Below are 55240 nucleotides of genomic sequence, written 5' to 3'. Positions count from 1 at the left end.
CATGCGGGCCGCAGCCCCTCGGTGTTTGTCAACGCCGCAACCTGGGGCCTGCTGTTGACCGGCAAGCTGGTCGCCACCCACAGCGAGACGGGCCTGTCGACCATCCTCACGCGCCTGATCGGCAAGGGCGGCGAGCCGCTGATCCGCAAGGGCGTGGACATGGCGATGCGCATGATGGGCGAGCAGTTCGTCACCGGCGAGACGATCGCGCAGGCACTGGGCAATGCACGCGAGCTGGAGGCGCAGGGCTTTCGCTATTCCTACGACATGCTGGGCGAAGCGGCACTGACCACGGAAGACGCAAAGCGCTACCGCGTCGCGTACGAGGAAGCGATCCACGCGATCGGCCGAGCATCGAACGGGCGAGGCGTGTACGAGGGGCCGGGCATCTCGATCAAGCTGTCGGCGCTGCACCCGCGCTACAGCCGTGCGCAATACGCCCGCGTGATGGCCGAGCTGTACCCGGTGCTGTGCGAGCTTGCGCTGCTGGCGCAGGCCTACAACATCGGCCTGAACATCGACGCGGAAGAAGCCGACCGACTCGAACTCTCGCTCGACCTGCTGGAGCGGCTGTGCTTCGAGCCTGCGCTCGCAGGCTGGAACGGCATCGGCTTCGTGATCCAGGCCTACCAGAAGCGCTGCCCCTTCGTGATCGACTTCGTGATCGACCTGGCGCGCCGCAGCAGGCATCGGCTGATGGTGCGGCTGGTGAAGGGCGCCTACTGGGACAGCGAGATCAAGCGTGCGCAGATCGACGGACTGGACGGCTACCCGGTCTACACGCGCAAGGCCTACACCGATGTGTCGTACCTCGCATGCGCGCGCCAGTTGCTCGATGCGCCGGAAGCGGTCTACCCGCAGTTCGCCACGCACAACGCGCACACGCTGGCCGCGATCTACACGGCGGCGGACCCGTCGCGCTACGAGCCGGGCCAGTACGAATTCCAGTGCCTGCATGGCATGGGCGAACCGCTGTACGAGCAGGTGGTGGGCCCGCTCGGGCGGCCCTGCCGCATCTACGCGCCCGTGGGCACGCACGAGACGCTGCTCGCCTACCTGGTGCGGCGCCTGCTGGAGAACGGCGCCAACACCTCCTTCGTCAATCGCATCGCGGACCCGACGATCTCGCTGGAGGCACTGGTGGAAGACCCGGTGGCGACGGTCGAGCACATGGCTGCGCGCGAAGGTGCGATGGGGCGGCCCCATCCATCCATCCCGTTGCCGCCGGCGCTCTATGGCGAGCAACGCATCAACTCGCAAGGGCTCGACCTGGCGAACGACGACAGCCTGCGGCTGCTAGGCGAGGCGCTGCAGGCCAGCGCCAATGAAAAGTGGCGTGCCGTGCCGCTGCTCGCCGAAACCGCGCCGGGCGCCGAAGCGTCCCGCAGCGAGGCCGATGTGCTGAACCCCGCGGACCATCGCGATGTGGTCGGACGCGTGCAGGAAGCAACGATGGCTGATGTCGAATCGGCCATCGCGCAGGCCCAGGGCATTGCAACGGCATGGGCCGCGACACCACCGGCGCAACGCGCCGCGCTGCTCGAACGCGCGGCCGACCTGCTCGAAGCACGCATGCCACGCCTGCTCGGCCTGCTGGCCCGCGAGGCGGGAAAGACCTACGCCAACGCCATCGCCGAAGTGCGCGAAGCGGTCGACTTCCTTCGCTTCTATGCAGCACAGGCACGCAACGATTTCTCGAACGACACGCACCGGGCACTCGGCCCGATGGTCTGCATCAGCCCGTGGAATTTCCCGCTCGCGATCTTCACCGGACAGGTGGCGGCCGCGCTCGCGGCAGGCAACCCGGTGCTGGCCAAGCCGGCCGAGCAGACGCCGCTGGTCGCGGCCGAAGCGATCCGCGTGCTGTGGGAGGCCGGTGTGCCCCATGCCGCGGTGCAACTGCTGCCCGGTCGCGGCGAGACGGTGGGCGCCGGGCTGGTTGCGGATGCGCGCGTGCAGGGCGTGATGTTCACGGGCTCGACGGAGGTGGCGCGCATCCTGCAGAAGACACTCTCGCAGCGCCTAGGCGCGCATGGAGCGCCGGTACCGCTCATCGCGGAGACGGGCGGGCAGAACGCCATGATCGTCGACTCGTCCGCATTGGTGGAACAGGTGGTGACCGACGTGATGGCCTCGGCCTTCGACAGCGCCGGCCAGCGCTGCTCGGCGCTGCGCGTGCTGTGCGTGCAGGAAGAAGCGGCCGATCGCCTGATCGAGATGCTCAAGGGCGCCATGGCCGAGAGCTGCATCGGCAACCCCGCGCGGCTGGCCGTGGACGTGGGCCCGGTGATCGACGCCGAAGCGCGCGACGGCATCGAGCGCCACATCGCCGCATTGCGCGATCGCGGCCGCAAGGTCTATCGCCAAGGCCGCGAGCAGGGCCACGACACGCGCCACGGCACCTTCGTGATGCCCACGCTGATCGAACTCGACAGCATCGCGGAGCTGCAGCGCGAAGTGTTCGGCCCTGTGCTGCATCTGGTGCGCTACCGCCGCCGCGACCTCGCCGCGCTGGTGAGCCAGATCAACGGCACCGGCTACGGCCTGACGCTGGGCGTGCACACCCGCATCGACGAGACGATCGCGCAGATCGTGGACCATGCGAAGGCGGGCAATATTTATGTGAACCGCAACATCGTCGGCGCGGTCGTCGGTGTACAGCCCTTTGGCGGTGAAGGCCTGTCGGGCACCGGGCCGAAGGCAGGCGGGCCGCTGTACATGGTGCGCATGCTGTCGAAGCGGCCGGACGATGCGCTGGTGCGCGCGATGGGGCGCACCGGCGACACGGGCCATGGTGCTGCGCTGTCGGTGCTGGGCCAATGGGCCGAAGACACCGCCCGCCCAGCGCTGGCCGTGCAGTGCAATCATTTCGCCGCTGTGGCGCGCGCCGGCTGCTCACGCACGCTGACCGGACCAACGGGCGAGCGCAACGTCTACACGCTGCTGCCGCGCGAAGCGGTGCTCTGCCTGGCTGGGACCGAAGCGGACCGGCTGGTGCAACTGGCTGCTGTTCTGTCGGTGGGCAGCACGGCGATCTGGCCTGCGGACGCGGAAGCGCAAAGTCTTCGTGCAGCGCTACCGGTCGATGTTCAGCAGTCCGTGGCCATTGCGAGCGACTGGAGCGCGCAGACCGTGGCCTTCGACGCGGCCCTGTATCACGGCGATGCCGATGGCCTCGCCAGCGTCATGCAGCGCATCGCTTCGCGGCCGGGCCCCATCGTCAGCGTGCGCGCCTTCGCGCCCGGCGACACCGACATCCCGCTCGAAAGCCTCGTGGTCGAACGCGCCCTCAGCATCAACACGGCGGCGGCCGGCGGCAATGCGAGCCTCATGACCATCGGCTGATCGCTGCGCGAATGACTCGCTCTTGCTACTTGTCGAACGCCGGATCGATCGGCACGCGGTAGCCATTCACCAGCCGGTTGGTCTCGTTGGCCATGCCGACCACGCCCATCAGCTCGGCGAACATCGCGGGCGTCATGCCGGCCTTCTCGGCGCCGGCGTGGTGGCTCGCGATGCAGTAGCCGCAGTTGTTGGTGACGCTCACTGCGAGGTAGACCATTTCCTTCACGACCGGATCGAGCGCGCCCGGTGCCATCACTTCCTTCAGGCTGCTCCAGGTGCGCTTGAGCGTGGCCGGGTCGTTGGCGAGGTACTTCCAGAAGTTGTTTACATCGGGCACGTTGCGCGATGTCTTGATGTCGTCGAAGACGGCCCTGACTTCGTCGGAGGCGTCGGCGTACTCGATGGGCTGGGGTTTCATGGAAGGCTCCTGGGTTGAAGGCTGTGGCCGGCCACGGTGCGGGCCGAACTACGCCATGGTCTCGAAGAAGGCGAGCTTCCGGGCACGGGGCAATGCCTTGACCTTGATTTCCGCTCGCAATGCGGTGCCTTTGTCAGGGTATTCACGGGCTGCCAGCACGCGCAACGGCGGACGCGCGCGTGTGAACTTGGCACCCAGCCCGAAGAGGTGCTGAAAGAAGCGCTGCTCCACGTCGATCGCGATTCCCGCGTAGTACACGCCGCCCTCGCATTCGAGAAGGTAGAGCCAGTAAGGCGTGGGCGTGGGCGTGGGCGGCGAGGCAGGCAGGGTTCGAGGCACGCGGGGATTGTGCAGCGACAATCTCACGATGGCTCAAGGCAAACGCATTTCAGCAGACATCGACAGCGGCGCTCTTCAGGCAATCAAGGACATGGGTGCAGCCGCCAAGCTGGCACGCATCGATGCCGGTGAAGGCCAGGCCGCCGCTGCCGCCCGACTGGGTGTGCACGTCCAGACGGTCGCCCGAATTGAATCGGGCGAACCAGGCGTTGCCATCGGGCACGTGCTGGGCATGCTGGCGCTTTACGGCGTTACAACCAGGTTGCTGACGCCAGGCGACGAGTCGGCGTCTGCTTCCAGCCTCACGCCTTCGACAGACGCCGCCGCGCCTTGACCGCCGAAGCCAGCCCTTCGAGCACCGGCACCGTCTGCGCAAAGCCGATGCAGGCATCGGTGATCGAGACACCGTGCTTCAGCGCGACGCCAGGCTTCAGGTCCTGCCGCCCTTCCTCGAGATGGCTCTCGATCATGAGGCCCGTGATGCGCCGCTCGCCGGCCGCGATCTGCGCCGCCACGTCTTGCGCAACCACGATCTGCCGCTGGTGTTGCTTGCTGCTGTTGCCATGTGAGACGTCGATCATGACCTGGGGCCGCAGGCCGTTCGCCACCAGCGCCTCGCAGCTCGCCGCGACATCGGCCGCCGAGTAATTCGGGGCCTTGCCGCCGCGCAGGATCACGTGGCAATCGTCGTTGCCGCGCGTCTCGAAGATCGCCGCCATGCCCATCTTGGTCATGCCCATGAAGGCATGCGGCGCACGGGCCGCGAGGATCGCGTCGGCCGCGACCTTGACGCTGCCGTCCGTGCCGTTCTTGAAGCCGACCGGGCAGCTCAGGCCCGACGCCAACTGCCGGTGGCTTTGGCTCTCGGTGGTGCGGGCGCCGATGGCACCCCAGGCAATCAGGTCGGCAATGAACTGCGGGCTCAACAGATCGAGGAACTCGGTGCCGGTCGGCAGTCCCAGGGTGGTCAGTTCGAGCAGCAGGCGCCGCGCGCGCTCCAGGCCTTCGTTGATCGCGAAACTGCCGTCCAGGTGCGGGTCGTTGATGTAGCCCTTCCAGCCCACGGTGGTGCGCGGCTTCTCGAAATAGGCACGCATCACGATCAGCAGGTCGTCCTGCAGGGAATCGGCGACCGTCTTCAAGCGCTGTGCGTATTCGATGGCCTGGTCGTGGTCATGGATGGAGCACGGGCCGACGACAACCACCAGCCGGTCGTCACGACCGTGCAGCACGTCGGCAATCGCCGCGCGGCTGCCTTCGACCAGCGCCAGCGTGTTGTCGCGCACGGGCACGCGTTCCTGCAGCAGCGCGGGGGTGATGAGCGGACGAACGGCGCCGATGCGCACGTCGTCGATCCGGGTGGTGTCGAGCGTGCTGTCGCGGGAGCCGATTTCGGCGTCGTGGAGGGGATCGTCGAGGCGGGACATGGTCGTGGCTTTGATTTCGAAGTGAGCTTCCACTATTGTCCTCTCGAAGGCGCGGGAGGCACCACCCCAGCCCGCCCCCCTGCTCACCTCACTCCGACGACTCGCGCAAGAAACGCAGATGCCGCACGCGCGGCGTGTCCATCCGCAACCCGACGACACGGCCCGCCACGCGATCGACGTTGACGATGCAGTTTCCAACGAGCGCGGCAAACAGCGGATCGACCGCAATGCCGAGCAGCACATCGGCCGACAAACCTTGCAGGCGAAATTCATTGCGACCGTGCGGCCCCTGCAGGCGAAGCAACAGAACCCCTGCCTTCAGCTCGACCCTGGCGTGCGCCTCCAGATCCGGAACCCGGTAGCCGCCGGCCAGCGCGGCGGCCAATTCGGCGGTTGCCGGCGCTTCATCGGGCAGGCGCTCGCAACGCAGCAGATTGCCGCCTTCGTTCAGCGTGATCGCGGCCGGTGCGGCGTCGCCGCCAAGCGCATGCAGTGCGACAGAGATCGGATTGAGCGCCGTGTCTTCGCAGGCCAGCAACCCACTGCCTTCACTCTCGCGCAACGGGGCGGCCTTCTTGCCGATCCACGACAGCCCGAGCTTGCCCGCCACATCCTCGAAGCCGATGACGACCCCGGTTTCCGTCGCGTGATAGCGCTTGCCGAACAGCGCCGAATGCCCGTCGGCCGGTACATGCGCAACCGGCGGACCGAGGTGTGCATCGCCCAGCAATGCATCGATGATCTGGAATCCGAGCGCCACCGGGGACACGGCCGCCCCATTGACCATGATCATGATGTCCAGCGCATGCCCGGGCACCGTGATCATCTGCGAGGTGGTGCCCAGCACGGCGCCCGAATGGTGGACCACCTCGACACCGCGATACGGATGGCGCATCAGGCCGAGCCCGTAGGGCACCACGGTGCCGGTCGAGAGGGTCGGCAGTTCGAGCATCTGCGCCCAGCTTGCGGCGCTGCCGATCTTCTTTTCGGGGCTGCGCATGTGCGCCAGCCAGCGCAGCATGTCGTCGATGCTGGACACCAGCGATCCGCTGCCGCGCAACTCGCCCGGGTACATGCCGCGCCGAAACCCACCGCCCGCGGATGCCGGCAGCGCCTGGTACTGCATGGCCATTCCCGGCCGGATGTCGAAATCGCTTGTCAGCGACTCGGTGTCGTGCATGCCCAGCGGCTCGAAGATGCGCGCCTTCATGAACTCGGCAAAGCCCAGGCCACTGACCCGCTCGATCACTCGCGCAAGCCATTGGTAGCCGCCGTTCGAATAGATCATGCGGCTGCCCGGCTCGAAGTTCAGCTCGCTCGGCACGGCCTGCATGGGCGCGCTCCAGTCTTCGACCGGCTCCACCGCCAGGCCTTGCGCAATGTCGGAGATGGCGGCCCGGCATCCGCCTGTGTGTTGCATCAACTGGCGCAGCGTGGGGCCCGCGCTGCTCAGCACCGGCAGCTCGGGCAGGTGCGTGTGGATGAGATCGTCGACGGCCAGCTTGCCCTCTTCGGCCAGCAACAACACGGCCAGCGCCGTGAAGTGCTTGCTGGTCGAAGCGATGCGCATGCGCGTGTGCGCTGTGTTCGCCACACCCTGCTCGATGCTGGCCAGCCCCATTCCGCGGCGATAGAGGGTCTTGCCGTCGCGTGCGATGCCGACGACAAGGCCGGGCCCGTCACAGCGATTGAAGGGTTGCAGCAATGCGTCGACGGCCGCCAGGCCTGTCGGTATTTCTGTCGGGGTTTGCGTGGCAGTAGAGGGCATGTCGCGGTCAGATCCGACGATTCGGACGGAGAGTGAAGAAGTCGGAATGTGGGGCGAAGAGGCGGCCGGGAGCCGCACCCCTTCGATCCGGCACTTGCTTAGACGAATGAGCCGGCGGTTTCCGGCACCCTCCTCATCCAACGGCACGCGATCGACCTGAACATGCCCACGGGCAACCCGCTGCCGGTTGTGCGCAACTTTTCTGCTGGTGAAAACTTCGAAATTTCCGATTGCGGCGGCCGGGGGCCGATGAAAAGATGCCGCCTCTCGTGGAAGTTGTCCCGGACCCGCATGTCATGCGAGGGATCGGACGCTTCTTCTTTTCGCGCATCGCAACCCACCACCGCATGAGTTCTTCGCCCCCGTTCCAGCTGGCCCGACGTGCCCAGCGCATCCAGCCGTCGATCATTCGCGAAATTCTCAATCTCGCGGCCCGCCCGAGCGTGATTTCCCTCGCAGGCGGCCTGCCGTCGCCCGATGCGTTTCCGCTGGACATGGTCCGCGAGGCAACACAGCACGTGCTGCAGCAGACGCCGCGCGAAGCATTGCAATACGCATCGACCGAGGGCTTCGCGCCCTTGCGCGAATGGGTGGCGCAAGACCTGGCCGCGCAGGGCCTGCGCATCGGCGCGGGCGACGTGCTGATCACCAGCGGATCGCAGCAGGGCCTGGACCTTGTCGGCAAAGTGCTGCTCGACCCCGGCAGCGTGGTGGCGGTCGAGTCGCCGACCTATGTGGGGGCGCTGCAGGCCTTCAACCCGTACGAGGCCGACTACCTCGACATCGCCGGCGACGACGAAGGCCCGCTGCCCGAGGCCCTGGCGCAGGCCGGCGGCGCGCGCTTCCTGTACGTGGTGCCGAACTTCCAGAACCCCACCGGCCGCACCATCGGCGCGGCGCGGCGCGTGCAACTGGCCGCGCAGGCACGTCGCATGGGCCTGCCGCTGGTGGAGGACAACCCCTACGGCGACCTGTGGTTCGACGCGCCCGCGCCGGCATCGCTGGCCTCGCACTGGCCCGAGGGCAGCGTGTACCTGGGCTCGTTCTCGAAAGTGCTGGCGCCGGGCCTTCGACTGGGCTACGTGGTGGCGCCGCCCTCGCTGATGCCCATGCTGGTCCAGGCCAAGCAGGCGGCCGACCTGCACACGCCGATCTTCAACCAGCAGGTGGTCTACCAGATCGTGCGCGACGGCTTCCTGGCGACGCACGTGCCGCTGATTCGCGAGCGCTATCGCAGCCACCGCGACGCCATGCAGGCCGCGCTGCTGCGCCACATGCCGCAAGGCTGTCGCTGGCGCGTGCCGGCCGGCGGCATGTTCTTCTGGCTCGAACTGCCCGAGGGCATCGATGCCATGGCACTGCTGCCGCGCGCCGTCGAGCTTGGCGTGGCGTATGTGCCCGGCTTCGCGTTCTTCGCGGACCGCTCGCGCCACAACCTGCTGCGCCTGTCCTTCGTGACCGCGCCGCCCGCCCAGATCGACCGGGGCATCGAACTGCTGGCGCGAGCGCTGAACGCGGCGCCCGACCGGTCGACCGCAAGACAAGGAACCCTTCCATGATGAAACGCCGCCACTTTTCGATGTCGCTCGCACTCGCGGCGGCTGCCTCGCACATGCCGTCGGTGTGGGCGCAGGACACCACGCCCACGCGCATCCTGGTGGGCTTTCCGCCCGGCGGCGGCGTGGACGCGGTCGCCCGCCTGCTGGCGGACAAGCTGCGGGTTTCGCTGAACACCAACGTGCTGGTGGAGAACCGGCCCGGCGCAGCCGGGCGCATCGCGCTGAGCGAGCTGCGGCGCTCGCGGCCCGACGGGCGCACGCTGGCCATTGCCCCAGGCGGCGCACTGACCATCCTGCCCTGGCTCTACCCGACCAGCCTGGGCTACGACCCGGTGAAGGACTTCACGCCGGTGTCGCGCCTGACCACGCTCGACCTGGCCGTGTCCGTCGGGCCCGCCGTGCCGCCGGGCGACGTGAAAGCGCTGTTCGCGTGGATGAAGGCCCACCCCGCGCAGGCCACGTATGCGACCTCGGGCGCCGGCTCGGTGCCTCATTTCGCGGGACTGGTGATCGCACAGGCCACCGGCGTTCCGCTGCTCCATGTGCCGTACCGGGGCGGTGCGCCCGCCATCCAGGACCTGATCGGCGGCCAGGTGCCCCTGATGATCGACAGCCCGGCCGAAGTGGTGGAGATGCACCGCAACGGCAAGCTGCGTGTGCTTGCCGTGACCGGTGCCCACCGCACGCCCGCCCTGCCCGACGTACCGACGCTGCGCGAGTCCGGGATCGACGTGGTGGTCGACAACTTCTTCGGTCTCTACGGGCCGGCCAACATGTCGCCCGCCGTCACGGACCGCATCGACAAGACCGTGGCCCAGGCGCTCGCGACCCAGGACGTGCGCGACAAGCTGCTCAACCTGGCGATGGTGGCCGACCACGGCAACTCGCAGCTCCTGGCGAGCACGCAGGCCTCCCAGTACAAGCGCTGGGAAGAGCCCATCAAACGCTCCGGCTTCAAGGCCGAATGAAGAGACAAGGCACCACACCATGACAGACAACACCCTCGGCACACCCGCCCCCCTCAAGGTCAATCCCCCGCCGCACCCGAACCCCAGCCGGCCCACCTACCGGCTGCCGCCCGGCGCCTGCGACGCGCACTGCCACGTGTTCGGGCCGGGCGCGCGTTTTCCGTATTCACCCAAGCGCACCTACGAACCGACGGACGCACCGGCGGCGCAGTTGCGCGCGCTGCATGCGCTGCTCGGCATCGAGCGCGTGGTGCTGGTGCAGGCCAGCATCCACGGCCATGACAACAGCGCGATGCTGGACGCCATCGCGCAGTCGCCCGACACCTACCGCGGCGTGGCAATGGTTCCCGCCTCGATCGACGACGCCGGGCTGCGGGCGCTGCACGAAGGCGGCGTGCGCTCGCTGCGCTTCAACTTCGTGCGGCGGCTGGGCGGTGCGCCGGACCTGAACGCCATTCGCAGCCTGGCCCATCGCGTGAAGACGCTGGGCTGGCACCTGGTGCTGCACTTCGATCCGCAGGACCTGCCGGTGTACCGCCAGTTTCTCGACGCGCTGCCGCTGCCCTACGTGATCGATCACATGGGCCGCGTGCTCGCCGAAAGCGGCCCACAACAGGAGCCCTTCGACGCGCTGCTCGACCTCATGAAGGACGAACGCTGCTGGGTCAAGGTGAGCGGTGCGGAGCGCACCTCGCACCTGCTGTCTTCCGGCCCCGGCCTGCCCTTCGAGGATGCCGTGCCCTTCGCGCGCCGGCTGGTCGAGGCCGCACCCGACCGCGTGCTCTGGGGCACCGACTGGCCCCACCCCAGCGTGCGCGAGATGCCCGACGACGGCAAGCTGGTCGACCTGCTGCCGCTCTTTTCCAACGACCCCGCCGTGCTGCACAAGCTGCTGGTGGACAACCCCACGCGCCTCTACTGGCAAGACTGAACCCGGCACAGGAGCCACGCATGAACCACATCGAAAAACTCGCGCTTCGCCAGGCGCTCGAGGCGCTCGCCATCGACTACTGGTACGAGGTCGACTTCAACTGGGGGCAAAACGCCCACGCCTACTACACCGAGGACGCGGTGTTCACCACCAGCCAGAAGTCGCGCACCGGCCGCGCCGCCATTGCCGACTTCTACAACGCACGGCAGGCGCGCGGCGCGCGCACCTCGCTGCACGTGGTGCAGAACTTTCGCGCGGTGCCGGTGTCGCCGCAGCGCGTGGACTGCAACTACGTGATGAGCCTGTACGCCGCCGACGGCGAAGGCGTGCTGCCGTCCAGGCCCGCGATCATGATCGCCGACGTGCGCGAGACGGCCGTGCGCCAGAGCGACGGCGGTTGGCTCTATGCGTTGCGCACGCTGCGCCCGCTGTTCCGGGACGACACGCCCACCACGGGCTGAAGCACTCGAACGAAAGAAGAAGCCCCCATGCTTTTCATCGACCCCGAAAACACACCCGATTTCAAGCGCACGCTTTTCAACGCCATCGTGGCGCCACGGCCCATCGGCTGGATCAGCACGATGAGCCCCGAAGGCCGGGTCAACCTCGCGCCGTTCTCGCACTTCAACCTGGTCTCGACGGCGCCGCCGGTGGTGATCTTTTCCTGCAATGCGCCGGCCGACCGGCACGAGAAGGACACCATCACCAACGTGCGCGCGACCGGCGAGTTCGTCACCAACCTCGTGACCTGGGAGCTGCGCGATGCCATGAACATCAGCTCGCTCGACGCACCCTACGGCACCGACGAGTTCGAGCTTGCGGGCCTGGAGAAGGCGCCGAGCCAGAAGGTGCGGCCGCCGCGCGTGGCGCGTTCGCCGGCGAGCATGGAATGCAAGCTGCTGCGCATCGTGCAGATCGAGCCGCAGGGGCCGGGCGACACGGTCAGCAACGTGGTGTTCGGCCGCGTGGTCGGCATCCACCTCGACCCGGAATTCGTCGAGCCGAACGGCCGCTTCGACGTGGCGCGCACGCTGCCGCTCACGCGGCTGGGCGGCAACCAGTACGCATCGGTCGGCCCGCTGGTGGAGCTTTCGCGACCGAGCCCGCGGCGTGACTGACGACAAGACAACGAAAGAAACACGATGACGAACACAACATCTGAAACCGGCGTGCGCGGCGCCGCGGTCCACGAACTCCCGCCGGGCTCGGTGGCGCGCGGACAGAACTTCTGGGTCCAATGGATCGAGGGCGCAGCGCCGGTCGAAGCCACCAGCCACCACGAGATGCTGCTGCTGTTGCCTGACGGCGGCGCCACCGTGCACGCCGGCGCCGAAGTGCGCGAGGTGCCGGGCCGCAGCGTCTGCGTGCTGCCGGCCGGCGCCGTCACAGTGTGTCTCGCGGGCGCTGGCCGCGCCGCGCTGGTCGCCTCCTCGCGCCCCGACCTGGCGCCCGGCGTGGCGCGCAACCAGGCCGACTACGCCGTGCCCGACGCGCGCGTGCGCCCGACCGGCGACGACTACCGCCGCCGCGCGCCGTCCAGTGCCATCCACGTGATGGAGGTCGACACGATCCAGCCCCCGGCCGACAAGCCGCGGCTCAAGATGTTCCAGACCGACACCCTGAGCATCAACTGGGTCGAGTACCAGGGCCCGCGCGACCGCACGCAGCTGAGCCCGCACAACCACGCCGACTTCGAGCAGGGCTCGCTGGCGATGGCGGGCGACTTCGTGCACCACCTGCGCGTCAACTGGGGCGGCAACGCCGACCAGTGGCGCGACGACGAACACCTGCACGCCCCCTCGCCCTCGATGATCACGGTGCCGGTGCTGCTGGTGCACACCACCGAAGGCGTCGGCCCTGGCCGCCATCTGCTGATCGACGTGTTCTCGCCGCCGCGGCACGACTTCATCGACAAGGGCTGGGTCGCCAACGCGGGCGACTACGAACGCCGCAAGGCCGGCTGAAGCACACGGCAGGCGCAGCCCTACACTGCGCCCTCCATGGCATCCTTCACCCCCATCCGCGCCGTCGAGCGCGCCATCGACGTGCTGGCCGCGCTCAACCGTTCCCCCGTCTGCACGCTCGACACGCTGCACCGCCAGACGGGCATTCCCAAGCCCACGCTGGTGCGCCTGCTCGAAACGCTGCAAGGCAAGGGGCTGGTGACGCGGGCGCCGCAGTACGGCGCCTACAGCCTGACCTCGGGCGTACGGCAGTTGTCTTCGGGCTATCACGGCGAGCCGCGCCTGGTCGAAGCCTCGATGCGCCCCATGGACGAACTGACGCGCAAGTTCAAGTGGCCGATCGCTCTCGCGGTGCCCGACTACGACGCGGTCGTGATCCGCTACAGCACGATTCCCAGTTCGCCGCTGTCGCTGCTGCATTCCAGCATCAACATGCGCCTGAGCTTCATGACGCGCGCGCTCGGACGCGTCTACCTCGCGGCCTGCACGGCGCAGGAGTGCCGCGCGCTGCTCGACATCCTCAAGGTGTCGGACGACCCGGAAGACGCGGTGGCCAGTCATCCGCGTACCGTGCAGGCGATGCTGCGGCAGATCCGCCAGCAGGGCTATGCGTTGCGCGTGCCCAGCGTCAGGCCGGTCTCGAACACGCTGGCCGTGCCCATCTTCGAAGGGCGCAGGGTCGTGGCCAGCGCTGGGCTCACGTGGATCGCCTCCGCCGTCAGCGAAGAACAGGCGGTGAAGAAATTCCTGCCGCCGATGCAGGAGATGGCCCAGCGCATCAGGGAGCGGCTCAGCGCACTTTAGGCGGCCCGGCGAAGGCCTGCACGGCCTGCCTCAGCAAGGTCTGGTCGGAAGAAACGACGAACCAGTTGGCGCCCTCGGCCATGAACTGTTCACGCTCGGGCGTGCCGCCCACGTGCATGCCCGCGAGCTTGCCGGCCCGCGTAGCCGCCTGCAGCGCCACGCGCGTGGCCTGCAGCACCTCGGGCGCGCGCGGATCGTCCAGCCCCATCGACAGCGCCAGGTCGGCACGGCCGACGAACAGGCCGGCCACGCCCGGCACGTCGGCAATCGCCTGCGCCTCTTCGACGGCCTGCGCGCTCTCGATCTGGCAAATGATCTGCGCCTGGTCGCCCAGGCGCAGCGCCTCCGTCATGCCCAGGCTCGCGTAGCCGGCAAAGCGCGGCCCGCCCGAGTAGCCGCGCCGCCCGCCCCGGTAGCGCGCCATGGCCACCACCTCGCGCGCCTGTTCGGCGGTGTCGACATGCGGCACCAGCAAGCCGGCGGCGCCGATGTCGAGGCAGGAAAGAATCACCGCAGGGTTGATCTCGGGGATGCGGATGAACACCGGGATGCGCGCGGCGCGGCCGCCCATCACCATCAGGTCGAGCAGGGCGCGGTCGAAGGGCGCGTGCTCGGCGTCGACCACGACGAAGTCGAGCCCGGTGGTGCCAAGCACCTCGACCGTCTGCGGCGATCCGGTCTTGACGAAGGTGCCGAGTTGCGCGGCGCTTGTGCTGCTGTTGTTCATGGGAGTACGCCTGCCTTTCTTCAGTCGAGCTTGATCTGCGCGGTCTTGATCACGCGCTGCCACTTCTGGCCGTCGGCCTCGATGCGCTTGCGCAGCAGCTCGGGCGCCCCGCTCGCGACCACACCGCCGTACTGCTGCAGCTTGCTCTTGCCCTGCGGGGATTCGAGCAGCCGGTTGATCTCGGCATTGAGCCGCTGCACCATGGGCGCCGGCATGCCGGCCGGCCCGACCATCGCGAACCACACGGTGGCCGTCTGGTCGATGCCTTGCTCCTTCGCGGTCGGCACGTCGGGCAGGCCGGGAAAGCGCGTGCTGGAGGTCACCGCCAGCCCGCGCAGCTTGCCCGCCTGAATGTTCGGAATGAAGGTGGACACCGGCGCCGAAATCGCCTGCACCACGCCACCCAGCAGGTCGGTGAGCGCGGGGGTGTCGCCGCGATAAGGCACGTCCTGCAGGCGCACGCCGGTCGTCTGCGACAGGTCGGCCAGGGCCAGGTGGCCGATGGTGCCGTTGCCGGGCGTGGCAACCGAGAACGCGGAAGGCTTGGCCTTGGCCGCCTCGATGAACTCCTTGAGGTTGCGCGCCTTCAGTTGCTCGGGGTTGCTGACGAAGACCATCGGGATCTCGCAGACCAGCGCGATCGGCGTCAGGTCCTTGTCACCGTCGAAGGGCATCGACTTGTAGAGGAACTTGTTGTTCACCAGCGGGCCCGAGGTGACGAGGCCGATGGTGTAGCCGTCGGGCGCGGCCTTGGCCACCGCGTCGGTGCCGATGTTGCCGGCCGCGCCGGCACGGTTGTCGACGATGACGGACGTGCCCAGGCGCTCGCCGAGGCCTTGCGCCAGATAGCGCGCCACCATGTCGGTGCTGCCGCCGGGCGGGAAAGGCACGACCATGCGGATGGGCCGGTTCGGCCACGCGCCGCTCGCAGCCCATGCGGCCACCGGCGAAAGGCTTGCGGCCACGCCCGCGCCAACTGCGCTCACTGCGCCGATGGCGCCCAGGCTCGCGCCGAGCCAATGTCTCCTGTTCATTCTTGAAGTCTCCTGAGGTTTTCTAAAGGGATGCCTTGCGGTCCGTTTCCAGACGCTGCAGCAGTTGCGGCATGCGCGCCTGCGCCTGATCGCGCAACTGGTCGTAGAGACTGTTGCCGTGCGCGTCGATTGCCACCGTGGCGGGACCGAGCGAGGCGACGTTCAACGTCAGCAGGCGGAACTGCGAGATGTATTCGTTCCAGTGGGACGACACCACGCGGCGCAGTCCGCGCGACAGCAGCGGTGCACCGCCGCCGAGGAAGGACAGGTAGACGCAGCCGGTGTCGCGCAGCGCCTGCACGCAGGCCGCGTCGAGGCCGCCCTTGCCGCCGGTCAGCCGCAGGTCGAGCCCGCGCACCAGCGACGGCATCCACGCGTTGTAGCGCGTGCTGGTGCTCGGGTTCATGTAGAGCGGCACGGGGCCATCGGCGGTCTCTTGCACGAAGGTGCTCAGATGGAAGAAGGCGCCGCCGCGCAGGTCGACCGGCAGCGCCTGGCCGTCGGCCACGGCCTGCGCCATGCGCTGGTGTGTCGGCAGGCCGATGCTGACGGTGATGTCGCCGTCCAGCGTCACCATGTCGCCGACCGCAAGTTCACGCACTTTGTCGCGCGAGAGGGGAAGTTCGAGCTTGTGGAACATCGCGGCCTACCAGTTCAGGTCTTCGACGCGGCCGTCGTTGTAGATGCGCGCAGCGGTGCGGCGGTTGATCCAGCAGTTGAAGCACACCGCGACCGGCACGAAGCCGTGGCTCGCCGCGTAGTCGATGTGCACCGCCATCGCGCTGGCGTCGCCGCCAGTGCCCATGGGGCCGAAGCCCATGCCGTTGATGGCGTCCAGCAGGCGCTTTTCCATGGCAGCGAGGATGGGCTCGGGGTTGGTGCGGCCGAAGGGGCGCAGCACCGATTCCTTGGCCAGCCGCGCCGCGTAGTCGAAGGTGCCGCCGATGCCCACGCCGACCACGATGGGCAGGCAGGGCTGCGAGCCCGCGCGCAGCACGGTGTCGAGCACGAACCTCTCGATCTGCTCCAGCGTCGGGTACACGAAGGCGTCGATGGCTTCCCACCGGCCGGTGCCCATGGCCTTGGGCGCGCAGACGATTTCCATGTAGTCGGCGTCATCGATCACGTCGAAGCTCAGCAGCGGCATGTCCTTGCCGGCATAGCTGCGCGCATGCGTGAGCGGGTTGGTCACCATCTTGAGGATCGGCGGGTCGATGTGCTGCACTAGGTCGGCAAAGCCGCGCGTGATGGCCTCGCGCACCGGGCCGTCGAACTGCACGCGCGTGCCGATCTTGATGCTGTAGGTGGGAATGCCGACGTCGGTGCACACCAGTTCGTTGCCCTGCTGCGCGGCGTCCGCGCTCTGCAACATGATCTTCAGCGTGTGCTTGCCCGTGGTGCCGGTCTCGGCGGTTTCCGCGCGCTGGAGCACGGCACGTGTGTCGTCGGGAATTTTTTTCAGGGAGCGCTCGTAGAGCTGCGCCGTCACTCGTTGAAGAGTGGCACTGTCGATGGCCATTTTTTTGGGGGTTCGCTTGTCTCGATGGGCCGTACGATGCGCTGTCGCCGGCAAGTGTTCAAGTGCATTCTTTGAAGTTTTCACCAGCAGAAAAGTCTGAACGTTTCGTTTGCGGCGATGCCATCGCTCCTCCAACAATGCGCTCCCCAACTTTCATGGAGGAGACAAGCAATGAGGATTTTTGCGATAGGCCTTGCAGCCACCGGGCTTGCCGGTGCGGCGTGCGCCCAATCTTCGATCACGCTGTTCGGCGTGGTCGATGCCGGCATCAGCGGCTATTCGAACAAGTCGACGGATCCCAGAACGGCCACGCTGGCCAATCCGTTCTACCTGAACCAGGGCAGCCGCACCGCCAGCCAGCGCGTGCTGTCGAATTCGGGCCTCGCGTCCAGCCGCGTCGGCTTTCGCGGCACCGAGGATCTGGGCGGCGGACTGGCTGCGAGCTTCTGGCTCGAATCGTCGATCACGAACGACTCGGGGCAGGAAGGCATCCAGAGTTTTGCGCGCCGCTCGACGGTCAGCCTGTCCGGCGGCTTCGGCGAGATCCGGCTGGGCCGGGACATCAACGCGACCTTCACCAACGATTTCGTGTTCGACCCGCTCGGCGTCAACGGTGTGGGCGTCAACCTGATCTATCGCGCCGGCACGGCGATGAGCAAGATGGGCGTGCCGCAAGCGCCGGGCGTGTCCGCCGTGCTGGCCAACGCCTATGCGCGCAGCAGCAACATGGTGGCTTACTTCCTGCCGGCGAACCTGGGCGGTTTCTACGGACAGGTGCAGTACGCCTTCAATGAAAAGAACCACACCTCGCCCGGCGCCCTGACGCCCGCTGCGACCGACACGCGCTCGGGCCGCTTCACCGGCGGGCGCTTCGGCTACGAGCGGGGGCCGCTGAACGTGGCGCTGGCCCTCAGCCGCAACACGCTGCTGAGCGACTACCTCGCGGGCACCACGCTGCGACAAGACACCGTCAACCTCGGCGCCGCATACGACCTGGGCCCGGCGAAGCTCTTCGGCGAGGTGTCGCGCATCAAGAACCGGACGATCGTCACCGGCCTGGCTGCCGGCACATCGTCCGACGTCGATCTCACGGGTGTGATGTTCGGCGTCAACGTGCCGGTGGGTCCGGGCGTGATCCGGGCGTCGTATGCGAAGGTGAAGTACGACTACAACCGTCCGTTCAGCAGCACGCCGGACCCGAAGGCGAGCCAGATCGCGTTGAGCTACGTGCACAACCTGTCCAAGCGCACCGCGCTGTATGCGAGCGTTGCGCGCATCGACAACAAGAACGGCGCGGCGCTGTCCGTGGGTGGCCCGAGCTATGTGTTGGGCGCTTTTTCGCCCAAGCGCTCGACCGGCTATGACCTGGGGCTTCGCCATGCCTTCTGAGCCCATGCGTTCCCCCTCCAGCACGCAGCCCTTGCGCATCGCGGTCATCGGCGCGGGGGCCATCGGCGGCCACTTCGCGGCGCGGCTCGCAGAGGCTGGGCACTCGGTCACCGTGCTCGACCGCGGTGCCACGCTGGATGCGATTCAAAAACATGGCCTGCGCTACGCGAGCGGCTCGGAACCGCAGCGAAGCATCGCCGTTCGGGCCGCGGCATCACCACTGGAGATGGAGTCGCCTGAACTCGTGGTGCTGGCGCTCAAGTCGCATGTGCTGCCGACCGTGGTGCCCACGCTGTCGCCCCTCTTGCAAGGAGGCGCCACGGTGCTGCCAATCGGCAATGGCTTGCCATGGTGGTACTTCCTGGTGCCCGGCAAGCCACTGTCGGGTCTGCGCCTGCGCAGGGTCGATCCCGAAGGGGCCATCGAAAGAACCATCGACATGCAACAGGTGCTTGGTGGCAGCGTGATGGCCTCCTGTCATTGCCCGGAGCCTGGCTCCGTGGTGCACAGCTCCGGCGGCCGCGTATCCATCGGGGAGCCCGCCGGAGGGAACAGCGCACGCGTGCAGCACTGGGCCGGCGTGCTGGCCGATGCCGGGCTTGGCGCGGTCGTGAGCGACGACATCCGCAGCGAGCTTTGGCTCAAGCTTCTGGGCAATGCCTGCGCCAATCCACTGAGCCTGCTGACCGGTGTGACGACCGACCGGATGCTGGACGATGGTCCGATGCGGCAACTCTTTGAACGCATGATGAACGAGTGCATCACGCTCGGCCGGAGCCTGGGTCTGACGATCCAGACCGATGCGACGCAGCGCATGGCGCAGACACGCAAGCTCGGTGCGATCAAGACCTCGATGCTGCAGGACCTGGAGGCCGGGCGCAGCGTGGAACTCGACGCGATCCTCGGTGCCGCGCTCGAAAGCGCATCGGCCCTGCAGCAGCAGGTGCCGCAGTTGGAGAGCGCCTTCGCGCTGGCCTGCATGCGCGCGCAGCAGGCCGGTCTGTACATGCCTGGCGTTGCGGGTCCTTGATCGATTGCTGTGCTGATCGGCCTCGGCGTACCGCCACTCCGCTTGTGTGCTTGCTTGCGGGATGGGAGTGTCCGTTGATGGGCCCCCGACAAGGATTCGCCGGCTTCAATCCTCACTCATCGGCAGTGAATCCCGAAGCTTCCACGATGGGCTTCCACTGGGCGCGCTCCGCTTGGATGAGCTTGCGCACCTCGGAGGCGGGCCGGCCCGAGGACTCCATGCCCAACTCGGCCAGCTTTGCGCGAAAGCCAGGCTCCATCACGGCCTCGATCATTGCCTTCTCCAGGCGACCCACCGTCGCACTGGGCGTTCCGGCCGGCACGAACGCGGCATACCAATTCGTCACTGCATCGAACCCGGGAACCCCGGCCTCCTTGAGCGTTGGGATGTCGGGCAGCAACGCAGTGCGCTTGGACCCCAACACGCCCAGGTAGCGCAGCTTCCCGGCCTTGTAAAGCCCGAACTGGGTTGCCACGGCATCGATGCCAATCGGCAGCATGCCGCCCATGACGTCACTGAGCATAGGTGCGCCACCGCGATACGCCGCCGGCGTCAATGGCACGTTGATGCTTTTTGCCAGCGAGAGAGTGCCGAAGTGCGTACCGCCGCCAAGTGCAACCAATCCGACGCCCGGGGACTCCGGATGGCGCTTCACCCACGCGACGTATTCCGGCATCGTCTTGTAGGGCTGGTCCGGACTGGTGGACACCACCATCGGCACGTCCGCGAGATTCGCCACAGGTGCAAGGTCCTTGTCCGGGTCATATGGCAAGCGCTTGTACGTCAGCGGGTACATGACGATGGGGGAGCTGGCCGTAATGAGGATGGTCTTTCCGTCGGGTGGGGCCCGCTTCACGGCTTCGAGTGCCATTCGGCCCGATGCACCGGGTTTGTTTTCCACCAGGATGATTTCACCGAGCGAGGTACGCAGCCTCTCGGCAAGCAGTCGCGTGAGCGCATCCAATGCGCCGCCTGGTGCGAACCCAATGATGATGCGAGTCGGTGCGTCGGCATTGCCTGCGTTGACAGCGCCACATGGCAGACCGAGAACGAGCACCGTTGCGAAAGCGCTCGCAAGCTTGCGCAGAAAGTTGAGTGTGTGCTTCATCGAGGAATGCCTTCGCGAGGTTGCGGGAGGATTGCTTTTTTCAGCTCGACGTCCGCATCCAGTGGATAGATGGGACGCGGCAGGTTCTTGTACGGAAAGCTGCTGAGATCGGAGCTGCACACGCCGAACCCGGCGACCAGCACGATGTGTCTTGCAATGGGTTCAAAGCCAGCCCGGAAATGTTGCCGCGACTTGAGCAGGATGTATTTCTTGCGCGTGGGGTCTATGCCCGCGTGCGTGAACACCCCCGTGTCGTAGGGCTCCTGCGGCTTCTCGCAGACCACGACAAGGACGCCTTTCGTCTCCAGGACGGCAACGCGGCCCAACCTGACCTGCATTCCCGTGAACATCGGGCCGGTGACCTGGAAGATGCCATCGGTGATGGTCTTCACGCGACCGGTCAGTTGGAGAGGGTGCCCTCGCAGATTGAGCGCCGGGCTGTCGATCTTGCCGCCGACGGCCACCGTGATCTCCTGGCCAACGCCGGCGGTGATCATTTCGGCAACGGCGGCGGGATCGCAAAAGGGGCCAGCCACGACATCGGCAAGCCCTTGGCGCATGACCTCGGCCAGCACCATCATCTGGTCGGTCGTGCCACCTGACGCGCAGTTGTCGCCATGGTCGGCCAGCACGATCGGACCGTCTTCGAGCGACTTGGCGAACCGCAGCGATTCCACCATCGACTCCAGGGGAAACACGAAATCGGCGCGCCGGCTCCATGCCATCGTTTCCAGTTCGTCGAGCAGCCGCTGCGCGGGGTCCTGCCGATCTGCATCGGCGACGACAAGCAAGGTGAAGCCGACATGGGGAATATCCGACAGGGGAAAGCCGCCGAACACCGAGGCACTGAGGACTTCCCCTTCGCGCTCGGCCGCCATTGCGCGGTCCATGATGTCCTTCATGGGTTGCTCCCGTGGCGAGTGCCGCAGCGTGTGCGTGAGCATGGGCAAGGTTCGACGGAGGATGACCGGCCGCACCTCGCCTCTCAAGGCGGCCATCAGCGTGCGCGCGGCACGCACGCCGGTCTCGTAGATGTCGATGTGGGGGTAGGTGCAGTAACCGGCGATCGTGGTCGCATTGGCCACCATCGCCTCGCTGAAGTTCGCATGCAGGTCCAGCGCCACCGCGATCGGAACGTTCGGTGCGATGGTCCGAATGCGGTAGAGCAATTCGCCCTCGGCGTCGTCGTGACTCTCGACCACCATGGCGCCATGCAGATCGAGAAGAACGGCGTCGCACCCTTTGTGGACCTCCTTCAGGATGGCCTCGCACATGAGCGCAAACGCCTCTGCGGTCACGACGCCGCTCGGCACGGCGTTGGCCAGCAAGGGCATGACAAAGCTGTCCCCTTGCTTGCGTGCCATGTCGATGAAGGCGGCCGCAGCCGTGTTGGTGCCTTCGCACCCCTGAACCGCCGCCTCGCCGAACGCAGGCCCTTCGGTTCTCGACCCCCGATTGAACGAGGCGAGCGGCGTCGCCACGGGTGAAAAGGTATTGGTTTCGTGCCGCATCATGGCAATCACAAAGTGCATCTTCAGCTTCCGGTTTCTACGAAGCCCCCGCTTCGGTCGGAGGCGAATGTAGGCCCGTCAGAGTCAACCAGAAAGCGAAAAAAAATTGATTCGAGTTGATCCAACGGTTAACACTTGTGTGACGCTCGAGGTCCTATGCTTTCTCTTTCCCATCCAATCCAGGCGTTGCTGTCCCGCCTGAAATTTCGCCACTTGCGGGTCATCCAGGCACTGGGCGAACTGGAGACGGCCGCGAAAGTTGCGGAACATCTGCACGTGAGTCCCGCCGCCATTTCAAAGACCTTGGCCGAGATCGAAGAGATCGTGGGCATGCCGTTGTTCGAGAGAGGACGCCGCGGCATGCGGGCTACCGACATCGGAAAAGAAATGCTCGAAGGTTCGGCGCTTCTGGTCGGGCAGCTGGGGCGCATGGCCGAGTCGCTGCATTCCATTCGCGAGGGAACACGAGGCTCCTTCAGCATGGCCTTTCGCTCCACATTGGCCCATGCCCTCATTGCGCGGGCCATGTGTGCCTATCGCGAAGCACTTCCGGATGTCGACATCAGCGTCCTCGAAGGAGGACAGACGGAGCTGATCGAGCAACTCGACGAAGGCGTGCTTGACTTGCTCTTTGCCTACGACGATCCCCGCTTGTTGCGAAAGTCGCTGCAGAACACGCCCATCGTTGCAGCGCAGAAATTGGTCGTGGTTGCCAGCGCCACGCATCCGTTGCTCAAGCGGAAGCGAATCACGGCGCAAGTGCTCAGCGAGCAGGACTGGTGCATCCCGTCGCAGGGAACACGGATGCTTCATCACCTCCAAACAGCATTTCGAGCGCTCGATACGCCGCCGCCGGAACGCGGTGTGCGAGTCAGCGATGTATCCGTAGCGACTCAGCTCCTGCGGGCGTCGAATTTTCTCGCGGTGTACCCGGAGGGAATTGCTGTGCAGTTGGAGCTTGCAGGGGCGGCGAAGGTGCTGCCGTTCAAGCTCGGATGTCGACTCGAGGCTGTAGTGATGGTCTGGAACAGTGCACTGACGTCGCGTGCACCCGCCAAGGCTTTTCGCGAGTTGGTCTTGAAGTTGGCTTGCTGAACTTCAGGGGAGAAGGGAGACAGGCTCGCCGGCATCGCGTCTTTAGGGGGATAGGGGATGCGCGTCTCGGTGATGCTTGCGCATCAGGCATTGGCGGCTCGGCTGCACGCTGTTCTTTGCCAATAAAGTCTGAGACAAGATCACCTATGAGAAGGTCAGCGCAAGGTCTGCCTGCTGGCATCAGCAAGTCTGAGACACCGTCGCTGGATCCGCCAAGCCGCTGATGCCGGTGCGGAACGCCGCTGAGCTTTCAAGATGCGCCTCTCAACTTTCGACGCGCTGCCAGTGACTACAAACCAAATGGCAGAATGCCGCCGCCAGAACCAGACATTCCCCAAGGCGACGACATTGCAATGGACCCACGCCCGCTCATCTTCCTTGAGAAGCCGCATACCGAGAACCGTGGGCCGTTTTCGACTCGCCGCGTGGTGCTTGCAGGGCTCGGATCGGAGATGGAGTACTGGATTGACCTGGCTGTCGGTTGGCTGGAACAAGGCGTGCCATTGGACGAAGAAATCGTTGAAGCGCTCAGCCGAATCGCTGAAACTCGGCAGAAGGCGCAGCGACTTCGACACCGGAGTGCTGCGTTGGCCAAGCGCTGGCTTCGCGAGGATGGTTAGGTCGGCCCTCGGCCACAAGACGACGTTCGACTTGACCGGCCAGTTCACGCCTGGCTCCATGGCGCCAGGCGTACTTCATCCAAATTCATCATCCAGATCGAATGGCAGGTCCAAGTTGCTCCGTATTGAGTCCCAGGGCCCGCGTTTCGGACGAGCTCGTTGACGACCTTGTCCGCTTGGTCGGACATGAGAGAGACGGAAACTCCTTCTGGGTCCGTGACACACGGAAAGTTGGTGGGACCTATGAGGGGGAGCGTCGGCCGTTCGTCCTATTTTCTGAGCCCAGGGACGAGGTTGACCTGAGAGCCATGAAGGAGGCCCTTGGTTGGGCCCCACTTCAGGAGATTGGGCTGGCCGCCATGTGCAACGACGCGAAAGACCATCGAATCTTGGGTGAAATGGCACTCTGGCTTTCGGAGAAGCTATCTGGGGTCGTTGACCTGTGTGGGGAGATTCCAGAACTTGACGGTCAGGCCGCGAGAGTCGCGTATCAGGCGGCCGCCGGTCACACTGCCTACATTTCGGTCGCTGACCCCGAGGAACTTCGCGCATGGCTCGCAAGCGCGGCCTTTCGCATGGTGAAGTGAGACACTCGACCGTCTCAGGCCGGCCAGGACCGGACGTTCACCCCTCGGCCACAGTCGGCATATGCCTCTAAACCGTCAGGCCACCAAAGCCTCCGGCCGCGCGCAGCAATCAGCGGACCGGATTCGCACTGCTGCAGGCGATACCTTGAGGCTCTGAGGTTCGGACGATGCGATACCAGGCAGGCGAACTGGCGCGGTTCAAAGCGGCGCTTGCGTTCAGCCCCCGGCTTGCGGCGTCACTTCATTGAGTTCGTAGCCGCGCCGGTAGATCGACCTCAAGAGAAAGCCGCTGTCGGGCCCCAGCCCCAGCTTTCTACGGACATTGGAAACACACACATCGAGCTTTCTGGATTTCGGAGAACTGGGCAAGTCGCCCCACAGCACCGCGTAGAGCCTCTCGCGCGTCACCATGGAATTCATGTGCCGGAAGAATTCAAGTGCCAGCTCGAATTCCAACGGCTTCAGCGACAGCAACCTGGACAGCCTGTCGACCTCCACGTCGACCGGCTTGAGCACCGCAACGAGTGGCATCGGTAGCCTTTCAACGGGCCTGAGCACCACGAACAGCAACGTCGCCAGTTTGTCGACTTCGACGTCCACAGGGCTGAGCACCGCGACGAGCAGCATTGGCAGTCTGTCGACCGGCCTGAGCACCATCAACAGCAACCTTGATAGTTTGTCGACTTCCACGTCGACTGGCTTGAGCACTGCAACGAGTGGCATCGGTAGCCTGTCTACGGGCCTGAGCACGACGAACAGCAGCGTCGCCAGCCTGTCGACTTCGACTTCCACTGGATTGAGCACCGCGACAAGCAGCATTGGTAGCCTGTCGACTGGCCTGAGCACGACCAACAGCAACCTGGACAGCCTGTCGACCTCCACGTCGACCGGCTTGAGCACCGCAACGAGTGGCATCGGTAGCCTTTCAACGGGCCTGAGCACCGCGAACAGCAACGTCGCCAGTTTGTCGACTTCGACGTCCACAGGGCTGAGCACCGCGACGAGCAGCATTGGCAGTCTGTCGACCGGCCTGAGCACCACCAACAGCAACCTCGACAGCTTGTCGACCTCCACGTCGACCGGCTTGAGCACCGCAACGAGTGGCATCGGTAGCCTTTCAACAGGCCTGAGCACCACCAACAGCAACCTGGACAGCTTGTCGACTTCCACCTCGACAGGGCTGAGCACGGCGACCAGCGGTATCAACAGCCTGTCCACGGGCCTGAGCACGACCAACAGCAATGTTGCGAGCCTGTCGACTTCAACGTCCACCGGCTTGAGCACAGCGACGAGCAGCATCGGAAGTCTGTCGACTGGGTTGAGCACGACCAATAGCAACCTGGACAGCCTGTCGACCTCCACCTCGACAGGCCTGAGCACGGCGACCAGCGGCATCAACAGCCTGTCCACGGGCCTGAGCACAACGAACAGCAACGTTGCAAGTCTGTCGACCTCGACGTCCACTGGCTTGAGCACTGCGACGAGCAGCATTGGCAGCCTGTCGACGGGGCTGAGCACCACCAACAGCAACCTGGACAGCTTGTCGACTTCTACCTCGACAGGGCTGAGCACCGCAACCAGCGGCATCAACAGTCTGTCCACGGGCCTGAGCACGACCAACAGCAGCGTTGCGAGCCTGTCGACTTCGACCTCTACGGGGCTGAGCACCGCAATGAGCGGCATCGGAAGCCTCTCGACGGGGCTGAGCTCGGCGACCAGTGGCATCTCCAGCCTGTCCACGGGGTTGAGCACAACAGACAGCAATCTGGCCAGCTTGTCGACCTCGACCTCGACCGGGCTGAGTACTGCGACGAGCGGCATCGGCAGCTTGTCTACGGGCCTGAGCACGACGAACAGCAACCTGGACAGCCTGTCGACCTCCACATCGACGGGGTTGAGCACGGCAACGAGCGGCATCGGCAGCCTGTCCACGGGTCTGAGCACAACGAACACCAATCTGGCCAGCCTCTCGACCTCAACCTCGACCGGCCTGAGCACGGTGGCCAGTGGCGTCGGCAGCCTGTCTACCGGATTGAGTACCACCAATCTCAATGTCAGCAGCCTGAGCACGTCGGTCAACAACATCTACAACACGGGCACCAAGTACTTCCACGCGAACTCGACAGTCGCCGATGCAGACGCCAGCGGCCAGGAAGCCGTGGCCATCGGACCGCAGTCGGTGGCCAGCGGCGACAACTCCTTTGCCGCCGGCAACGGAGCGAAGGCCACGGCCGACGGCGCGGTGGCGATCGGCTTCGGCGCCCAGGCCACGGGAGCCAATGCCATCGCGATCGGAACGGGGGCGCTTGCTACAGGGTCGCAGGCCATCGGTGTCAACTCGCGTGCGGGCGGTGGTGGCGTGGCGCTGGGTGACAACGCCGACGCCGGCGGCACGCCGCTGAGCCAGGCGCAGAACGTGTCCAAGGGCACGGCCATCGGCTTCGGTGCGGTGGTGCAGCAAAGCGGCGGCGTGGCATTGGGCTCGGGCTCGGTGGCTTCCAGGCCTGCAGGGGTGTCCGGCTACGTACCGGGCAATGCGACGGCAGACCAGCAGGCCGCCATCGCAGCGACCACCAGCACGCAGGCCGCGGTCTCGGTGGGCGATGCCAACAGCAACCAGTTCCGCCAGATCACGGGCGTGGCGGCAGGCTCGGCCGACAGCGACGCGACCAACGTGGCGCAGTTGAAGGCAGCGTCGAATGCCTCAAAGGCCGGCAGCATCCAGTACGCGACCAATCCGGACGGCTCGGTCAACTACAACCAGGTCAACCTGGGCAACGGTGTACCGGGTGGCACGCGCATCAGCAACGTGGCACCAGGCATCCAGCCGGGCGACGCGGTCAACGTCGGGCAGCTCAACCAGGTGCAAAGCCAGGTGGGTGAGGTGGCGCGCATTGCCTACTCGGGCTCGGCGATGGCCTTCGCGATGTCTGGGACCTATCTGCCAACGCTGTACCCCGGAGAAAAGACAGTCGGTGTTGGCCTGGGCTCGTACAAGGGCTACAGCGCGGTGGCGCTGACCTTCAAGGCGCTGTCGGACGACGGCAAGATGTCCTGGGGCGCGGGCCTGTCGACCACGGGCAAGGAGTGGGGCATCAACGCCGGTATCGGCTGGAAGTGGAAGTGAGCCACCGAGCCGGCATGCGATGTGAACCGCGGATGTATTGAATGCAGAAAAGACTGAGCGTATGGTCGCGAGAAGCAATGAAGGCGGCTGATTTCACCGGCTTGATTTTTTGGACGCCATGCACGGAATGATCGCGAATGCTCTTGCGGCCCGAACGAGGCTCTGGGTGCTGGGCTTTCTGGCAGCCCTCGCGCCCGGCCTGGCGCGGGCTTCCGAAGCTGCAGTGCCCGAGTGGCCCCATGCCAGGCCGATCACCTGGATCGTCGGCTTCCCTTCAGGCGGCACAGTCGACACACAGGCGCGCATGGTGGCCCGGTTGCTGAGTCGCAAGACAGGGCAGCCTGTGATCGTCGAGAACAAGAGCGGGGCCTCGGGCGCGCTCGCGCTGCACGCGGCGGCGGCAGCACCTGCGGACGGCTATACGCTTGTGAGCGTTGCGGGGCCGGGTTTCGATGGGCGCGACGTGCCGCACCTGGGCAATGGGCTCGCGCCGGTAGCCCTGCTCGCGAAGGGCCCCATGGTGCTGGTGGCTTCCATGGCCAACAATCCTCCCGCGGATCTGCAGGCGCTCCTGGCGGACATGCGTCGCAGGCCGGGCGCATGGAGCTATGCCTCATCGGGCGTTGGAACACCCCAGCACCTGGCGGGCGAGCTGCTCAACAGGATGGCCGGAACCTCGATGCTGCACGTGCCCTACAAGGGCGGTGCTCAAGCCGTCGGGGACGTCGTCAGCGGACAGGTCCCCCTGGGAATTCTTGGCGTGATGCCGCTCCTTCCCTACATCAAGGCGAACAGGCTCAGGGTGTACGCGGTGACAAGCGCGACCCGTCTGTTTGGCACGTTGCCGCAAGTACCAACGATGCAGGAGGCCGGAGTCCCGGGCTACGAAATCTGCCAATGGCATGCACTGGCCGTGTCCGACAAGGTGCCATCGGCGCGCGTTGCGCAACTCAACAAATGGATCAACGAGATCATGGTCTCGCAGGCGATGAAGGAGCCGATGCAGATCACCGGCGCCATGCCAGGGGAGGGATCGCCTGCCGACGTTCTGTCTTTTGCGCGCGAAGAAGATCGCAAGTGGCGTGCGTTTGCACGGAGCGCCAGCATTGCCGTGGCGGATTGATCAAAGAGCCTGCGGATCCCGACTGCCTTATGGATATCTACCGCTTCGGGAATGGGGCGGCATGAGCACCCGCAGTAGATTCAATCGACGTTAACAATTTTCCGCCTCGATGGATTCGAAAAGCCTGCTGTGCTGCCTTGCGCCGACAAGGCAGCATGCGGCAACGAACAGCGCTCGAGGTCGTGACAAAGAAGGGATCTGCTTTGGCAAGGTATGAAGTGAGCGATCGATATCCGGACGCGAGACCTCGGACGATCGGATTTGCCGACATCTGGTCGGAATCGGGAAAGCGCATTGCCGTGCTCGAGGATTCAGGACCGAACAGGGACTTCGTGCTCGACGTGGTCTGTACGTTAGGGCACCGCGTTTCAGAGTTCGCGCGTACCGAGGACCTGGTGAGCGCACTGATCTCGGGGGCCAGGTTCGACAGCGTGCTGGCTTCGTTCGACGGTGACCAGAATGCGGCGCTCACGGGTGCGCGGATTTTGCGTCGCGCCGCTGGCGTGCCCATGCCCGTGTTGCTGATGATGCACCCCGAGCAAATCCGGCAAGCCGATACCTTCGTGATGGATGCGGCGATTGATTTCGTCATGGTGCCTTGCGAAGAGTGCGAGATGGTGGTGCGTGTCTCCGCCTCCATCAAGGCGGCGGAATCCCTGGTGATTTCGGAACCCCTGGTCTTCGGCCGTTACCTGTTCGACCCGCGCGGCAACACCGTGACATTCGACGACGGGCGTGTTCGGCTGAAACCCCGCGAATTCGATCTGGCGTTGTTCCTGTTCCGCAATGCCGGTGTCAAACAGTCGCGCGATGCGATCTTCGATGCTGTCTGGTCCAGGAACCGCCACGATGATGTTGGAACACGAACCATCGACGTGCACATCGCGAACATACGCAGGAAACTCCGACTCAAACCGGAGAGTGGCGAAAGGCTGTCCTCGGTGTACGGTCACGGCTATCTGCTGTCGCTGGACGACGAATGAATGATGGCCTTGCCGGCTGAGGCTCGACCTGCCGCATTCAATCGCTGTGACGCGAGCGATCCCGGTGCCGTTGGTTCTCCGCTTCCCTTTCTGCTGTCAGCATCGACAGGGTTCTGGTGGCTAGCGCCTCCTTGAGCGCCATCGTCAGGGGCGTCCACGCGACACCGCTGCGTGTCAGAAGCCGGACCGACCGGGCCATCTTGAAGTTGGGGGCGGTCAGTATGCTCAGGCCCCCGCCGCCGACGATGTTCCATAGCGAACGCGACACCAGTGTCATCAGGTCGGAGTGCAGTGTGAGCAAGAGCGCGAACTCCGATGCACGGTCGGATTGAATCGCCACTCTGGGCGGTGCGAGGTTTTCATTTTCGAAGAGCGCATTCAGTGCGCCGTTGATTGCAAAGGACGAAGAGGTCAATGACCAGCGGTACGGCTGCAGGTCGGAGAGCGCCAACGTGTTCTTGCAGGTCAGTGGGTGGTCTGACCGGACGACAAGAAGCAGGGGGTCGAGACCCAATGCGACGTCGTCGAGATCTGTTGTCGGCGCGGGGTCAAGGGTAGAGGCAATGGCCATGTCCAGCTCGCCGTTGCGAATGGCCTGGACGAGCAAGGCACAGGGCAATTCGGTTCGGCACGATATCTTCAGCCCCGGGTGCTCGGTCAGCATGACTGCAATCGCTTCGGACGTCTGGATTGCGCGAACTGCACCCGAAAACCCGATGCGTATGAACTCCGATTTTTGATCCCGCAGCTCTGCCACCAGGCGCGTGGCGTCTGCATAGCCCGCACTCATCCGCTGGGCGACCTCGAGAAAGCGGAGTCCGGCCTGGGTGAGGTGTACGCCTCGGGCGTTGCGCTCAAAGAGTTCGATGCCGAAGGCGTTTTCGACCCTTCGTATCGATTTCGTCAGCGCGGATGGCGTCAGGTTGTGGGTCTGGGCCGCATGCGCGAGGTGCCCGGCCCTTGTGACTGCCAGGAAATGGTCGATGTCCTTGAGCGTGAACGCCATGGCCGCGTGCTAGTGGCTCGCTGCCACGGCGCGAATGAAGGACGGTAAGAACCAGCTTGGCTGGCGCGGGGGAGCGCACGCCGCTGTGCTCCTCCCCTGCGGGCCTTTTTCTTGATGTCCCCTCTCGACCATGCCTTGATGTTCCGCACAAGGAATGTGCGCTCGTCTCCTCCCCTTCCGAAAATGAAGTCTAGGTCTGCGCCGTCGATGTATTCATTCCAAACCACGTGATCTCTGATAACCGTCTGCATCGGGAGCGAATTCAGGGCGGCTTGCAGCATCGACGCCGGCAGAAAATCGCCCCCGCCAAAATACATACACTGCGTGTGACCGATTGATTCTTTGATCCGAGGAGGTCTGTCGTGAGTCTTACGCTTCGCGATATCGACTACTTTCTGGCCGTTGTGTCGGCAGGCGGCCTGGCACAAGCCGCAGCGAAGGCCGTTCTCACTCAATCGACTTTGAGCAAGGCTGTGCAGCGCCTTGAGAATGATCTTGGCCTGCAACTGTTCGAGCCCAATTCCGGCCAGACACGCCTCACCACCGCTGGCCAACGCTTTCTCGGTGCAGCGCGGAATCTGAGTGCCTGTTACGGCGACGCCATTCGCGTGACCTCGGAAATGCAGCGTGCAAGAGGCGGGTTGCTGCGCATCGGCTTTGCAGACATGACGAGGGCCGAAGCGGTCGCCGATGCGCTGAGCGGCTTGTTGCGCGCACACCCGAAGCTGCGCGTGAGGATGCGCGTAGGGCAGTCCGACAGGCTCATGATTCAAGCCGTGCGAAGTGGCGAGTTGGATATAGCGGTGCTGTCAACCAATGTGGAAGATGCGAATGGATGCGACTGCACGGTGTTCGGCATCGATCGCTGTCGACCCGTCGTGCGTGCAGGTCATCCTCTCTCGTTGCTCGCCAAAGTGGAGCTTGCCGACCTGCAGGACTACGAGTGGGTTTTTGCAGCGCCCCAATCGAGCATCTGGCGTGCGCTGAATGCGGTTTTTGCTAGCCACAAGCTCAAATCCCCAAGAGTGGCGGTCCAGGCTGAGACGTACTCCAATTTCCACCTCACGCTGATCAGGGCCACGGATCTGATCACGCTGGCGCCCCTGGCATCGCTGCGGCAGGTCGATGGCGCTGATTTGCATGTGCTGGATCTGCCGGCCTTGCAGCTGCCAAGGACGGGTGTCGTCATGACGCGCGCGGGCGCTGCCAAGTCGCCGCTTCTGATCGCGTTCAAGGATGCCTTTGTAAGTGCCAGCGCCGATGACTGAGACTGAGTGGGTGACGGCAAACCGCCACAAACAACACCTGCGACGCGTGGGCGTCCACGCACCATCACACGCGAGCGGATCGCCGAGGCGGGCATCGAGATCGGCCTGCCAAACATCACCTTTGTCGGTGTCGCCGCAGCGCTCGGGGTCAGTCACATGGCGCTCTACAAGCACGTTCCGAGTCTGGAAGCGCTCAAGCGCCTGGTCGCCGAAGAAATCTTCAGCCGATGGCAGATTCCGCAGGCATGCGGCACAGGGCGCGATGAACTGAAGACGTACCTGACTGTGTTCACCGCGTCGGCACGGGAGTTCGTCAAGGCGCATCCCGGGCTCACGCCTTTCGTGATCCGCAGGTTGGCCGCGACACGGCCCATGATCGCCAAGATCGACGGGCACCAGAGCCATATCGCGAAGGCCTACGGCATCTCCAAGGCGCATGCGCGATGGTTGCTGGCGACCGTGGCATTCCACTGCATTGCCGTGGCCGACACGGTGTATTCCGTGGCAGGCCGGGAACCGCTCGAAGGCGCAGACCGCGCGGCGGAAGAGGCCGAGATGGAGACCGAGCTCGTTCAGGGCATGAATGCACTCATCGTCGGTGCGCTTGCCATGCTGGAGGAAGAGATCGACCGGGACGGCTGAACAATACAGTTCTGGTCCATAGGTCGTGAAACACCAAGTCGACGCTGTCGCCCGGTTCCAGTACGCTAGCCTGCGGTCTTCGCCTGCTCCGGCGCTTGTTGTCGATGCGCGGCGACTGCCCTAATCCGCCTCGAATGACGGCAGTGCGCTCTAACAGTCCTCTATTTGCAGTCTCGTGAGCAACCGTTTTTGCGGCGATGGCAGAGATGTCTGCAACCAGTCTGGAGCGGGCATACCTGAAGGGCGGCAATGCAGCGATCGCGGTCTGTCGGGCGTCTGCAAATTGACGTCCGCTTCTTGCTAGTGAACTGCCCTTCAACGCGGCTGCTCCGACTACCAGCGGGAAGAAAAGCTGGCCACAAGAGCCGGGGCGATTCAGTTCGCCCTGTGCTGTTAGCCTTACATGGTCGGCAGGGCCTCTGCCACGCCAACTCGGGCCATCGTGCCCAATTTTAAAAATGAACTCACTATGACCAGCCCGCTGTACAACGCCTCCGTTCCCGTCATGCAGCAGATGCTGCGCGCCCTGTCCGACGTGCTCAAGAAGGCCGAAGACCACGCGACGCAAAAAAATATCGATCCAAATGCGCTGCTGCAGGCGCGGCTGTTCCCCGACATGTTTCCGCTGGTACGTCAGGTACAGATCGCCGCAGATTTCTCCAAGGGCATTGCCTCCCGCCTGGCTGGTGCCGAGGTGCCGTCCTGGCCCGACACTGAGGTCAGCTTCGCCGACCTGCAAGCGTTGATCGCCAAAGCTTTGGCCCATATCGGCTCCTTCAAGTCTGAGCAATTTGATTCAAGCGAGAGCCGCGAGATCGTATTGCGCCCCGGCACCCCAAAGGAAAAGAAGCTGACCGCAAGCGCATATCTTCTGCACTATGGACTGCCGCAGTTTTTCTTCCACGTGACCACCACCTATGCCATCTTGCGACACAATGGTATTGAGATCGGTAAGCGCGACTACATGGGTGCCTACTAACCCGAGACAGACAGGAGTTCAGCCACTCTGGCCACTGCCGCTCGATAGCAACCAGAGCCTTCGTCGCTGCGCGATTTCAGCCAACTGTGGATGGAGGCTTTATCTACCCTGATTTGCTTGGCGTCTGGTCAAAGCTGACCAAATGTCTGCTGCGTTAGTCTGTGAATTACACAGTCGACCCGTTGCGAGCGTTCGACGTTGGTCTGCTGATGGCGGCTATGCAGCGGTTGCGGCCGGTGATGTCGGCCTCCTGAGTTCACGGTCCTGGCCACGCAGCGGTCATTCATGCGCCAGTGTCATCTCGACCCAGTGGCCGGTTTTAAGTACTGCTGACCTTGCTGGTCAGCCGGTACGTTCACGACGCCTGCATGTCTGCTGACCTCGGCCAATTCGGCGTGAACTTGCTTGCGGCTTAAAGAACCCGCAGCACCTCAAACTGCTGTCGGATTGGAGCGACCTGTATCGACACCTCATCACCCTCGCATTTGCCCAGCATTGCCCTACCCAAAGGGGCTTCGCTGCTGATGACCTGAACAAGCTGAGTGCCGCTGACCAACTTCATGCTGCCCCCATCCGGGCCGAGAAAGAGTTGTTGCTGCTTGTCGTCGGAATCGACCAGGCAGACCAGCGAGCCGAGCTGTATGCCTTTGATGGCGTCGTAGGGACGCGGGCGGAATCGGCGCCAATTGGCCATCGCCTGGCGTATGGCTTCGGCGCGCCGAGCTTGGCCGGTGGCCAGGTAGGCGGCTTCGAGTCCCAATGTGTCGTATTTGTTTTCGGCGATGTTTTCTTCGTGAGTCGCCGTTTCATGGGCTGCCCGCACTGCCTGTTCGGCTTGCAGCAGGTCTTCGGCGAGCCGTTCCAGCACCTGCTGTTGCAGCAAGAATTTATCCATAACGAAAGGTCGGCATCTCGAACAAGCGGGGGGCAGGTTTTGATTATGAAAGGCTCCAGAAGCCTTCGACGCTTCTGTTGGCTGCAGGTTAACTTCAGCTATGGGCGACGGATTCAACCGGTCGGCTGCCACGAGTTCTGCAAAAAAACTAGAACGTTGCGAACTCCCACGCATGTTCTTTGCCATGCTGCATCACGAACATTTTCAGCCGATCCAAGTCGGCAAGCTGATCTGAATTGAGGCGGGCATGCTGGCCACCGAGGACGTGATCCAACGCTTCAGGCGCGACTCGAACGACCACCAAGTCATCCCGCAGTACAGCAGGTTCGCCCTGGTTCCATTTCACCGACTTGCCACATAGAACTGCAAAGTCCAGCGAATTCATCACTTCCATGTTGACCACTGTCAGGTCGTGTAGTGCGTCAGGGCCATCTTCTTCCAGCGGCCGCAGGCGTTCGGGGTTCTCTTCGTAGATGAACGTGATGCCGATCAAGATTTGTGTGTCCTCACTGGTTGTGCGAGTTGGTATTTTTCTTGGGCGGTGTGACGAGAGGCCGCTTGTGGCCGCGTGCCGACGCTGCCCGATAGCCGCAGCGGGGAATGGCTGCCGCATAACTGGATATCGGCCGCCTATTGTTTGCCATCATGGGAAGGTCAAGTCCAAACCGAGCATCCGGCAAAGGCCGAAGGTGATGAGCGAGAGGCCCAGGAGCGATAGCACGAAGACTGCGGCCACCTTGCCGCCCGCGCGTAGCACCGCGCTCTGCTTCTCCTTCTTCCCTCGCTCATAGTGCCACTTGATGGCGAAGAACATGCCCGTGCCGAACACGAGAACCTTGAACGTAACGAAGACTATAGGGACCCAATCCATCATTTTGATTATTTCCAGGCTATTACTTGACACTATCTATTGTGAGGAGCGCTGGTCTGCAACCAGTCTAGACCGGTCGTAACGGGTGGACGCATGACTGACCGATGATGGCCAGCTTGCAACGGATGCCCCACGCCGCCAACGTTCACGCCGGCTGATGGGCTTGTTTCAGACATTAATGGCAAAGAACAGCTCCTTGCGCACGAGGCGAACTCACTCGACCGTCACACTCTTCGCGAGGTTGCGCGGCTTGTCCACATCGGTCCCGCGCGCACACGCCGTGTGATACGCCAGCAACTGCAGCGGCACCACGTGCAGGATCGGCGACAGCGCGCCGTAGTGCTCGGGCATGCGGATCACGTGCAGGCCTTCGCTGCTCTTGATCTTCGTGTCGCCGTCGGCCAGTACGTACAGCACACCGCCACGCGCGCGCACTTCCTGCAGGTTGCTCTTGAGCTTTTCGAGCAGCGCGTCGTTGGGCGCGACAGCCACCACAGGCATCTCACTCGTGACCAGCGCGAGCGGGCCGTGCTTGAGTTCGCCGGCCGCATAGGCCTCGGCGTGGATGTAGGTCACTTCCTTGAGCTTGAGCGCGCCTTCGAGCGCGATCGGGTAATGCAACCCACGGCCCAGGAACAGCGCGTTGTCCTTGCGCGCGAAGTCTTCGGCCCAGCCGATGATTTGCGGCTCCAGCGCCAGCACCGACTGCAGTGCGACGGGCAGGTGGCGCATTTCCTTCAGGTAGCGCGCTTCGTCGGCATCGCTCAGACGGCCCTTGGCCTGTGCAATGGCAAGCGTGAGCAGGAACAGCCCGGCCAGTTGCGTGGTGAAGGCCTTGGTCGATGCCACGCCGATCTCGACGCCGGCGCGCGTGATGTACGCCAGCTTGCATTCACGCACCATCGCGCTGGTGGCGACGTTGCAGATGGTCAGCGTCTGTTCCATGCCGAGCGAGCGCGCGTGCTTCAGCGCGGCCAGCGTGTCGGCGGTTTCGCCCGACTGGCTGATGGTGACCACCAGCGTCTTCGGGTCGGGCACGGAGTCGCGGTAGCGGTATTCGCTCGCGATCTCTACTTGCGTGGAAATCTTCGCGATGCCTTCGAGCCAGTACTTGGCCGTACAGCCGCTGTAGTAGCTGGTGCCGCAGGCCAGGATGAGTATCTTGTCGATGTCCTGGAACACGCGGTGCGCGCTCGCGCCTGTCGCGCCGTCTTGCCCCACGCCGTCGAACAGCTCGGGCACGATGCCTTCCACGCCTTCGAGCGTGTCACCGATGGCGCGCGGCTGCTCGAAGATTTCCTTCTGCATGTAGTGGCGATAGGGGCCGAGTTCGGCCGCGCCGCTGTGGGCGTGCACGGTGCGCACCTGGCGGGTGACTGGCTTGTGGTTCTTGTCGACGATCCAGTACTTGCCGGGTTGCAGGTCGACCACGTCGCCTTCTTCCAGATAGATGATCTGGTCGGTCACGCCGGCGAGCGCCATCGCGTCGCTGGCGAGGAAGTTCTCGGCGCCGTCCTTGCCCGCGCCGAGGATCAGCGGCGAGCCGGCGCGCGCACCGACCACGCGCTGCGGCTCGTCGCGGCAGATCACGGCAATGGCGTAGGCGCCGTGCAGTTGCAGCACGGCGGCCTTCACGGCCTCGAACAGGTCGCCGTCGTAGAGGCTGTCGACGAGGTGGGCGATGACCTCGGTGTCGGTCTGGCTCTCGAACACGTAGCCCTTGGCTTCGAGCGCGGCGCGCAGCGTTTCGTGGTTTTCGATGATGCCGTTGTGCACGAGCGCGATGCGGCCGGGGCGCGTGCCCTGTGCATCGGTGCCGGGGCCGTGGCTGAAGTGCGGATGGGCGTTGTGCACGACCGGCGCGCCATGCGTGGCCCAGCGCGTGTGGGCGATGCCGGTCAGGCCTTCGACTTTGTCGTCGCGCACTTGGGTCACCAAGTCCGCCACGCGGGAGGTGGTGCGCGCGCGCGTCAGGCCGCCCGCATGCACAGCCACGCCGCACGAGTCATAGCCGCGGTATTCGAGCCGCTGGAGGCCCTGGACCAGGACCGGAACGATGTTGCGATGGGACGCTGCCCCGACGATGCCGCACATGGTGATCTGCCTTTGAATGAAGAAGGTCTCGATGGTAGGAATGCATTGAAGAAATATGTATTCAAAATTTCCATGAATCTGGACTTTTATTCCTTGGGATTTGCTATTTGGATTTTTATTCCATAATTTCATTGAATATGGAATCATTTTCCCTCGATGCAATAGACCTTCGCTTGCTGGATGCGCTCCAGCGCAATGCCTCGCAGACCAACCAGCGCCTGGCCACAGAGGTGGGCATTTCTCCACCCACCTGCCTGCGCCGGGTGCAGCGCTTGCGCGAAGAAGGCCTGATCGAGCGCCAGGTCGCACTGCTCTCGCCCGACCGGCTTGCCACGGTACTGGGTCACGGCTTGCAGGCGGTGATCGAAATCTCGCTGGACCGGCAGGACGCGGCCTCGCTCGACGCCTTCGAGGCGCGCGTGATTTCCGACGACGCGGTGCAGCAGTGCTGGCGTGTGTCGCCGGGGCCAGACTTCGTGTTGGTGGTGGCGGCGCGCGACATGCCGGACTACGCCGCTTTGACGCAACGTCTGTTCACGGCCGATGCCAATGTGCGCAACGTCAAGGCCTTCTTCAGCCTCAAGCGCGCGAAGTTCGAGCCTCGAGTGCCACTGGGTTGAGGCCTTGCTCCTCTGTTCGAGGGCGTTGTTCAGGGCGTCGCTCACGCCGACACGGTGCTCTTTTTCGCGAATGTCCCCCGCTTCGCTCCTCCTTTATTTCGCGAAAAAGAGCACCGTATCGACGTGAGCGTTGGACAGAGCGGTGGTTGATCGCAGGATCAATCAGAGCGTGCCCAGGTGCGAATGACGCCGGGTGCTCCCCGCAGCGAAATAAAGGAGGAGCGAAGCGGGGGACATTCGCGGAGGGGAGCTCCCGGCGTCATTCGCACAAGCCCTGAATGAACCCGAACCCGCCCCGAACAGCAACGCCCCTCTCAGGCCTTGGGCTTCTTCTGCGGACGCTTCCAATTGGGAAAGCTCACCGGCTTGCTGCGCGCCACAGTCAGCGCCCCAGGCTCGGTCGACTTGTTGATCGTCGAGCCACCACCGATGGTGCCGCCCGCGCCCAAAGTGATCGGCGCCACCAGCACACAGTTGCTGCCCACGTGCACATCCGCCTCGATCACCGTGCGGTGCTTGTTGGCGCCGTCGTAGTTGGCCGTGATGCTGCCCGCGCCGTAGTTCACGCGCTCGCCCACGGTGGCGTCGCCCAGATAGGCCAGGTGGTTGGCCTTCGCGCCGGCCGCAAGCGTCGAATTCTTGACCTCGACGAAGTTGCCGATGTGCACCTCGGCACCGAGTTGTGCACCGGGCCGCAGCCGCGCGAAGGGGCCGATCAAAGCCCGCTCGCCCACCGTCACGCCCGCCTTCTCACCCTCGATGTGTGTGAACGGATGAATCACCGCACCAGCCTCGATGCGCGCATTGGCAATCACGCAGTTGGCGCCGATGCGTACGCCCTCGCCCAGCGACACCGCGCCTTCAAACACGCAATTGACGTCGATCTCCACATCGGCCCCGCAGGCCAGCGTGCCGCGCAGATCGAAACGCGCCGGGTCGGCCAGTCGCACACCCTGCTCCATCAGCGCATTCGCCTGCCGCAATTGCCATGCGCGTTCGAGCGCCGCGAGCTGGGCCGGGCTGTTGATGCCCGCCACCTGCAGCGCATCGGTCGTGATGTGCGCGACCACGGGCACGCCATCGGCCGAGGCCAGCTTGACCACATCGGTCAGGTAGTACTCGCCCTGCACATTGTGGTTGTCCAGCCGTGCGAGCCAGCCCTTGAGCAGCCGCGCGGGGACGGCCATCACGCCGCTGTAGATTTCGCGCACGGCGCGCTGTTCTTCGGTGGCGTCCTTGTGCTCGACGATGGCGGTCACCTCGCCCTGCCCTGCCGAGCGGATCACGCGGCCATAGCCGGTCGGATCGTCGAATTCGATGGTCAGCAGCGCGAGGCGCTGGCCGGCACTGGCGGCGATCAGGGCGCGCAGGGTGTCTTCGCCGATCAGCGGCACGTCGCCGGACAGCACGACCACTGTGCCGTCGTCAGGCAGAAGCGGCGCGGCTTGTTGCACCGCGTGGCCGGTGCCGAGTTGCGGCTCTTGCCGCGCGAAGCGGAGCGTCGAACCTTCGATGCCGGCGGCCATGGCGGCCTCGACCTCGGCCGCGCCGTGGCCTGTCACCATCACCACATGGCGTGCGCCGATGCGCGCGGCGGTGGCGGCCACATGCGCCAGCAAGGCGCGGCCGCCCAATCGATGCAACACTTTGGGCAGTTTGCTTTTCATGCGCGTGCCCTTGCCGGCCGCCATGATGACGACATCGACCGGCCCCAGGTTGTCTTGTTGCGGAGTCTGATTCATGCGTTTTTCTTCCCGAATGCGTTGCGCGGAACTAGCGCGGATTATCGGCGTGCTGCTGCTGGCCGCTTCCCTCGGGGCCTGCAGCGCAATCAAGCTGGCCTACAACAACCTGCCCGAGCTGAGCTACTGGTGGCTCGACGGGTATCTCGACTTCGATGGCGCGCAGACGCCCAAGGTGCGCGACGAGCTGGCACAACTGCTGGCATGGCATCGCCAGAACGAGCTGCCCCGCGTCTCCGCGCTGCTGCAGGAAGCACAGGCGCTGGCGCCCGGCGAGGTGACGCCGGCCCAAGCCTGCGCCATGGCCGACCAGATCCGCGAACGCTTGCTGGCCGTGACCGAACGCGCCGAGCCGGCCGGCACCGAGCTCGCGCTGAGCCTGACCGACGCCCAGTTGCAGCAACTGGAGCGCAAGTACGCGAAGAACAACGCCACCTACCGCAAGGACTGGCTGGACCGCACCCCGGCGCAGGTGCAGGAAAAGCGCTATGACCAGTTCCTCGATCGCGCGGAAGACTTCTATGGCCGGCTGACAACGGAGCAGCGCGATCTGCTGAAGCAGCAGGTCGCTCAGTCGGTGTTCAACCCGCAACTGGCGGACGCCGAGCGTCGCAAGCGCCAGCAGGAGGCACTGGTGCTGCTGCGCGGCTTCAGCGCCAACAAGCCGTCGCCGGCCGAGGCGCGCGCCGCGCTCCATGCGTACATCCAGCGCATCGCCGATCCGCCGCCCGGTCCCTGGCGTGACCAGCAGCAGGCGCTGCTTCAGGAGGGCTGCCGCAACACGGCCGTGATGCACAACGGCACCAGTACCAGCCAGCGCGAACAGGCGGTGCGGCGGCTGCAGGCCTACCAGAACGACCTGCGCCAGTTGATGGCCGCGCGCTGACGCCGGGCCTCAGATCAGATCAATGGCGTCGGGCGCAGGGGGCGCTCGAAGTAGTCGCCCAGGGTTTCGAGCGCATGCGGCTCCAGGATGCGCAGCCAGCCCGCATCGAGCTTGTAGAGCCCCAGGCGCTGCAGCCGGCGCAGCGTCTTGTTGGTGTGCACCAGCGAAAGCCCCAGCGCGTCGGCGATGTGCTGCTGGTTGAACGGAAACTCCACCCAGCCGTCGCGCACCATGCCCACGCGGTCGGCGCGCCGGTACAGGTGCATCAGCAACATGGCCACGCGCTCGCCGGCATTGCGCCGGCCGGTGGTGACGAGGTTGTCGTCCACCATCTTTTCTTCGCGGGCGGCCAGCCAGGTGATGTCGTAGCCGAGCTTGGGCTGGGCATGGAACAGCGGCCAGAGCCGGTCGCGCGCAAAGGCGCACAGCGTGGCGTCGGTCACCGCCTCGACACCGTGCGTCTGGCCTTCGGCGAATTCGTCCTGCAGGCCGATGAAGTCGCCGGGCAGCAGGAAACTCAGGATCTGCCGCCGGCCGTCGCTCAGGGTCTTGTAGCGAAAGGCCCATCCCGCATAGAGCGTGAAGAGCTGCGTGCTCGGCCGATGCTCGTCGACAATGGAACCACCCGCTTCGACACGCCGGACACCGGCACGAAACGACTGGATGGTCTTGAGTTCTTCATCGGACGCCGGAAGAAAAGCGTCGAGCTGGCGCAATGCGCAGCCTTCACAGGGATTGGTGCCCTGCGGGGGAGAGGCAGCGACGGGGTAGTCCTCGAATTTCACGCGCCACTATAGGCTTTTCGCCTGTGTCTTTTGACATTTCGCCGAGGCCCGCGGCTGCCTAGACTTCGCACCGTTTCTCCCCTCTCCAAGACGCATGACAGAAGAATCCCCGCTTTACGAAGTCCTTTACTGCAGCACGCTCGCGCAAGACCTGCCCCCGACCACCGTGGGCACCATTGCCAGCCGGGCGCGCATCCGCAATGCCGAACAGGGCATCACGGGGCTGCTGGTCTTCGACGGCATGCGTTTCTGCCAGCACCTGGAAGGCCCCCGCGGCGCCATCGATGCGCTGATGCAACGCATCGAACAAGACCCCCGGCATGTCGGCGTGCGCGTGGTCTACGAAGCCCCGCTGGCAAGCCGCCGCTACACCGGCTTCGGCATGGGCCTGGCCGAGAGCGAGGGGCCCGACCTGATGGCCGGCGTGCATGCGCTGGACGGGGAAATCGCCCTTGGGCATTTCCTGGCCCTGATCCCCAGCTTCGACATCAACGGCTGAAAAAGCGAAAAAGCGGCCGAAGCCGCTTTTTTTGCCGTGGGAGGGATCAGGCGATCAGACCTGGTCCCAGGCGTAGGTCGCGCCGTAGCCGTCCCACGCTTCCATCACGATGCGCTGGCCTGCGGCCACCGTCAGCGATTCGCCCGGTGCGAGCACCAGGTCTTCGCTGGGGTTCTTCAGCGTTGCATCGGGCGTGACCCACACCCGGCCTTGCTTGACCCGCAGTACGCTGTTCGTGCGCGCCTTCAGGCTCATCGCCTCGCCGGGCGCGATCTGCCATGCACCGCGACGCACGGCCGGCGGAATGGCAACGGCGTTACGGGCGGGAACGGGCAGGGAAGCGAGCGATGGGGTGGTGCAGACGGCGGTGGACATGATGAGGACTCCTGGGCTTGACCGAAGCGCATGACAAACAGAAGGCAATGGCGCGGTTCGGGAATGAATGATCGTTTCTATGGCGTTGGCAGTCCAATGAAAAGGAGGTAGCCTACTGATGCGCGTTCAGCATCAATCGATCTGAATGCCGAACCGCCGCCTTTTGGTCATGTCCATGCAACATTCACAAACCCATCTGCGCTCCCGCCCGATCTCGGCGGGCCACCTGCGCGCTTTCGAGGCCGTGGCCCGGCACCTGAACTTCCGCGCCGCAGCGGAAGAAATGGCGCTGACCCAGTCGGCCGTGAGCCGCCAGATCCAGTCGCTGGAAGAAGAAGTGGGCGTGGGCCTGTTCCTGCGCCACACGCGGGCCGTGGAACTGACGAGCGCGGGGGCGCAGTTGCTGCTCGCAGTGCAGCAGTCGCTGCCGCGCATCGACAACGCGGTGCGCCAGATCCGCCAGAGCGCGGGGCGCAAGAGCGTGTCGCTGACCACTTTTGCCTCTTTCGCGTCGATGTGGCTGATTCCGCGGCTGGAGGCCTTCCAGCGCGACAACCCCGAAATCGACATCCGCATCGACGCGAGCGACGTGGCCGTCGACCTCGAAGTCGCCGATGTGGACATCGCCCTGCGCTACGGCCCGCCCGAGGTCATGCCGGCCAGCGCCGTGCGCCTGTTCGGCGAAACGCTGACGCCGGTGGCCAGCCCCTGGCTTCTGAAGAGCAACCCGCCCATCAAGACGCCCGCCGACATCACCCGCTTCACGCTGATCGAGGCCGGCGACGCCCATCGCACCCACCTGGAATGGCTGACTTGGCGCCGCTGGTTCGAGGTGAACGGACTGGAGCGCGCGCAGCCCAAGCGCTGGCTCTACTTCAATTACGCCTACCAGATGGTGCAGGCAGCCCTTACCGGGCAGGGCGTGACGCTGGCGCGCAGTTCGCTGATTGCCGAAAGCCTGGCCAACGGCGACCTGGTCGAGGTGCTGCCGCAGCACCGCATGGATTCGCCGATGGCCTACTGGCTCATTGCCGGGCCGCGCAATGCGCTGCGGCCCGAGATCAAGGCTTTCTGGGACTGGCTGCAGGCCCAGGCCATCACCACGCGCGCAACCATCGGCGAAGTGCCCGATCCGGACACTGTCGACAACATCGACTGAGGCAGGTCAGCTCGTGGGCCAGACCACGCCGTTGTCGTTGAGGATGGCGTCCAGGGGCAGGTCGTGCGCTTCGGGCTCGAAATCGTCGAGGAAGCCGTTGGTGAAGCCCAGCCCCACCGTGACCGGCCGGGGCTCCAGCGCCGCCAGCGTGCGGTCGTAGAAGCCGCCGCCGTAGCCCAACCGGTAACCGCCCGCGCTGTAGCCCACGCAGGGCACGAACAGCAGGGTCGGCACGATCAGCTCGGTGTCCTTGGGCTTGGGAATGCCGTAGGCGTCTTCTTCCATCTGGCAGCCCGGATACCAGGCATGGAAAGTCAGGGTCTTGTGAACTTTGTTGATCACCGGCAGTCCGATGCGACGGCGCTGCGGTTCGTCGATGAGCTCGCCGTCTTCCTTCCAGCGATGCAGGGCGGGCAACGGATCGAACTCGCCCTTGATCGGCCAGTAGGCGCCGATCACGGTGTCGGGCCGGTTGACCAGCCAGATCCGCATCACACGCTGCAGCAGGTCGGCGCGTGTCAGCCGGTCCGGCATGGCCAGGCGTTGTTCGATCAATGCCTTGCGCAACTGATCCTTCAGAAAACTCGCCGTCGCCGAAGTGTCGGCACCCTTTGACTTGTCCATAATCCTCCGATGCAGTTCCCAAGCATTTTGGCATCCACGCGCCGTCGCCCGCGCAGCGCAACACCCGCTTTGGTTTTTTCCGCTGTCCTGGCCCTCGCGGCGTTGCTTTCACAGCAACCCGCCGCCGCGCAGAACAACACCAACGACGACGTGCTGGTCCAGATGAAACAGGCCTTCCAGCGCGGCGACAAGGCCCGCCTGACGGCCCTGCTGCCGCAAGCGCGCGGCCATGCCCTCGAACCTTGGGCCGCCTACTGGGAACTCAAGGCACGCCTGCAGGAAGCCGACCCGAGCGAGGTACAGAATTTCTTCGCGCGCTACCCCGGCACCTACCAGGAAGACCGCCTGCGCAACGACTGGCTGCTGCTGCTCGGCCAACGCCGCGACTGGGACGGCTTCTCCGCCTCGATCGCGGGCTTTCGCATGGGCGACGACGCACAGGTGCGCTGCTACGCCACCCTGGTCGACACGCTGCGCTCCGGCACCGCCACCCAGGCGCAAGCCGACGAGGTGCGCCGCAACTGGTTCGCCCAGAAAGATTCCGACGACGGCTGCCTGACTGCCGCCGACCGCATGGTCGCGGCCCGCCTGCTGTCGCCCAACGACGCCTGGAAAAAGGCACGCCTGGCCATCGAGAACAATCGCCCGCAAGCCGCGCGTGGCGCCGTGACCATCGCCGCGCCCGACGCGCTGCCGCTGTTCGAGGAACTCAATGCCAGCTCGGCCAAGTTCCTGGCCGGCCGCGCCTTCGTGGCCGTCAAGTCGCGCAAGGAGCTGGTGGTGCTGGCGCTCATCAAGGTCGCCATTGCCGACCCCGAACTGGCCGCCTCGCAGCTCGACAGCAAGTGGGGCCCGATGCTCTCCGCCGAAGAGCGCAACTGGATCTGGGGCACCATCGGCCGCCAGGCTGCCACCAAGCTCTGGCCACAGGCGGGCACCTATTTCGCCAACGTCACGAAGAACAGCGACCTGTCGGACGACATGCTCGGCTGGCGCGTGCGCGCCGCGCTGCGTGCCGGCCAATGGAAAGAGGTGGCGCCCGCCATCAATGCCATGAGCGAGGCCTCCCAGCAAGACCCCACCTGGGTCTATTGGAAGGCCCGCGCGCTGGCCAGTGCCGGCGGCGACGAACGCCGCGCCCAGGCCCGCGACCTCTACCAGGGCATTGCCGGCTCGCGCGGCTTCTACGAAATGCTGGCACTCGAAGAGCTGGGCCAGCGCACGGTCGCGCCCACGCGCCCGGCGCCGCTCACACCTGAAGAAAAGGCCGCCGCGCGCAGCAACCCCGCGCTCAATCGCGGCCTCTACGCCATCGCGATCGGCCTGCGTTCCGAAGGCACGCGCGAGTGGAACTACGCCACCAACCTGCACGACAAGGGCGGCATGGACGACCGCGCGCTGCTGGCCGCCGCCGACTTCGCCTGCCAGCGCGAGGTGTGGGACCGCTGCATCAACACCAGCGAGCGCACCAAGGGCGTGGTCGACGTCGAGCAGCGCTTTCCGATGCCCTTCCACGACACCGTGCTGCGCAAGGCACAGGACATCGGCCTGGACCCGGCCTATGTCTACGGCCTGATCCGTCAGGAAAGCCGCTTCATCATGGACGCACGTTCCGGCGTCGGCGCCTCGGGCCTGATGCAGGTCATGCCTGCCACCGCACGCTGGACCGCCCGCAAGATCGGCCTGACCGACTTCACGCCCGGCCAGATCAACGACCGCGAAACCAACATCACCATCGGCACCAACTACCTGAAGCTGGCGCTCGACGACTTCGACGGCTCCATGGCGCTGGCTGCCGCGGCCTACAACGCCGGCCCCGGCCGTCCGCGCAACTGGCGCAACGGCCCGGTGATCGAAGCCGCCATCTGGGCCGAGAACGTGCCCTTCGCCGAAACCCGCGACTACGTGAAGAAGGTGCTGGCCAACACCACCAACTACGCCGCCATCATCAGCGGCCGGCCGCAGTCGCTGAAGGAGCGCCTGGGCCGCGTGGGCCCGCGCGACGCTGCGGAGCCCGAACCCAGCAAGGACCTGCCCTGAGTTCTGCTGCTGAAATGAGCTGGCGCGACGAAGTGCTCAACACCATCGCGTCCGAGTTCTCGGACGTGACCGACGTCGCGCAGCTCACGCGCATCGTGCTGCGCCTGACGCTGGCAGCCGTCCTGGGCTTCGTGCTCGGCTTCGAGCGCGAACAGCAGGGCAAGGCGGCCGGCGTGCGCACGCACATGCTGGTGGCCATCGGCTCGGCGATGTTCGTGCTGATTCCGCAGCAGACCGGCATCGTGCCTGCCGACATGAGCCGCGTGATCCAGGGGCTGGTGGCGGGCGTGGGCTTTCTGTGCGCCGGCACCATCCTCAAGCAGGGCAAGGACGAATCCCATGTGCAGGGCCTAACCACCGCGGCCGGGCTCTGGATGACGGCCGCGATCGGCATGGCCTGCGGGCTCGGGCGTGAAGCCACCGCCGTGCTGAGCGCACTGCTGGCGCTGGTGGTGCTGTCGCTGGTGCCGCGCCTCGTGAACGGGGTCGAACGCGTGGTCGGCCCGTCGCGCAGCAATGGCAAGAGCGAGGCGCAACGCGTGATCGCCTCGACGGACGACACGCCCCGCGCCTGACGGTGGCTGCCCGCAAGACGGCGGGCATCAATTCGCGCCGCGTTGGGCATCAATGGCAGCGCGCGGCCGGGCTAGCATCGACGGTTTGAATTCGCAACGAACCGGAGGCCCCTGATGCGCAAGCTCTATATCGGCAACAAGAATTACTCGTCGTGGTCCATGCGCCCCTGGGTGCTCATGAAGCAGGCCGGCATCGTCTTCGAGGAGGTGATGGTGCGCTTCGACTCCTTCGAGGCGGCATCCAAATTCAAGAGCACCATCGGCCCGATCAACCCAGTGGCCAAGGTGCCTGTGCTGGTGGACGGCGACCTGGTGGTCTGGGACACGCTCGCCATTGCCGAGTACCTGGCCGAGACCTTCCCCGACAAGCAGCTGTGGCCCACGAAGGCAGCCGATCGCGCCCGCGCACGCAGCGTCTGCGCCGAGATGCATTCGGGCTTCGGCGGCCTGCGCGGCAATTGCGGCATGAACATCGAGGCTTCGCTGCCCGAGGTCGGCGCGAAGCTGCTGCGCGAGCAGCCCGAAGTGGGCCGCGACCTGGAACGCATCGTGCAGATGTGGAGCGGCCTGCTCGATGCGCACGGCGGCCCGATGCTGTTCGGCGAGTTCGGCATTGCCGATGCCTACTTCGCGCCCATCGGCACGCGCATCAAGACTTACGGATTGCCGGTGCCGGCCGCCATCATGGCCTACATCGAGCGTGTGCAGGCGCTGCCGGGCGTCAAGGCCTGGATCGACGAAGCACTGGCGGAGAAAGACTTCCTGCAGTTCGAAGAGCCTTACCGACAGTCGCGCTAAGCGCGACACGTGCGGCAAGGCTTTCGGCGCAAGGCCGGATCAGAATCGGTACGTCGCCGCCACGTAGGTGACGATCGGGTTCAGCTTCAGGCTGGCTTCGCTGTTGGCCACCGGCAGGCCGGTGATCGAGGTCGTCGTCAGCTTGGCCTTGGTCTTCAGCGGGATGTAGGACACCGAGAACGAGATGCCCCAGTGCTTGTCGAACTGGTAGGCCACACCGGCATTGAGCACGGGCGCGAACGAGCTGTCGAGCTTGGCCGTGGTGTTGACCGAGTACGGCGACTGGTGGAACTGGCTGGCCAGCGCGCCTTGCAGGTTCGAGGTCAGGTTCACGTTGCTGTACCAGACGTAAGTGGCGCCCAGGCCTACGAACGGACGGAAAGCGTCGTTGCCTTCATTGAAGAAGTACTTGCCCAGAATGGTCGGGCTCCACTGGCGGGCCTCGCCGAGCTGGCCCACACGGCCCAGCGTGCCGGTGCCGTTCAGCTTGAATTTGGGGGGAACGCCGAACACGCCTTCCACCGCCCAATGGCTGTCCAGGAAATAGGTGGCATTGAGGCCCAGGGTGTCGGAATCGCTCACGCTGGCGCCCGAACCGGGCAGCACGCTCTGCACCGGCGCGGTCACGGTCAGCGGCTTGCTCGAATCCTGTGGCGACAGATGAAACCAGCCCGCGCCGATCACCAGGTCGCCGGCCTGTTGCGCAAACGCGCTGCCGGACGCCAAGGCACCCAGAGCCGCCAGCGCAAACATTGTTTTCTTCATGATGTGAATGCTCCTTTGGTTGAAAAATCCCGTCGACACAGCGCGAGGCCGTGGCTGGCGCTGCGTTCGAGCAAACAGAACGAACGTTCGTTCTGTTTACGGCCAAGATTATCGAACGCTCGTTCTATTTAGCGGTTGGGGGTATCCCTATCGCTCATCCCCGGCTAATTCCTCAGCCCTCATCCCTACACTGCGACCATGAAAATCCTTCTCGTCGGCGGCGCCGTCCGCGACCGGCTGCTCGGGCGCCCCGTGTCCGACCACGACTGGCTGGTCGTCGGCGCCACGCCCGAAGAAATGGTGGCCCGGGGCTACCTGCCCGTGGGCCGCGACTTCCCGGTGTTCCTGCACCCCGAGACGCGCGAGGAATACGCGCTGGCCCGCACCGAGCGCAAGAGCGCGCCCGGCTATCGCGGCTTCACCGTGCATGCCTCCCCCGACGTCACGCTCGAAGAAGACCTTGCCCGCCGCGACCTGACCGTCAATGCCATCGCACTGCCGGCCGAGCTGGTGGGCGCCGACGGCCAATTCGAACCTGACCCCGAAAAACTGGCCGATCCCTTCCACGGCCAGCGCGATCTGCGCGACAAGGTGCTGCGCCACGTGACCGACGCCTTCCGCGAAGACCCGGTGCGCATCCTGCGCGTGGCGCGCTTCGCCGCGCGCTTCGACGACTTCACGGTCGCGCCCGACACGATGGCGCTGATGCGCGAGATGGTCGAGGCCGGCGAAGCCGATGCGCTGGTGCCCGAGCGCGTCTGGCAGGAGCTGTCGCGCGGCCTGATGGAAACACGTCCGTCGCGCATGTTCGAGGTGCTGCGCGAATGCGGTGCGCTGGCCGTGCTGCTGCCGGAAGTCGAGGTGAGCGCGCAACGCATGCGAATCGTCGACACGGCTGCCCGGCTGCAGGCGTCGCTGGCGGTGCGCTTTGCGTGCCTGGTGCATGACCTTGGCGACGAGAACCAGAGCGTCGCGCTGCTGCAGAAGGTCTGCGACCGCTGGCGCGTGCCGGTGGACATTCGCGAACTCGCCGAAGTGGTGGCGCGTGAGCACGGCCACATCCACCACAGCGCTGAACTCGACGCACCCCAACTGGTGCGGCTGCTGGAGCGCTGCGATGCCTTTCGCAAGCCCGCGCGCTTTGCCGAGGCACTGCTGGCCTGCGAGTGCATTGCGCGCGGCCGGCCCGGCTTCAAGGACGCGCCCTACCCGCCGCGCGCGCGGCTGCTCGCGGTGCTGAAGACTGCAGCCGCCGTCGCCACCGACGTCGTCGCGCGCCAGGCCCAGCAGGCCGGCGCGGCAGGTCCGCAGATCGGCGAAGCGATCCACCGCGCCCGCGTCGAAGCCGTCGCTGCATCGCTGGCCTGAAAACGCCCCGCTGCCCGGCATTCACATCGCGGCGCCCACCGCGAAAGACCTTCGACTTTGGCCGACACGCGCGCCGCGCAGCCCGTGTTAAGGTTTTCCCCAATGCCAAAGTCCTCTTCCGGCAACGCTCAGTTGCCTCCTCCGCTGGGCCGGGACACCGCCCTTTTCCTCGACTTCGACGGCACGCTGGTCGGGCTCGCGCCCACCCCCGAGGCCATCGAAATTCCGCCCGCCCTCGTTCCCCTGCTCAGTGATTTGCGCGACCTGCTCGGCGGCGCACTGGCCGTGGTGTCCGGCCGACAGATCGATTCGATCGACCGCTTCCTCGCACCGCTGCGGCTGCCCGCTGCCGGCGAGCATGGCGTGCAACGCCGCAATGCCGAAGGCCACATGCAGGAGCAGGGTGCGCCCGACCTGTTGCCCATCCTCGACATCGCCAACGAACTGGCGCGTGTGCACGAAGGCCTGCTGGTGGAGCGCAAGCACGCCGCCATCGCGCTGCACTACCGGCTCGCGCCGCAGCTCGAAGCCGTGTGCCGCGACGCCATGTCGCGCGCCATCCAGGGCCATCCGGCGCTCGAGCTCATGCACGGCAAGTTCGTGTTCGAGGTCAAGCCCGCGGGCATCAACAAGGGCATTGCCATCGATGCCTTCATGACCGAAGCGCCCTTCATGGGCCGCACGCCGGTTTTCGCGGGCGACGACACCACCGACGAGAGCGGCTTCGCGGTCGTGCAGCCGCGCGGCGGCATCGCCATCAAGGTCGGCACCGGGCCCAGCTTGGCGCTGCACCGCCTGGAATCACCGCGCGCCGTCTACGAATGGCTGGTGCAGGCACGCGACCTGCTGGCTGCACCCCACACCCCGACCACAGAAGAATCCCCGAGGAGCCCTGAATGAGCGAACAACAACTGCCGAAGCCCCCCGAAGACCGTGCCGGCGAAGCTCTGGCCGGCGCGGCCGGCCCCGACGACCACGCACCGGTCGACACGAAGGCCGCAGCAGCCCCCGGACCGCGCGGCTTTGCGCCGCCGGCCGAGCCGTCGCTCAACGTCGGCGTGATCGGCAACTGCGCCTACAGCGCGCTGATCGATGCGCGCGGCCGCGCGGTCTGGTGCTGCCTGCCGCGCTTCGACGGCGATCCGGTGTTCAACGCCCTGCTGCATCCCGGTGAAGGTGCCGGTGCATGGAGCATCGACATCGAGGACTTCGCAGAAGCCAAGCAGTGGTACGAGCCGAATACGGCCGTGCTGCGCACCCAGTTGTTCGACAGCGCCGGCCAGGGCATCGAGATCACCGACTTCGCGCCGCGCTTTCACAGCCGCTCGCGCTACTTTCGGCCGTTGATGATGGTGCGCCGCGTGCGGCCGATTGCCGGTGCGCCGCGCATCCGCGTGTCGCTCGACCCGCGCTTCCAGTGGGGTGCGTCCGAGCCGGTGGAGGTCACGCGCGGCAGCAACCACATCCGCTATGTCGGGCCCGACCTGACGCTGCGCCTGAACACCGACGCGTCGATCTCGCACATCCTCGCGCGCCAGCCCTTCGTGATCTCGCGCGAGTACAACTTCATGTTCGGCGTGGACGAAACGCTGCTCGACGGCATCGCCGACACGGCGCGCCGCTTCGAGCAGGAGACCATCGCCTACTGGCGCACCTGGAGCAAGCGGCTCGCCATTCCCTTCGAGTACCAGGACGCGGTGATCCGCGCGGCCATCACGCTCAAGCTCTCGCTGTACGAAGACACGGGCGCCATCGTGGCCGCCATGACCACCAGCATCCCCGAGGCGCCGGGCAGCCAGCGCAACTGGGACTACCGCTACTGCTGGCTGCGCGACGCCTTCTTCGTGGTGCGCGCGCTCAATTCGCTGAGCGAAGTGGGCACCATGGAAGACTATCTGCGCTGGCTAGGCAACGTGGTGATCGGCTCGCACGGCGAGCACATCCAGCCGCTGTACGGCATCGGGCTGGAGCGCGAGCTGCCCGAGTCCTTCATCGAGGGGCTCGACGGCTACCGGGGCATGGGCCCGGTGCGCGTGGGCAATCAGGCGCAAGAGCACTTCCAGCACGACGTGTACGGCAACATCGTGCTCGGTGCGGCGCAGGCCTTTCATGACCACCGGCTGCTGAGCCGCGCGGGCGTGGCGGAGTTCCCGCACCTCGAAGCGGTGGGTGAACAGGCGGTGCGCGTCTACGGCACGCCCGACGCCGGCATGTGGGAGCTGCGCACGCGCGCACGCGTGCACACCAGTTCGGCCCTGATGAGTTGGGCCGCCTGCGACCGGCTCTCGAAGATCGCACGCACGCTGGAATTGCCCGATCGCGCCGCCTACTGGCACGGCCATGCCTCTCGCATGAAGGAAGAAATCCTTGCCAAGTCGTGGTGCGAAGAACGCCAGGCCTTCGCCGAGAGCTTCGGTGGCCATGAGCTGGACGCGAGCATCCTGCTGATGGTCGAGGTCGGCCTGATCGATGCGCGCGACCCGCGCTTCATCTCCACCGTCGACGCGATGGAAAAGTCGCTCTGCGACGGGCCGTACATGCGCCGCTACGAGGCGGCCGACGACTTCGGAAAACCCGAGACCGCCTTCAACATCTGCACCTTCTGGCGCATCGACGCGCTTGCCAAGATCGGCCGCAAGGCCGAGTCACGCCAGATCTTCGAGACCATGCTGGCGGCGCGCAATCCGCTGGGCCTGCTGTCGGAAGACACGCATCCGGTCACGGGCGAGATGTGGGGCAACTTTCCGCAGACCTATTCGATGGTCGGCATCATCAATGCGGCCGTGCGCCTGTCCGCGCCCTGGGATTCGTGCATATGAGTCGGCTCGTCGTCATTTCCAACCGCGTGGCCGATCCACGCAAGCCAGCGGCCGGCGGCCTGGCCGTCGCGCTCGGCGAAAGCCTGCAGCAAAGCGGCGGCCTGTGGTTCGGCTGGAGCGGCCAGATCGTCGAAGGCGGTCCCACGGGCGAAGGCGAGCTGCACAAGCAGCAGGCCGGCAAGGTCACCCTGGCCACCATCGATCTGAGCCGCGAGGACCACGACAGCTACTACCTGGGCTACAGCAACGACGTGCTGTGGCCGGTGTTCCACAACCGCCTGGACCTCGCGCATTTCGATGCCGGCTTCATCGGTGGCTACCGTCGCGTGAACCAGTTGTTCGCGCGCAAGCTGCTGCCGCTGCTGAAGGACGACGACGTCATCTGGATCCACGACTACCACCTGATGCCGCTGGCCGCAGAGCTGCGCGCCATGGGCTGCAGGCAGCGCATCGGCTTCTTCCTGCACATTCCGCTGCCGCCCCAGATCATCATCGCGGCCATTCCGCAGCATGAATGGCTGATGCGCTCGCTGTTCTCGTACGACCTGATCGGCTTCCAGGCGCAGCAGGACGTGCAGCACTTCGAGCACTACGTGCGCAACGAGGCCCACGGCGAGTACCTGGGCAACGACATGTACCGCGCCTACGGGCAGACGGTGCGCTGCGGCGCCTTCCCGATCGGCATCGACGTGGACGAGTTCGCCGCGCTCACGCATGCGAAAGAGTCGCGCGACATGTACGAGACCATGAAGCGCGAGTATTCGAGCCGCCGGCTGCTGCTGGGCATCGACCGGCTCGACTATTCCAAGGGCATCCCGCAGCGCGTGCGGGCATTCCGCGAACTGCTGGCCAACTACCCCGAGAACCGGCGCAGCGCCACGCTGATCCAGATCGCCTCGCCCACGCGCGAGACGGTGGACGCGTATGGCGACATCCGGCGCGAACTCGAATCGCTGTGCGGCGCCATCAACGGCGACTACGGCGAACTCGACTGGATGCCGGTGCGCTACATCCACCGCATGGTGGCGCGCAAGCGCGTGCCGGGGCTGTGCCGCGCGGCGGCCGTGGGGCTGGTGACGCCGCTGCGTGACGGCATGAACCTGGTGGCCAAGGAATACATCGCGGCGCAGGACCCGGCTGACCCCGGGGTGCTGGTGTTGTCGCGCTTTGCCGGCGCGGCGGAGCAACTGAAAGAAGCGCTGCTGGTCAACCCGTACGACACGCACGGCACTGCGGAGACCGTGCAGCAGGCGCTGCAGATGCCGCTGGAAGAGCGGCGTGAAAGGCACCAGAAGTTGCTGTCGCGCATTCGCGAGCAGGACATTCATTGGTGGCGGCGCAGCTTCCTCGATGCGCTGCGCGAGGCTGCTAGCGAACGCTGAGCTTTGTTTGCCGCTGCTGTTCAGGGCGTCGCTCACGCCGACACGGGGCTCTTTTTCGCGAATGTCCCCCGCTTCGCTCCTCCTTTATTTCGCGAAAAAGAGCCCCGTATCGACGTGAGCGCTCAGAGCACTGGTTGATCGGCCGGAAACGCACAGCGTGCCCAGGTGCGAATGACACCGGGTGCTCCCCGCAGCGAAATAAAGGAGGAGCGAAGCGGGGGACATTCGCGGAGGGGAGCACCTGGCGTCATTCGCATACGCCCCGAATGAATCCGAACCCGCCCCGAACAGCAGCGATCACCAGCCAGTGAGCAGCCGCATGAGCCGCATTACCGGACGCATTTCGAGGTCCTGCACCGGTGGCACATGCGCCTCGTACGGCGCATGGATCCGCAAATGCAACGGCGTCAGCGCGCACACCTCGATCCAGCCGCCGTGCGCCATGCGGTGCACATCGCCTTCGTCGAGCAACGTCTCGGCCATGAACACCGTGTCGCCAAACCAGCCGGGCGGCGACACCACGCGGGCGCGGCCCTCGGCCACCTGAAGCCAGGCCCCGGCATCGACCGAGGTGCGCAGGGACTGTCCGGGTTCGAGAACGATGGAATCGGGCGCTTGGGAGAGGGTGGTGATCATGGCGAGCCTCGGGTGGATGAGGGTCCATCGTAGGAATTCCTTCGCCCAAAAAACAGGCACACGCGATGGCTATTGCGACCGGAACAGCCGCGCCGCAACGGCATCTGTTATGGTCATTTTTCCGACCAACTGCATCTGTTTTCACAGACCCGAAGCGGGGAACATCGACGCCATGGACTCGCTACCGCTCTACCGCCAGCTCTCTGCGCACTACGTCGACGCGATCCACACCGGCTCGCTCAAGCAGGGCGACAAGCTGCCCTCGCTGCGCAGCCTGATGCGGCTGCACGACATCAGCCTCTCGACCGCGCTGCAGGTGTGTCGCGCCATGGAAAGCGACGGCTGGGTCGAGGCCCGCGACCGCTCGGGCTACTTCGTGCGCCGGCCGCAGCGCCTGGCCATCGCGCCGATGGAAGAGCCGTTGGCCGACGTGCCGCCCGATCCGGCGCAGTTGGTCAGCATGCGCGCGCGCATGGCCAACTTCATGGCCCGTGGCCGGCACACTGGCGTGAAGCTCAACTTCGCCATCGCGCGTGCAGCCCCCGAGCTGTACCCCGCCGAGGCGCTGCGCAATTCCATGACGCGCGCGCTGCGCCAACGGCCCGAGCTGCTGACCACCGCTTCTTCCCAGAAGGGCCACGAGCAATTTCGCGAGGCGCTGGCGCAACGCAACCTGCGCATCGGCATGACGGTGGCGCCCGACGAGGTGCTGGTCACCAACGGCTGCATCGAGGCGCTGAACCTCGCGCTGCGCGCCGTCGCCAAGCCGGGCGACACGGTGGCGGTGGAGTCGCCCACGTTCTACGGCCTGCTGCAGGTGCTCGAAAGCCTGGGGCTGCGCGCACTGGAGATTCCGACCAGCCCGCAGACCGGCATTTCCATCGAAGCGCTCGACCTCGCCATCCACACCTACGACGACATCAAGGCCGTGGTGGTGGTGCCGCATCTGCAGAACCCGATCGGCAGCGTGATGCCCGATGCCCACAAGCAGCGGCTGGTGCACCTGTGCGAGAGCCACGGCATTGCATTGGTCGAG

At 65.4% G+C, this 55240-nt stretch carries 54 protein-coding genes and 1 pseudogene (2 of these 55 running past the window's edge); 33 read left to right on the top strand and 22 right to left on the bottom strand.

Translation table 11 applies throughout. The annotated features are described in order from the left end of the window. On the top strand, positions 1 to 3345 hold the 3' portion of the coding sequence (gene putA, locus H7F35_RS17480) for a trifunctional transcriptional regulator/proline dehydrogenase/L-glutamate gamma-semialdehyde dehydrogenase (RefSeq protein WP_187114060.1). Its footprint begins 396 nt before the window's first position; the window shows 3345 of its 3741 coding nt (coding positions 397-3741); its start codon lies beyond the left edge, outside the window; it ends in the stop codon at positions 3343 to 3345. 25 nt (positions 3346 to 3370) lie between these two features. Here the strand turns inward: putA and H7F35_RS17475 are convergent, their stop codons facing one another. After that, positions 3371 to 3763 carry a carboxymuconolactone decarboxylase family protein gene (locus H7F35_RS17475; RefSeq protein ID WP_187114059.1) on the bottom strand — a complete coding sequence of 131 codons (393 nt, stop codon included), beginning with the start codon at positions 3761 to 3763 and terminating at the stop codon, positions 3371 to 3373. Between the two features lie 48 nt (positions 3764 to 3811). Further along, on the bottom strand, positions 3812 to 4102 hold the full coding sequence (locus H7F35_RS17470) for a GIY-YIG nuclease family protein (protein ID WP_315970480.1): 291 nt from the start codon (positions 4100 to 4102) through the stop codon (positions 3812 to 3814). Between the two features lie 28 nt (positions 4103 to 4130). Between H7F35_RS17470 and H7F35_RS17465 the strand changes: the two genes are divergently transcribed. Then, a complete protein-coding gene (locus H7F35_RS17465) occupies positions 4131 to 4436 on the top strand; it encodes a helix-turn-helix domain-containing protein (protein ID WP_187114058.1) in 306 nt (101 codons plus the stop codon). On the opposite strand, the gene H7F35_RS17460 is transcribed toward H7F35_RS17465, so the two are convergent. Together H7F35_RS17460 and H7F35_RS17455 are read right to left on the bottom strand one after the other, a co-directional pair. Next, on the bottom strand, positions 4405 to 5529 hold the full coding sequence (locus H7F35_RS17460) for a 3-deoxy-7-phosphoheptulonate synthase (RefSeq protein WP_261803666.1): 1125 nt from the start codon (positions 5527 to 5529) through the stop codon (positions 4405 to 4407). The genes H7F35_RS17465 and H7F35_RS17460 overlap by 32 nt on opposite strands. A gap of 88 nt (positions 5530 to 5617) precedes the next feature. Further along, positions 5618 to 7297 carry a serine hydrolase domain-containing protein gene (locus H7F35_RS17455; RefSeq protein ID WP_187114057.1) on the bottom strand — a complete coding sequence of 560 codons (1680 nt, stop codon included), beginning with the start codon at positions 7295 to 7297 and terminating at the stop codon, positions 5618 to 5620. A 347-nt stretch (positions 7298 to 7644) separates the two neighbouring features. Here H7F35_RS17455 and H7F35_RS17450 point away from each other — a divergent pair, with 347 nt between their 5' ends. Genes H7F35_RS17450 through H7F35_RS17420 form a run of 7 tightly spaced genes read left to right on the top strand, consistent with a single transcriptional unit; the run spans position 7645 to position 13523 of the window. After that, a complete protein-coding gene (locus tag H7F35_RS17450) occupies positions 7645 to 8856 on the top strand; it encodes a PLP-dependent aminotransferase family protein (protein ID WP_187114056.1) in 1212 nt (403 codons plus the stop codon). Further along, complete coding sequence (locus tag H7F35_RS17445) at positions 8853 to 9824, top strand: Bug family tripartite tricarboxylate transporter substrate binding protein (RefSeq protein ID WP_261803665.1); 972 nt, start codon at positions 8853 to 8855, stop codon at positions 9822 to 9824. Before H7F35_RS17450 ends, H7F35_RS17445 begins: the two co-directional genes overlap by 4 nt. Positions 9825 to 9843: 19 nt before the next feature. After that, a complete protein-coding gene (locus H7F35_RS17440; RefSeq protein WP_187114055.1) occupies positions 9844 to 10755 on the top strand; it encodes an amidohydrolase family protein in 912 nt (303 codons plus the stop codon). 20 nt (positions 10756 to 10775) lie between these two features. Continuing rightward, the gene (locus tag H7F35_RS17435) at positions 10776 to 11216 is read left to right on the top strand and encodes a nuclear transport factor 2 family protein (RefSeq protein WP_187114054.1); all 441 of its coding nucleotides are present in this window, start codon (positions 10776 to 10778) and stop codon (positions 11214 to 11216) included. A 27-nt stretch (positions 11217 to 11243) separates the two neighbouring features. Then, positions 11244 to 11873, top strand: a complete 630-nt coding sequence (locus H7F35_RS17430) for a flavin reductase family protein (protein ID WP_187114053.1) — start codon at positions 11244 to 11246, stop codon at positions 11871 to 11873. 24 nt (positions 11874 to 11897) lie between these two features. Beyond that, positions 11898 to 12719, top strand: coding sequence for a hypothetical protein (locus H7F35_RS17425; protein WP_187114052.1), 822 nt, complete (start codon positions 11898 to 11900; stop codon positions 12717 to 12719). A 36-nt stretch (positions 12720 to 12755) separates the two neighbouring features. Beyond that, the gene (locus H7F35_RS17420; RefSeq protein ID WP_187114051.1) at positions 12756 to 13523 is read left to right on the top strand and encodes a DNA-binding transcriptional regulator; all 768 of its coding nucleotides are present in this window, start codon (positions 12756 to 12758) and stop codon (positions 13521 to 13523) included. On the opposite strand, the gene H7F35_RS17415 is transcribed toward H7F35_RS17420, so the two are convergent. The 4 genes from H7F35_RS17415 to H7F35_RS17400 are packed head-to-tail and all read right to left on the bottom strand — an operon-like array spanning position 13510 to position 16803. Further along, positions 13510 to 14250, bottom strand: coding sequence for an HpcH/HpaI aldolase family protein (locus H7F35_RS17415; protein ID WP_187114050.1), 741 nt, complete (start codon positions 14248 to 14250; stop codon positions 13510 to 13512). The two genes, H7F35_RS17420 and H7F35_RS17415, sit on opposite strands and share 14 nt — an antisense overlap. A gap of 20 nt (positions 14251 to 14270) precedes the next feature. After that, positions 14271 to 15284, bottom strand: coding sequence for a Bug family tripartite tricarboxylate transporter substrate binding protein (locus tag H7F35_RS17410; RefSeq protein ID WP_187114049.1), 1014 nt, complete (start codon positions 15282 to 15284; stop codon positions 14271 to 14273). Positions 15285 to 15306: 22 nt separating this feature from the next. Beyond that, positions 15307 to 15924 carry a fumarate hydratase C-terminal domain-containing protein gene (locus tag H7F35_RS17405; protein ID WP_187114048.1) on the bottom strand — a complete coding sequence of 206 codons (618 nt, stop codon included), beginning with the start codon at positions 15922 to 15924 and terminating at the stop codon, positions 15307 to 15309. Between the two features lie 6 nt (positions 15925 to 15930). Then, positions 15931 to 16803, bottom strand: coding sequence for a fumarate hydratase (locus tag H7F35_RS17400; RefSeq protein ID WP_187114047.1), 873 nt, complete (start codon positions 16801 to 16803; stop codon positions 15931 to 15933). Between the two features lie 171 nt (positions 16804 to 16974). Between H7F35_RS17400 and H7F35_RS17395 the strand changes: the two genes are divergently transcribed. Both H7F35_RS17395 and H7F35_RS17390 read left to right on the top strand, forming a co-directional pair. After that, positions 16975 to 18192, top strand: a complete 1218-nt coding sequence (locus H7F35_RS17395; RefSeq protein WP_187114046.1) for a porin — start codon at positions 16975 to 16977, stop codon at positions 18190 to 18192. A gap of 4 nt (positions 18193 to 18196) precedes the next feature. Beyond that, the gene (locus H7F35_RS17390) at positions 18197 to 19222 is read left to right on the top strand and encodes a ketopantoate reductase family protein (RefSeq protein ID WP_187114045.1); all 1026 of its coding nucleotides are present in this window, start codon (positions 18197 to 18199) and stop codon (positions 19220 to 19222) included. Between the two features lie 112 nt (positions 19223 to 19334). On the opposite strand, the gene H7F35_RS17385 is transcribed toward H7F35_RS17390, so the two are convergent. Both H7F35_RS17385 and H7F35_RS17380 read right to left on the bottom strand, forming a co-directional pair. Further along, positions 19335 to 20330 carry a tripartite tricarboxylate transporter substrate-binding protein gene (locus H7F35_RS17385; protein ID WP_187114044.1) on the bottom strand — a complete coding sequence of 332 codons (996 nt, stop codon included), beginning with the start codon at positions 20328 to 20330 and terminating at the stop codon, positions 19335 to 19337. After that, positions 20327 to 21862 (bottom strand): M81 family metallopeptidase, encoded by a 1536-nt coding sequence (locus H7F35_RS17380; protein ID WP_187114043.1) that lies wholly within the window; start codon positions 21860 to 21862, stop codon positions 20327 to 20329. Before H7F35_RS17380 ends, H7F35_RS17385 begins: the two co-directional genes overlap by 4 nt. Before the next feature lie 135 nt (positions 21863 to 21997). Here H7F35_RS17380 and H7F35_RS17375 point away from each other — a divergent pair, with 135 nt between their 5' ends. The 3 genes from H7F35_RS17375 (at position 21998) to H7F35_RS35145 (ending at position 24143) form a co-directional block, all read left to right on the top strand. Next, entirely contained in the window at positions 21998 to 22936 is a 939-nt protein-coding gene (locus H7F35_RS17375; protein ID WP_187114042.1) for a LysR family transcriptional regulator, read from the top strand. Positions 22937 to 23289: 353 nt separating this feature from the next. After that, entirely contained in the window at positions 23290 to 23556 is a 267-nt protein-coding gene (locus tag H7F35_RS17370; RefSeq protein WP_187114041.1) for a hypothetical protein, read from the top strand. A 101-nt stretch (positions 23557 to 23657) separates the two neighbouring features. Next, positions 23658 to 24143 (top strand): DUF6368 family protein, encoded by a 486-nt coding sequence (locus tag H7F35_RS35145; RefSeq protein WP_410010783.1) that lies wholly within the window; start codon positions 23658 to 23660, stop codon positions 24141 to 24143. Between the two features lie 216 nt (positions 24144 to 24359). Here H7F35_RS35145 and H7F35_RS35140 read toward each other — a convergent pair whose 3' ends face one another. Further along, the gene (locus H7F35_RS35140) at positions 24360 to 24554 is read right to left on the bottom strand and encodes a helix-turn-helix domain-containing protein (RefSeq protein ID WP_261803692.1); all 195 of its coding nucleotides are present in this window, start codon (positions 24552 to 24554) and stop codon (positions 24360 to 24362) included. 97 nt (positions 24555 to 24651) lie between these two features. Here H7F35_RS35140 and H7F35_RS35135 point away from each other — a divergent pair. From H7F35_RS35135 to H7F35_RS17350, 4 genes and pseudogenes are all read left to right on the top strand, one after another. Beyond that, a pseudogene (locus H7F35_RS35135) lies at positions 24652 to 26880 on the top strand (YadA family autotransporter adhesin); the annotation flags it as partial. A 72-nt stretch (positions 26881 to 26952) separates the two neighbouring features. Beyond that, on the top strand, positions 26953 to 27270 hold the full coding sequence (locus H7F35_RS35130) for a YadA-like family protein (protein WP_410010793.1): 318 nt from the start codon (positions 26953 to 26955) through the stop codon (positions 27268 to 27270). A 118-nt stretch (positions 27271 to 27388) separates the two neighbouring features. Continuing rightward, the gene (locus H7F35_RS17355) at positions 27389 to 28393 is read left to right on the top strand and encodes a Bug family tripartite tricarboxylate transporter substrate binding protein (protein WP_187114038.1); all 1005 of its coding nucleotides are present in this window, start codon (positions 27389 to 27391) and stop codon (positions 28391 to 28393) included. A 155-nt stretch (positions 28394 to 28548) separates the two neighbouring features. Continuing rightward, on the top strand, positions 28549 to 29376 hold the full coding sequence (locus H7F35_RS17350) for a winged-helix domain-containing protein (RefSeq protein ID WP_187114037.1): 828 nt from the start codon (positions 28549 to 28551) through the stop codon (positions 29374 to 29376). A 37-nt stretch (positions 29377 to 29413) separates the two neighbouring features. On the opposite strand, the gene H7F35_RS17345 is transcribed toward H7F35_RS17350, so the two are convergent. After that, positions 29414 to 30382, bottom strand: a complete 969-nt coding sequence (locus H7F35_RS17345) for a LysR family transcriptional regulator (protein WP_187114036.1) — start codon at positions 30380 to 30382, stop codon at positions 29414 to 29416. A 362-nt stretch (positions 30383 to 30744) separates the two neighbouring features. Here H7F35_RS17345 and H7F35_RS17340 point away from each other — a divergent pair, with 362 nt between their 5' ends. From H7F35_RS17340 to H7F35_RS17330, 3 genes are all read left to right on the top strand, one after another. Continuing rightward, the gene (locus tag H7F35_RS17340; RefSeq protein ID WP_187114035.1) at positions 30745 to 31650 is read left to right on the top strand and encodes a LysR family transcriptional regulator; all 906 of its coding nucleotides are present in this window, start codon (positions 30745 to 30747) and stop codon (positions 31648 to 31650) included. 6 nt (positions 31651 to 31656) lie between these two features. Further along, entirely contained in the window at positions 31657 to 32292 is a 636-nt protein-coding gene (locus H7F35_RS17335; RefSeq protein WP_187114034.1) for a TetR/AcrR family transcriptional regulator, read from the top strand. A 469-nt stretch (positions 32293 to 32761) separates the two neighbouring features. Beyond that, entirely contained in the window at positions 32762 to 33271 is a 510-nt protein-coding gene (locus H7F35_RS17330; protein ID WP_187114033.1) for a DUF1993 family protein, read from the top strand. A 412-nt stretch (positions 33272 to 33683) separates the two neighbouring features. On the opposite strand, the gene H7F35_RS17325 is transcribed toward H7F35_RS17330, so the two are convergent. The 4 genes from H7F35_RS17325 to glmS all read right to left on the bottom strand — a co-directional run bounded on the left by H7F35_RS17325 (position 33684) and on the right by glmS (position 37131). Next, the gene (locus H7F35_RS17325; RefSeq protein WP_187114313.1) at positions 33684 to 34166 is read right to left on the bottom strand and encodes a GreA/GreB family elongation factor; all 483 of its coding nucleotides are present in this window, start codon (positions 34164 to 34166) and stop codon (positions 33684 to 33686) included. Between the two features lie 148 nt (positions 34167 to 34314). Further along, positions 34315 to 34659 (bottom strand): hypothetical protein, encoded by a 345-nt coding sequence (locus tag H7F35_RS17320; protein ID WP_187114032.1) that lies wholly within the window; start codon positions 34657 to 34659, stop codon positions 34315 to 34317. A gap of 150 nt (positions 34660 to 34809) precedes the next feature. After that, positions 34810 to 35040, bottom strand: a complete 231-nt coding sequence (locus H7F35_RS17315) for a hypothetical protein (protein ID WP_187114031.1) — start codon at positions 35038 to 35040, stop codon at positions 34810 to 34812. A 210-nt stretch (positions 35041 to 35250) separates the two neighbouring features. After that, positions 35251 to 37131 (bottom strand): glutamine--fructose-6-phosphate transaminase (isomerizing), encoded by a 1881-nt coding sequence (glmS, locus tag H7F35_RS17310; RefSeq protein WP_187114030.1) that lies wholly within the window; start codon positions 37129 to 37131, stop codon positions 35251 to 35253. A gap of 137 nt (positions 37132 to 37268) precedes the next feature. Between glmS and H7F35_RS17305 the strand changes: the two genes are divergently transcribed. Further along, on the top strand, positions 37269 to 37751 hold the full coding sequence (locus H7F35_RS17305) for an Lrp/AsnC family transcriptional regulator (RefSeq protein WP_187114029.1): 483 nt from the start codon (positions 37269 to 37271) through the stop codon (positions 37749 to 37751). Between the two features lie 314 nt (positions 37752 to 38065). Here H7F35_RS17305 and glmU read toward each other — a convergent pair whose 3' ends face one another. Continuing rightward, positions 38066 to 39493: a bifunctional UDP-N-acetylglucosamine diphosphorylase/glucosamine-1-phosphate N-acetyltransferase GlmU gene (glmU, locus tag H7F35_RS17300; RefSeq protein WP_187114028.1), complete on the bottom strand. Its 1428-nt coding sequence runs from the start codon at positions 39491 to 39493 to the stop codon at positions 38066 to 38068. A gap of 49 nt (positions 39494 to 39542) precedes the next feature. Between glmU and H7F35_RS17295 the strand changes: the two genes are divergently transcribed. Next, positions 39543 to 40379, top strand: coding sequence for a DUF6279 family lipoprotein (locus H7F35_RS17295; protein ID WP_261803663.1), 837 nt, complete (start codon positions 39543 to 39545; stop codon positions 40377 to 40379). A 14-nt stretch (positions 40380 to 40393) separates the two neighbouring features. Here H7F35_RS17295 and H7F35_RS17290 read toward each other — a convergent pair whose 3' ends face one another. Then, entirely contained in the window at positions 40394 to 41164 is a 771-nt protein-coding gene (locus tag H7F35_RS17290) for a Crp/Fnr family transcriptional regulator (RefSeq protein WP_261803662.1), read from the bottom strand. A gap of 94 nt (positions 41165 to 41258) precedes the next feature. On the opposite strand from H7F35_RS17290, the gene H7F35_RS17285 reads away from it, so the two are divergent. Beyond that, positions 41259 to 41663 carry a BLUF domain-containing protein gene (locus H7F35_RS17285; RefSeq protein ID WP_187114027.1) on the top strand — a complete coding sequence of 135 codons (405 nt, stop codon included), beginning with the start codon at positions 41259 to 41261 and terminating at the stop codon, positions 41661 to 41663. 54 nt (positions 41664 to 41717) lie between these two features. On the opposite strand, the gene H7F35_RS17280 is transcribed toward H7F35_RS17285, so the two are convergent. Further along, entirely contained in the window at positions 41718 to 42038 is a 321-nt protein-coding gene (locus H7F35_RS17280; protein ID WP_187114026.1) for a DUF2917 domain-containing protein, read from the bottom strand. Positions 42039 to 42213: 175 nt separating this feature from the next. Between H7F35_RS17280 and H7F35_RS17275 the strand changes: the two genes are divergently transcribed. Next, positions 42214 to 43197: a LysR substrate-binding domain-containing protein gene (locus H7F35_RS17275; protein WP_187114025.1), complete on the top strand. Its 984-nt coding sequence runs from the start codon at positions 42214 to 42216 to the stop codon at positions 43195 to 43197. 6 nt (positions 43198 to 43203) lie between these two features. Here H7F35_RS17275 and H7F35_RS17270 read toward each other — a convergent pair whose 3' ends face one another. Continuing rightward, positions 43204 to 43821 carry a 5-formyltetrahydrofolate cyclo-ligase gene (locus H7F35_RS17270; protein WP_187114024.1) on the bottom strand — a complete coding sequence of 206 codons (618 nt, stop codon included), beginning with the start codon at positions 43819 to 43821 and terminating at the stop codon, positions 43204 to 43206. Between the two features lie 9 nt (positions 43822 to 43830). On the opposite strand from H7F35_RS17270, the gene H7F35_RS17265 reads away from it, so the two are divergent. From H7F35_RS17265 to H7F35_RS17255, 3 genes are all read left to right on the top strand, one after another. After that, positions 43831 to 45861, top strand: a complete 2031-nt coding sequence (locus tag H7F35_RS17265; RefSeq protein ID WP_187114023.1) for a lytic transglycosylase domain-containing protein — start codon at positions 43831 to 43833, stop codon at positions 45859 to 45861. 14 nt (positions 45862 to 45875) lie between these two features. After that, positions 45876 to 46436 (top strand): MgtC/SapB family protein, encoded by a 561-nt coding sequence (locus H7F35_RS17260; protein WP_187114022.1) that lies wholly within the window; start codon positions 45876 to 45878, stop codon positions 46434 to 46436. A gap of 114 nt (positions 46437 to 46550) precedes the next feature. Then, on the top strand, positions 46551 to 47234 hold the full coding sequence (locus tag H7F35_RS17255; RefSeq protein WP_187114021.1) for a glutathione S-transferase family protein: 684 nt from the start codon (positions 46551 to 46553) through the stop codon (positions 47232 to 47234). A gap of 39 nt (positions 47235 to 47273) precedes the next feature. Here H7F35_RS17255 and H7F35_RS17250 read toward each other — a convergent pair whose 3' ends face one another. Then, entirely contained in the window at positions 47274 to 47999 is a 726-nt protein-coding gene (locus H7F35_RS17250) for an OmpW/AlkL family protein (RefSeq protein WP_187114020.1), read from the bottom strand. Between the two features lie 198 nt (positions 48000 to 48197). On the opposite strand from H7F35_RS17250, the gene H7F35_RS17245 reads away from it, so the two are divergent. The 4 genes from H7F35_RS17245 (at position 48198) to otsA (ending at position 53568) form a co-directional block, all read left to right on the top strand. Then, positions 48198 to 49367, top strand: coding sequence for a multifunctional CCA addition/repair protein (locus H7F35_RS17245; RefSeq protein WP_187114019.1), 1170 nt, complete (start codon positions 48198 to 48200; stop codon positions 49365 to 49367). Between the two features lie 102 nt (positions 49368 to 49469). Next, positions 49470 to 50267 carry a trehalose-phosphatase gene (gene otsB, locus H7F35_RS17240; protein ID WP_187114018.1) on the top strand — a complete coding sequence of 266 codons (798 nt, stop codon included), beginning with the start codon at positions 49470 to 49472 and terminating at the stop codon, positions 50265 to 50267. After that, positions 50264 to 52186, top strand: a complete 1923-nt coding sequence (locus H7F35_RS17235; RefSeq protein WP_187114017.1) for a glycoside hydrolase family 15 protein — start codon at positions 50264 to 50266, stop codon at positions 52184 to 52186. The genes otsB and H7F35_RS17235 overlap by 4 nt, the downstream gene beginning before the upstream one ends. Further along, positions 52183 to 53568: an alpha,alpha-trehalose-phosphate synthase (UDP-forming) gene (gene otsA / locus H7F35_RS17230; protein WP_187114016.1), complete on the top strand. Its 1386-nt coding sequence runs from the start codon at positions 52183 to 52185 to the stop codon at positions 53566 to 53568. The genes H7F35_RS17235 and otsA overlap by 4 nt, the downstream gene beginning before the upstream one ends. Before the next feature lie 297 nt (positions 53569 to 53865). Here otsA and H7F35_RS17225 read toward each other — a convergent pair whose 3' ends face one another. After that, complete coding sequence (locus H7F35_RS17225) at positions 53866 to 54204, bottom strand: hypothetical protein (protein ID WP_187114015.1); 339 nt, start codon at positions 54202 to 54204, stop codon at positions 53866 to 53868. Between the two features lie 172 nt (positions 54205 to 54376). Here H7F35_RS17225 and H7F35_RS17220 point away from each other — a divergent pair, with 172 nt between their 5' ends. Continuing rightward, positions 54377 to 55240 carry the 5' portion of a PLP-dependent aminotransferase family protein gene (locus H7F35_RS17220; RefSeq protein ID WP_187114014.1) on the top strand. It continues 594 nt past the right edge of the window, so 864 of the gene's 1458 nt are visible here — the first part of the coding sequence; its start codon is at positions 54377 to 54379; its stop codon lies beyond the right edge, outside the window.

Source organism: Variovorax sp. PAMC26660 (assembly GCF_014302995.1).
Lineage (GTDB): Bacteria > Pseudomonadota > Gammaproteobacteria > Burkholderiales > Burkholderiaceae_C > Variovorax.
The sequence above is the reverse complement of the archived record's forward strand: the minus strand, read 5'-3'. Positions and strand labels throughout refer to the sequence as shown.

What these genes read in the sequence shown, in the direction of transcription:
- H7F35_RS17330 (WP_187114033.1), top strand. Translation starts at nt 32,762, where the DNA reads ATGACCAGCCCGCTGTACAACGCCTCCGTTCCCGTCATGCAGCAGATG.
- H7F35_RS17405 (WP_187114048.1), bottom strand. Translation starts at nt 15,924, where the DNA reads ATGTTCCACAAGCTCGAACTTCCCCTCTCGCGCGACAAAGTGCGTGAA.
- H7F35_RS17465 (WP_187114058.1), top strand. Translation starts at nt 4,131, where the DNA reads ATGGCTCAAGGCAAACGCATTTCAGCAGACATCGACAGCGGCGCTCTT.
- H7F35_RS17450 (WP_187114056.1), top strand. Translation starts at nt 7,645, where the DNA reads ATGAGTTCTTCGCCCCCGTTCCAGCTGGCCCGACGTGCCCAGCGCATC.
- H7F35_RS17275 (WP_187114025.1), top strand. Translation starts at nt 42,214, where the DNA reads ATGCAACATTCACAAACCCATCTGCGCTCCCGCCCGATCTCGGCGGGC.
- H7F35_RS17420 (WP_187114051.1), top strand. Translation starts at nt 12,756, where the DNA reads ATGGCATCCTTCACCCCCATCCGCGCCGTCGAGCGCGCCATCGACGTG.
- H7F35_RS17235 (WP_187114017.1), top strand. Translation starts at nt 50,264, where the DNA reads ATGAGCGAACAACAACTGCCGAAGCCCCCCGAAGACCGTGCCGGCGAA.
- H7F35_RS17410 (WP_187114049.1), bottom strand. Translation starts at nt 15,284, where the DNA reads ATGAACAGGAGACATTGGCTCGGCGCGAGCCTGGGCGCCATCGGCGCA.
- glmS (WP_187114030.1), bottom strand. Translation starts at nt 37,131, where the DNA reads ATGTGCGGCATCGTCGGGGCAGCGTCCCATCGCAACATCGTTCCGGTC.
- H7F35_RS17455 (WP_187114057.1), bottom strand. Translation starts at nt 7,297, where the DNA reads ATGCCCTCTACTGCCACGCAAACCCCGACAGAAATACCGACAGGCCTG.
- H7F35_RS17285 (WP_187114027.1), top strand. Translation starts at nt 41,259, where the DNA reads ATGACAGAAGAATCCCCGCTTTACGAAGTCCTTTACTGCAGCACGCTC.
- H7F35_RS17265 (WP_187114023.1), top strand. Translation starts at nt 43,831, where the DNA reads ATGCAGTTCCCAAGCATTTTGGCATCCACGCGCCGTCGCCCGCGCAGC.
- H7F35_RS17250 (WP_187114020.1), bottom strand. Translation starts at nt 47,999, where the DNA reads ATGAAGAAAACAATGTTTGCGCTGGCGGCTCTGGGTGCCTTGGCGTCC.
- H7F35_RS17245 (WP_187114019.1), top strand. Translation starts at nt 48,198, where the DNA reads ATGAAAATCCTTCTCGTCGGCGGCGCCGTCCGCGACCGGCTGCTCGGG.
- H7F35_RS17225 (WP_187114015.1), bottom strand. Translation starts at nt 54,204, where the DNA reads ATGATCACCACCCTCTCCCAAGCGCCCGATTCCATCGTTCTCGAACCC.
- H7F35_RS17325 (WP_187114313.1), bottom strand. Translation starts at nt 34,166, where the DNA reads ATGGATAAATTCTTGCTGCAACAGCAGGTGCTGGAACGGCTCGCCGAA.
- H7F35_RS17445 (WP_261803665.1), top strand. Translation starts at nt 8,853, where the DNA reads ATGATGAAACGCCGCCACTTTTCGATGTCGCTCGCACTCGCGGCGGCT.
- H7F35_RS17260 (WP_187114022.1), top strand. Translation starts at nt 45,876, where the DNA reads ATGAGCTGGCGCGACGAAGTGCTCAACACCATCGCGTCCGAGTTCTCG.
- H7F35_RS17270 (WP_187114024.1), bottom strand. Translation starts at nt 43,821, where the DNA reads ATGGACAAGTCAAAGGGTGCCGACACTTCGGCGACGGCGAGTTTTCTG.
- glmU (WP_187114028.1), bottom strand. Translation starts at nt 39,493, where the DNA reads ATGAATCAGACTCCGCAACAAGACAACCTGGGGCCGGTCGATGTCGTC.
- H7F35_RS17430 (WP_187114053.1), top strand. Translation starts at nt 11,244, where the DNA reads ATGCTTTTCATCGACCCCGAAAACACACCCGATTTCAAGCGCACGCTT.
- H7F35_RS17385 (WP_187114044.1), bottom strand. Translation starts at nt 20,330, where the DNA reads ATGAAGCACACACTCAACTTTCTGCGCAAGCTTGCGAGCGCTTTCGCA.
- H7F35_RS17280 (WP_187114026.1), bottom strand. Translation starts at nt 42,038, where the DNA reads ATGTCCACCGCCGTCTGCACCACCCCATCGCTCGCTTCCCTGCCCGTT.
- H7F35_RS35145 (WP_410010783.1), top strand. Translation starts at nt 23,658, where the DNA reads ATGGCAGGTCCAAGTTGCTCCGTATTGAGTCCCAGGGCCCGCGTTTCG.
- H7F35_RS17415 (WP_187114050.1), bottom strand. Translation starts at nt 14,250, where the DNA reads ATGAACAACAGCAGCACAAGCGCCGCGCAACTCGGCACCTTCGTCAAG.
- H7F35_RS17435 (WP_187114054.1), top strand. Translation starts at nt 10,776, where the DNA reads ATGAACCACATCGAAAAACTCGCGCTTCGCCAGGCGCTCGAGGCGCTC.
- H7F35_RS17255 (WP_187114021.1), top strand. Translation starts at nt 46,551, where the DNA reads ATGCGCAAGCTCTATATCGGCAACAAGAATTACTCGTCGTGGTCCATG.
- H7F35_RS35140 (WP_261803692.1), bottom strand. Translation starts at nt 24,554, where the DNA reads ATGGTGACGCGCGAGAGGCTCTACGCGGTGCTGTGGGGCGACTTGCCC.
- H7F35_RS17380 (WP_187114043.1), bottom strand. Translation starts at nt 21,862, where the DNA reads ATGCACTTTGTGATTGCCATGATGCGGCACGAAACCAATACCTTTTCA.
- otsA (WP_187114016.1), top strand. Translation starts at nt 52,183, where the DNA reads ATGAGTCGGCTCGTCGTCATTTCCAACCGCGTGGCCGATCCACGCAAG.
- H7F35_RS17425 (WP_187114052.1), top strand. Translation starts at nt 11,898, where the DNA reads ATGACGAACACAACATCTGAAACCGGCGTGCGCGGCGCCGCGGTCCAC.
- H7F35_RS17390 (WP_187114045.1), top strand. Translation starts at nt 18,197, where the DNA reads ATGCGTTCCCCCTCCAGCACGCAGCCCTTGCGCATCGCGGTCATCGGC.
- H7F35_RS17315 (WP_187114031.1), bottom strand. Translation starts at nt 35,040, where the DNA reads ATGATGGATTGGGTCCCTATAGTCTTCGTTACGTTCAAGGTTCTCGTG.
- H7F35_RS17440 (WP_187114055.1), top strand. Translation starts at nt 9,844, where the DNA reads ATGACAGACAACACCCTCGGCACACCCGCCCCCCTCAAGGTCAATCCC.
- H7F35_RS17460 (WP_261803666.1), bottom strand. Translation starts at nt 5,529, where the DNA reads ATGTCCCGCCTCGACGATCCCCTCCACGACGCCGAAATCGGCTCCCGC.
- H7F35_RS17345 (WP_187114036.1), bottom strand. Translation starts at nt 30,382, where the DNA reads ATGGCGTTCACGCTCAAGGACATCGACCATTTCCTGGCAGTCACAAGG.
- H7F35_RS17400 (WP_187114047.1), bottom strand. Translation starts at nt 16,803, where the DNA reads ATGGCCATCGACAGTGCCACTCTTCAACGAGTGACGGCGCAGCTCTAC.
- H7F35_RS17375 (WP_187114042.1), top strand. Translation starts at nt 21,998, where the DNA reads ATGCTTTCTCTTTCCCATCCAATCCAGGCGTTGCTGTCCCGCCTGAAA.
- H7F35_RS17305 (WP_187114029.1), top strand. Translation starts at nt 37,269, where the DNA reads ATGGAATCATTTTCCCTCGATGCAATAGACCTTCGCTTGCTGGATGCG.
- H7F35_RS17370 (WP_187114041.1), top strand. Translation starts at nt 23,290, where the DNA reads ATGGACCCACGCCCGCTCATCTTCCTTGAGAAGCCGCATACCGAGAAC.
- H7F35_RS17395 (WP_187114046.1), top strand. Translation starts at nt 16,975, where the DNA reads ATGAGGATTTTTGCGATAGGCCTTGCAGCCACCGGGCTTGCCGGTGCG.
- H7F35_RS17355 (WP_187114038.1), top strand. Translation starts at nt 27,389, where the DNA reads ATGCACGGAATGATCGCGAATGCTCTTGCGGCCCGAACGAGGCTCTGG.
- H7F35_RS17475 (WP_187114059.1), bottom strand. Translation starts at nt 3,763, where the DNA reads ATGAAACCCCAGCCCATCGAGTACGCCGACGCCTCCGACGAAGTCAGG.
- otsB (WP_187114018.1), top strand. Translation starts at nt 49,470, where the DNA reads ATGCCAAAGTCCTCTTCCGGCAACGCTCAGTTGCCTCCTCCGCTGGGC.
- H7F35_RS17350 (WP_187114037.1), top strand. Translation starts at nt 28,549, where the DNA reads ATGCGGCAACGAACAGCGCTCGAGGTCGTGACAAAGAAGGGATCTGCT.